Raw genomic sequence first — 57,671 nt, 5'->3', positions numbered from 1 at the left:
GCAGTCTGCTGGAGGCAGGCATGGCCGGCTCGATGCCGGTTGCGGTGATCCAGTCGGCCACGCTGGCCACGCAAGCGCAGTTGCTGACCAGCCTGGATCAGCTGCCGCAAGCGTTACACGACAGCGGCCTCGGCAGCCCCAGCATTATTGTCATCGGCGAAGTCGTGTGCTGTGCCGATGCTTTCGCCGAGATCGGCCTCGACAATTTGCTGCAGCGGAGAGCATTGGGCTGAATTGCCGGCGCGAGGTAAAATGCGCGGCAAATGTCTACTCCTGCCGCCCTCATAGATTGGTCTCAACCCTGGCTCAAACCGTTTCGCGTTCTCGGCCAGCGCCTGAGCGCAGCCGATGATTGGCGCTTAGCCTTGAATACCATCGCCCAAGAGCGCGGCATCCGCAACTACCAGGGTTTGCCGATCAGCTTTGTCGCGCAAGCCGAGTTGCCGGCCGCGACTGCTTACGAAGCATTTATCGGCAACAGCGGCAAGGTGCCGACACGCGATAATCTTCACGATTTCCTGAATGCGCTGATCTGGCTGTCATTTCCCGCCATCAAGGCACGCCTGAACGCGCTGCAGGCTGCTGAACTGGCCAAAGCCGGGACGCTCTCCGGCAGCAGCAAACCACGTGGCGCGGCGCGTGATGCCGCCACCATCTTTGATGAAAATGCCGCCTTGCTACTGGTTCGGGACAATACGGCGGGGCAAGCACTGGTTGCCGCTCTGCGTCAACATCAATGGCAACAGGTGTTTGTCGAACAAGGCCACATGTTTGCCGGGGATGCCGAGGTCTGGCTGTTTGGCCACGCCTTGCTGGAAAAGCTGGTGCAGCCCTACAAGGCGATTACCGCGCATACCTTGGTGCTCAGCGTGCCTGAATCTTATTTTGCGCTGGAAGATGACGCCAAGCGTGACTGGATCGATCAAAATATCGCCGCCGATCTGGCGCAGCAAGGTGTCCTGATCGGCCGTTTGACGCCGTTGCCGGTACTGGGCGTGCCGGGTTGGAGCTGTGGCCAGGATCAGGCTTTTTATGCCGATACCGCAGTATTCCGGCCAAAGCGCAGCAAATAATGCCGGCCTGATAAAATTCAGCCACTTAATTTGATAAACGATCCCCTCATGCCATTCATAGACAGAGCCATCGCCGATTTCGACAACGCCTTGCGCGTGATTACCGGGCAAGCTTCAGCTTCGCGGCCGAATCCGGCCTTGCAGGCGCCTGACGGCGTGCTGGATGCCGGCGAGCAGCGTCACAGTGCCGGCCTGATGCGAATCAATCATGTCGGCGAAGTCTGCGCCCAGGCACTGTATGACGCCCAGGGCCGCTTTGCCCAAGGCGAGCCGATCAAGCAACAGTTTGCCGAAGCGGGCAGGGAAGAGGAAGACCATCTGGCCTGGACCGCGGAACGCTTGCGCGAGCTGGGTTCGCACGTCAGCTTGCTGAATCCGTTGTGGTACGCCGGTTCTTACGCGCTGGGAACGCTGGCAGCGCGGCTGGGCGATGTGCGCAGCCTGAGTTTTGTGGCGGAAACCGAGCGCCAGGTAGAAAAGCATCTGAGCAGCCATCTGGAAAAACTGCCCCTGCAAGACGCCAAGTCGCGCGCCATCGTCGAGCAGATGCGTGACGATGAAATCGCCCATGGCGAGGCGGCGCGCACGTTAGGAGCTGCCGATATGCCGCTGCCGGCGCAAAAGGTAATGCAGGCGATGTCCAAGGTCATGACGACAGTCGCCTACTACATCTGATCTTGCAGGGTGGGCATTCATGCCCACCCTACCGAACATCAGGCGCTGGCTGCCGGTTCCGCCAGGTCGTCGACGATTTCAAACGAATGGGTGATCTCTGCGGTCTTTTCCAGCATGATCGAAGCCGAACAGTATTTCTCATGCGACAGCTTGATCGCACGTTCCACCAGGTTAGGTTTCAGATTGCGGCCGCGCACGGTGAAGTGGAAATGGATTTTGGTAAATACCTTAGGCTCCTTCTCCGCCCGCTCCGATTTCAGCGTGACGTCGCAACCACGGACGTCCTGATGGCTTTTGCGCAAGATAAGCACCACGTCATAAGCGGTGCAGCCGCCGGTGCCGGCCAGCACCACTTCCATCGGCCGCGGCGCCAAGTCACGGCCGCCGCCGTCAGGCGCGCCATCCATCGTCAATATATGGCCGGAGCCGGTTTCGGCTAAAAAGGTCATGCCGGACAAGCCGGTCCAGCGAACTGTGCATTCCATAGGATCTCGTGGGAAGTGATTGTGTCGCAATATTCTAACTGCTCTTGGCGGATGTGGTTTCGCTTGGTTTTCTTGGCAAAAAGAAAATCATGGCCGAAGCTTTTTTGTAAATACCTCGGTTTTTCACCTTGCGATGCACAATTCCGTTTGCTAAGATCAATCTAACGATTGCGGGCTTGTTGATTCCCGGCAACCAATACAATGTCTCCTCCACCCCTCCACTGGAGTGGATTTAAACCCGATGCCAGGTGCAGTCGGGTTTTCTTTTATCCGCAATTACGGGTGGCAGGCGGATTTGCCGCCGCATATACAACCGCATTTACAACCGCATTTACAACAATTCCTAGCGTAAATGGCAATTTTATTCAATCGGTTTGACGCCAAGTCCTTGAAAAGGCTATAATTTACGGCTTTTCCGTTTGCTCAGGAAAAGATAACAAGGCAGAGTCTGTCGCTGATGCAAGACAAAGATCTGGTCTGAAAACCGGTTTTCGATAGCGATGGAACCACCATTTGAGCGAATTAAACTAGTTAGGAAGTCAACATGAAAACTTTTTCCGCTAAGGGCCATGAAGTCCAGCGTGATTGGTTCGTGATTGACGCGACGGACAAAGTCCTCGGACGTGTTGCCAGCGAAGTGGCACTCCGACTGCGCGGCAAACACAAACCCGAATTTACTCCTCACGTTGATACCGGCGATTTCATCGTCGTCATCAACGCAGGTAAACTGCGCGTCACTGGCGCCAAGGCAACCGACAAGACGTACTTCCGTCACTCCGGTTACCCAGGCGGCATCTACGAAACAAATTTCCAGAAAATGCAACAGCGTTTTCCAGGTCGTGCGCTGGAAAAAGCGGTCAAGGGCATGCTGCCTAAAGGTCCGCTTGGCTACGCCATGATCAAGAAGCTCAAAGTGTATGCAGATGGCAGCCATCCGCACACTGCGCAGCAACCTAAAGCACTCGAACTCTAAGGAATAGACATGATCGGTAACTACAATTACGGAACCGGCCGTCGCAAGAGTGCAGTGGCTCGCGTCTTCATCAAGTCCGGCTCCGGCCAGATCATCGTCAACGGCAAGCCAGCGAATGAATATTTTTCGCGCGAAACCGGTTTGATGGTGATTCGTCAACCACTGGAACTGACTAACCATGTCGAAACTTTCGACATCAAAGTCAATGTCAGCGGTGGCGGCGAGTCCGGCCAGGCTGGTGCAGTTCGCCACGGTATCACTCGTGCTCTGATCGACTACGATGCAACGTTGAAATCGGAACTGTCGAAAGCCGGCTTCGTTACACGTGATGCACGTGAAGTCGAGCGTAAGAAGGTCGGTTTGCGCAAGGCACGTCGCGCAAAACAATTCTCCAAGCGCTAATCTACGCTTTCAGAATATCGAAAAGCCGCCAGGTTTGCGCCTGGCGGCTTTTTGTCATTTGTTCGCGCCGTCAGTTGCGTCTCTTTGCGAAAGATCAACATTCGGAAAAGTGCTGCGAAGCCTGCAGTTGCAAGGGTTTTCCGATTTGAATGTTAAGCAGCCCTAAGCAATTCATAGGCTGATAAAATAGCCAGCTCTTGGCGGCAAATTACCCAAAACACCGGGTCCAACATCGTACAAATTTCATATCGGATTTGGATAGCCGGGTCGAAAACCAGGTTTCAAATCGGATTGAAACCCGGGTTGCAATTCGGGTTGAAAACATATTACAGCTCCATGCGAGGAAACAAGATGATCAAAGTCGGGATTGTGGGTGGTACGGGTTATACCGGGGTCGAGTTGCTGCGTTTGCTGGCAACCCATCCGCATGCACAATTGCAGGCGGTGACTTCGCGCAAAGAAGACGGCATGCCGATAGCCGACATGTATCCGTCGTTGCGGGGCCGTGTTGCGCTGGCATTTTCCGCGCCGGAGAAAGCGCGCCTGACTGAGTGCGATGTGGTGTTCTTCGCCACCCCGCACGGCGTCGCCATGGCGCAAGCGCCTGAGCTGCTGGAAGCAGGCGTCAAGCTGATCGATCTGGCCGCCGACTTTCGCCTGCAAGATACTGCGGTGTTCGAGAAGTGGTACAAGCTGCAGCACAGTTGTCCTGAACTGCTGAAGGAAGCCGTATATGGCTTGCCCGAACTGAACCGCGCAGCGATCAAGAGCGCGCGCATCATCGGCAATCCAGGGTGCTACCCGACTACCATGCAACTCGGCCTGGCGCCGTTGCTGAAGGCCGATATAGTGGATGCTTCGCACCTGATCGCCGATTGCAAATCAGGCGTATCGGGCGCTGGCCGCAAGGCGGAAATAGCGATGCTGTTCTCGGAAGCCAGCGACAATTTCAAGGCTTACGGCGTATCCGGCCATCGGCACTCACCGGAAACAGTCGAGCAGCTCGGCAAGTTGACCGATAAAAAAATCGGCCTGTTGTTTACGCCGCATCTGGTGCCGATGATTCGCGGCATGCATTCGACCATCTACGCGCGACTGACCAAGGATATCGACAATGCGGCGCTGCAGGCGTTGTTTGAAGATGCATACAAGGATGAGCCGTTTGTCGATGTGATGCCGTTTGGCGCGCATCCGGAAACCCGTTCCACCCGTGGTTCGAACATGTTGCGGATCGCCTTGCACCGCCCTGACAACGGCGACACCCTGGTGGTGCTTGTGGTTCAGGACAATCTGGTAAAAGGATCGGCTGGCCAGGCGGTGCAATGCATGAACCTGATGTTCGGCCTGGAAGAGACTACCGGTTTGCTACACGTGCCAGTAATGCCATGATGTGGTCCGCCGTTGTGTCATGGACATCCGTTCATCGGCAGCCGTCCTTGAGCCACGGAGCTGGCCGCGATGAAATATAAGTTGTGGGTCCGGCGCATGTCGATTTCGGCGCCGAAAATGACGGTCAAAAGCCATTATCCATGGCCATTGAAGGCGCTTTTCCTGGTCTTGGTTTTGGGGTTTGGCGGCGCCATCGCGATGTGGATATACGACCTCGGACGCGATTTTACCGGCCACAGCCCGGTAGTCAGCAAGCAGCAACTGACGGATCTGAATCAGAAGGTGGAGGCCTTGACGGCTGAAAGGGATCGTTTCTCGAGTACCGTCAATGCCGCCGAAAGCCGGCTCAATATCGAAAAGGCGGCGCAAGAACAGCTTGGCCAGCAGATCAAGGTGCTGGAAACCGAAAATGCCAAGCTGAAAGAGGATCTGGCGTTTTTCGAAGGCCTGCTGCCAAATGCGACAGGCAAGCAAGGCATTACCATCCAGCGCCTGACCGCCGAATTGTTGACGCCGACGCAATTGCGTTATCGGATGCTGATCATGCAAGGCGGGAAAGGCCCCAATTTTGTTGGGAATGTGCAACTATTGGTCACGGCCACGGTAGCGGGCAAAAGCACTGTGCTGACTTTCCCCGGCGCCAACGCCACGGCTACGGAAAAAGCTGCCTCCCAACTGGATTTCAAGTATTACCAGCGGGTCGAGGCTGAACTGACTCTGCCGGAAGGCTCCGTGGTCAAGGCGATTCAAGCCAAGGTGATGGAAAAAGGCCAGATGCGAGCGCAGCAAACCTCTAATTTGTAAAAGGGAAACATCATGTTCAACCGCAAAGCAAAGAGCACTATCGATAGCTTGATTGGTTCGTCCACCAGCATCGAAGGCGATGTTCACTTCAAGGGTGGCCTGCGTATTGACGGCCATGTAAAAGGCAATGTGGTGGCCGAAGCGGGTGCAACCAGCGTTCTGGTGATTTCCGAGAGCGCCAAGGTGGAAGGCGACGTGCGGGTCGCGCATCTGGTGGTCAACGGCGAAATCAGCGGCAATGTTTATTCCGCCGAGCTGCTTGAATTGCAGCCGAGAGCCCGCATAACCGGAGATGTCAATTACAAGGCGCTGGAAATGCATAGCGGCGCCCTGGTAAGCGGCAAACTGACCCATGAACAGAATGTCGCCGAGCCGGTGCTGAAGCTTGCCATGTCGCAATCTGCCTAAAACAACACACCACCGGGATTTCCGGCTTTGTCTGCATGAATTCGGGCGAGAGCCTATAATGCAGTATTGTATGTACCCCGCAGGAGCCAAAAAATGAATGCTGTCGCTGAAATTCAAGATGTAGTCGCATCCCCGATCGTGTTTACCGATAGCGCCGCCGCCAAGGTTGCGCAGCTGATCGAAGAAGAAGGCAACCCAGACCTCAAATTGCGCGTTTTCGTGCAGGGTGGCGGTTGCTCCGGTTTCCAGTATGGATTCACCTTTGATGAAATCGTCAACGAAGATGACACCACCATGAGCAAAAATGGTGTGCAGTTGTTGATCGATTCGATGAGCTATCAATATCTGGTCGGCGCTGAAATCGACTACAAGGACGACCTGGAAGGCGCGCAATTCGTGATCAAGAATCCGAACGCGACGACTACCTGCGGCTGCGGCTCTTCTTTCTCGGCCTGATCAGGCTTAGCAGATAATAGCGGACAAACGGCTCGTTAAAAAAGGACGCCGGGGAGAAATCCTCGGGCGTCCTTTTTTTATTGCACGTTGCTGATATTAATCTCACGTTCAGCCTGCTTCAGTTACGCGGGATAAAGCGCTCCCAGAATTCGTAAATCCCGCGCTCCCGTCACCCGCGGCAAGTTGCCCGGCAAGCGCTGGTCGAAACGCAGCGCCAGCCACGCGAAAGCCACCGCTTCGACGTGGTTGGGGGCAATCCCGAGTGCTTCGGTGGATTGCACCGCTGCCGTCAGATGTCGTTGTTGCAGGGCGTGCGCCAGTTGTTGCATCAGATACGGGTTATAAGCGCCGCCACCGCAGACATACACGGTTTGCGCTGCCGGGGCGTGCTGGGCGACGGCGTCTGCAATGGTGGTGGCAGTCAGCTGCGTCAGGGTTGCTTGCACATCGCCAGGAGAAAGTTGCTGCGGGAAATGGCTCAGATGACGTCCCAGCCAGTCGGCGTGAAACAGATCGCGGCCGGTACTTTTTGGCGGTGCGGCGGCAAAATATTCTTCCCTGCGCATGGCGTCGAGCAGAGACGCTACAGGCTGGCCGGAAGCAGCCCACATGCCGTTCTCATCGTAATCCTTGCCATGATGGCGCTTGATCCACAGATCCATCAGCACATTGCCCGGTCCGGTATCGAAACCGATGACATCGCGGTTTTGCTCTGGCGTCGCTTGAGTTTGAGCATGTAGCACGCTGATGTTGGCAATGCCACCGATATTCACCACCACCCGGGTTTGCGCCGGATCGGCGAATACGGCCTGATGGAACGCCGGCACCAGCGGCGCACCCTGGCCGCCGGCGGCAATGTCGCGGCTGCGAAAATCGGCGATGACATCTATCCCGGTCAACTCGGCCAGCAGCGCCGGATTGTTGGCTTGACGCGTGAAACCGAGCTCGGGACGATGACGGATGGTTTGACCATGGACGCCGATGGCGCGGATCTGATCCGGCCGCAAGCCGGCATCCGCCAGCAAGCGCTCGACGCACGCCGCGTAGTGCGAACTCAGGGTATTGGCAACCAATGCTTCACGCTCGATCTCATTCTGGCCGGCAGTTTGCAGCGCCATCAGCTCGGCCCGTAGCGAAGCTGAGAATGGCACATAGGCCGATGCCAGGGTGGCCACCGGATGTTGCGCCAGACCGCTGGGAAAGGCCGCGATGACGCCATCGACGCCGTCCAGGCTGGTGCCGGACATCAAGCCTATGAACAAGCCGCTGTGGATAGTTGGAGTGGTTGGAGTGGGCATAATAAAACCGTTGTGAGATCGTCTGATTCTATCAACGACCCGACAACGGTTCTATATTTATTCCAGCTTCTGCAAGACGAAGGTTTGCCGAAGCTTATTTTGCCGCCAGTTTGGTGGCCGGGGCCGCTGCTGCTGCCGCCATGGCTTTTACGGTTGCTACTTCACTGCCGCTCAGCAAGTTGAAGCGGTGGGTGATATCGGCCGCCACCGTCTTGAAGCGCTGCAATTCAGCGCCGGCCAGCGGCGTTACGGTAGGCACCGCTACCGACAACGGATCGCGCGGCTGGTTGTCGACCCGGAATTCATAGTGCAGATGCGGGCCGGTGGCCCAGCCGGTCATGCCGACGTAGCCGATGACGTCGCCCTGGCTAACCTGGTTGCCTTTGCGCGAGCTCGGTGCAATCCGGCTCATGTGGGCGTATACAGTTGAATACTTGCCATCGTGCTTGATGATGACAACGTTGCCGTAACCGCTTTCGACACCGGCAAAGTTGATCACGCCATCGGCCGTGGCATGGATAGGCGTGCCGGTGGCGGCGGCAAAATCGACGCCGCTATGTTTTTTCCATTTGCCCAGGATCGGATGCATCCGCATCGAAAAACCGGAGGAAATACGGGTAAAGGCGATAGGCGATTTCAGGAAGGCTTTTTTCAACGATTTGCCGTCGAAACCGTAGTACCCGCCTTGGCCGTTGCCGGCTGGATCGTCAAACCAAACTGCCTGGAACGGTTTGCCGCCATTCACGAATTCGCCGGCCAGGATGCGTCCGGCGCGCAGGAACTGGCCGTTTTGCCAAAATGTTTCGTAAGCGACATTAAAATGATCGCCGCGCTTCAGGTCGGAGGAAAAATTGATGTTGGTGCCGAACATGGCGACGATTTGCGAAGCCACGCTGTCCGGGATATCGGCAGCATCGGTCGCCGCGAACAGAGAGGAACGAATCACACCGGTATGCATCTCGATGCGTCGTTCAACTGTGGCTGTTTCCTCAGCGACAGTAAATTTATCGCCGTCGCGCTGGATCACCAGATTCCTGGGGGTGTCGTCACGGCCGTCGACAATCGTCGCGCGCAACATTTGCAGTACGCCGTCGTTGCTGGTTTGCGCTTGGACCGAAGTACCGGCCTTGAGGCGCAGCACGGCGCGTGCACGGCTGTCGGATTTGATGAAATTGCTTGCTTCGTCGTCGTCCACGCCAAGCCGGTTCAGCAAACTCGCCAAAGTGTCGCCTGCGCGCATTTTGTCTTCGGCAACATAAAGTTGTTGCTGAGCTTCAAGTTTTGCGATTTGCTCGCCGAGGCTGGGCAATTCCAGTTCTGCGGAAATCGCCTTGACCGAGACTTCGTCGGGATCCGTTGTTATCGGAGCAACGCCGGCAGCACCAAAGGCGAGCAGCGTCAACACCACGGCAGAAGCGGTGACAATACGGGTTTTAGGCGTGGAATCAGCAAACTTGGCATAGACCCGAGCAGGTATCGGCGAGAAAAACGCCTTGATACTGGACCGCAAGTTAATGAATTTATCTTTGAGAGACATGCAATACGTTAAAATTTGCCGTTTGCTACCGATTCTTGTGTTGTTGTTTGATTGAACGACTTGCGGCGGGATTAAAAGGATCATGGATTATACCGTAGCCCATATTGGTGGGCTGTAGGATTAATCTGATTTCTGGTAACCCTTTGTAATCACTGTATATTTCCCCCCGATACGGCCGTTCCGTGCAGGCGCAAGCGCAATTTTTCAGATTTCATTTTCGCTGGATTTTTACTCCCTTATTCCTTATATGGCTCACGATTCTCAAAACACGTCACCGAAGGCAGCCGCTGCTGTTGAAAACACCCCACTGGTTCTGTCTGAGCGGGTTCAGGAAGCATTGGCGATCACCAAGCGCGGCGTCGACGAACTGCTGATCGAGAGTGATTTTGCGCGCAAGCTGCAGCGCTCCGAACAAAGCGGCAAGCCGCTGCGTATCAAATTGGGCCTGGACCCGACCGCGCCGGATTTACACCTTGGCCATACGGTGGTGCTGAACAAGATGCGGCAACTGCAGGATCTGGGACACAACGTGATTTTCCTGATCGGCGACTTTACCTCCATGATCGGCGATCCGTCCGGACGCAATGTGACGCGGCCGCCGCTGACCCGCGAACAGATCGAAGAAAACGCCAAGACCTACTTTACCCAAGCCAGCCTGGTGCTGGATCCGGCCCGTACCGAAATTCGCTACAACTCGGAATGGTCGGACCAGCTCGGCGCGCGCGGCATGATTCAGTTGTCGGCTAAATATACGGTGGCGCGGATCCTGGAGCGCGAAGACTTCACCAAGCGTTTCAAGGCCGGCACTCCGATTTCAGTACATGAACTGCTGTATCCGTTGATGCAGGGCTACGATTCGGTGGCGTTGGAATCCGACCTGGAGCTGGGCGGCACCGATCAGAAATTCAATCTGCTGGTCGGCCGCGAGCTGCAGAAAGATTACGGCCAGGAACCGCAATGCATTTTGACCATGCCTTTGCTGGAAGGGTTGGACGGCGTCGAGAAGATGTCGAAATCCAAGGGCAACTACATCGGCATCACGGAACCGGCCAATACCATGTTTGCCAAGGTAATGAGCATTTCCGACGTCATGATGTGGCGTTACTACGAGCTGTTGTCATTCAAGTCGCTGGCGCAGATCGCCGGCTACAAGGCGCAAGTCGAAGGCGGCCAGAATCCGCGCGACATCAAGGTTGCACTGGCGCAGGAAATCGTGGCGCGCTTCCACAACCAGCAAGCGGCGGAAGATGCCTTGAGCGACTTTAATAATCGCGCCAAGGGCGGTATTCCGGACGATATTCCGGAGCTGAGCCTGAGCGGCGCACCGTTGGGTATCGGCCAGTTGCTGAAGCAAGCCAATCTTTGCCCGTCCACCTCGGAAGCATTGCGCATGGTGGAGCAGGGCGGCGTGCGGATCGACGGCGCCGTGGTCAGCGACAAAGGCTTGAAAGTTGAAGCGGCTACCTTCGTGATACAAGTCGGCAAGCGCAAGTTTGCCCGGGTCACCCTGAGCGCATGATCGGGCTGTTGCAGCGAGTCAGCCATGCCAGCGTGGTAGTGGATGGCGCAACGGTCGGCGCCATCGATGGCGGCTTGCTGGTACTGCTGTGCGCTGAGCGCGGAGACCGCGAAAAGGAAGCGGATGCGCTGCTGGCCAAGTTGCTGGCTTACCGGGTGTTCGCCGACGACGCCGGCAAGATGAACCGCAGCCTGAGCGACATCGGCGGCGGCTTGCTGCTGGTGCCGCAATTTACGCTGGCAGCGGACACGCAGTCAGGCACGCGCCCCTCGTTCACACCGGCGGCGACGCCGGAAGAGGGCCGCCGTCTGTTCGATTATTTCGCCGCGCAGGCTGCCAGCCGGCACGCGCAGGTGGCTACCGGCCGCTTTGGCGCCGACATGAAAGTGTCCTTGACCAATGACGGTCCGGTGACCTTCTGGCTGCAGGTAAAACCGCCGGCGGCGAAAGAGTCAACCAAGGCATCAACGTAACAAATGCGCTGTTTTCTGTAGCTTGATAACTTTACCGACGGGAGCTGACCATGAAACTCTGGAGCCATTCCTTTAACGACGGAGCCTATATCCCCGGCGAGTTCGCTTTCGCGGTGGTGCATCCCGAGACCCGCATCACCCTGTCCGCCAACCACAACCCGCACCTGGGCTGGGGCGAGCCACCGGCCGGCACGCAATCGCTGGTGCTGATTTGCCACGATCCCGATGTGCCCTCGCGCGGCGACGATGTCAACCAGGAAGGCAAGATCGTACCGGCGGATCTGCCGCGCGTCGATTTCTTTCATTGGGTGCTGGTCGACCTGCCGCCGCATGCAGCCTCGATCGAAGCGGGAACCTTCAGCGACAGAATCATCTCCCATGGCAAGTCCGGTCCCGACATCCATGGCAGTCCTATTCCCGGCGCGCGTCATGGCTTGAATGACTATACCGGCTGGTTTGCCGGCGATGCAGCGATGAGCGGCGACTATTTCGGCTATGACGGCCCATGTCCGCCGTGGAACGACGAGGTCGTGCATCGTTATATTTTTACGTTGTACGCATTGGATATTCCGCGTCTGCCGGTAGATGGCAAATTCACCGGACCGCAGGTGCTGGCAGCCATGCACGGCCACATTCTGGCGGAAGAATCTATCGTCAGCATTTACACCTTGAATCCAGCTTTGTAAGCATTGGCTGGCTCCGCAGAAAACTTATGTCGACTATTGAAATTTTACTGATACGCCACGGCGAAACGGACTGGAATCTGGAACGCCGCTTGCAGGGCCATCTGGACATCCAGCTCAATCCTGTCGGCCAGCGCCAGGCCGAGGCATTGGCTGCCAGCCTGGATGGCGTCGCGCTGGACGCGATTTTCAGCAGCGATCTGCAGCGTGCGCAGCAAACCGCCGCGCCGTTGGCGGTGGCGCGCAGCATGAAACTGCAGCTCGCGGCCGGATTGCGTGAGCGTTGTTACGGCGCGCTGGAAGGTTTGCGTTATCCGGAAGCGGCCGAACGCTTTCCCGAGGCCTACGCGGCGTTGATGGGGCGCGATATCGATGTGCGTTATCCCGCTGGCAAGCATGTGGCGGAAACCATGCGCGAATTCTCCGCGCGCGTTGTGACGACTTTGACGGCTTTGCTCGATTCGCCGGCATCCGGCGATCTGCGGCGGATTGCCGTAGTGACGCATGGCGGCGTACTTGATTGCATTTACCGTTTTGCACACAAGCTGCCGCTGGATCAGCCGCGCAGTTGCGATATTTTCAATGCCAGCATCAATCGCCTGAGCTGGAATGCTGAATGGCCGCAACCGCTGCGAGTGGATGGCTGGGCAGATGTGGCGCATCTGGAGACTTTGTCGCTGGATGAAATTGATCAATGAACGGGCAATGAGCTAAGCAAGAAGTTGAGCAATAAATTGGGCGATAAATTGGGCGCTAAATTTGGCGAAAAGCGGTTCGATAAAACATTTGTTTCCCAGTGGAAATCATTGTCGTTCATGCTTATGTTGGAGCTCAACTGCAAGATCAAATAATCGCTATTAATCTATCTAAGCATCTGCAAAAACAGTTGCGATAAAAGCAGCTTGCCTGTGCTAATCTTGCTGATAAGAATTAAAACAACAGCGGGACAGCTAGCATGAAACTCAATCTCTTTCCCTCCTGGGCGCAGCGTGCTGCCGACCCTGAGCCATTGGTCGAAGGGGCCACGGGGAAATCGGCTGCCTCCACTCCGTTGGCTGGCCCGACATTGAATAACGAGCAGCTGGCGCTGGTTGGTGTGCTGCATCAGCTGTTGCAAACCTTGCCTCAAGCGTATAGCGGTCGCGAAAGCGTAAAGCGCCTGTGCCAAATGATTTTGCCTGCCAGCCCGCATATCCGGCTGGTATGGGTGGGATTTTGCCAGGATGACTCGGATGCGACCATCAAGCCTGCGACGATTGTCGGCAAGGCGCGGAGCGAATCCGACCAATGGCAGCTGGCCAAGGATTGTTTTGATTACGCAGCGCCGTTTACCCAGATTGCGGATTGGGAGGCAGGTCACGACAGCGATTTTCACGCGCTGTTTGCGCCATGGCAGTCTCATCCCGAGCGCTGTTCCGCCAAGGCCGCGCTGGCCATACCGCTGCGCTCTGAAAAGGCGCGCATGCACGGCATGATGGTGTTTTATGCGGATAGCCAAGATTATTTTTCAGAAACCGGATTTGCTTCGTTTCAGGCTTTTGGCCATGTTTGCGAAGTGATCTGGAAGCAATCCAATTTATCGCATCTGCTCACCCGCCAGGCACAGCTCGATTCGCTGACCGGCTTGCTGACACGGCGCCGTATCGTGCATGTCTACGAAGAAGCGGTGGCTGCTACCGCTACCGCCGCCGCTGAAGAAGCATCGCCGTTGTCGATTCTGTATTGCCAACTGGACGATTTTCACAAGATCAACGATCTGTATGGCTGGGCGGTAGCCGACAATATCCTGGCGGCGTTTGCCAAAGATACCGGCGCACAGCTGCGCAAGACCGACAGCGGCGGCCGCTGGAACGCTACCGAATTCCTGTACGTGTTGCCGGCCACCGACACCGTCGACGCCGACAGCCTGGCGGAGGCATTTCTCGCCCATTTCAAGAATCATCCGGTGAACATCGAAAACTGGTCGATCCGGCTTGCTTTATCGATAGGTGTTGCAACTTATGGCGCTGACGGCCGCGGACTGGACGAACTGATTCATTACGCCACCCAGCATCTGCGCAGCTCCAATACCTTGTCCGAAGACGAACTTTGATTGTGCAAAAACCCGCGTACCTTGGCAATCGGGATAAAATGACGCCTTTCCCCCTTGTGATTTCATCCTGAGCTAGCGACGACGCCGTGAATATTGGCCCTTATTTCCTTCGTAACAATGTTTTTGTGGCGCCTATGGCAGGTGTCACGGACAGACCGTTCCGGCAGCTTTGCAAAGAGCTGGGAGCCGGCTATGCGGTGTCGGAAATGGCCGCCTCCAATCCGCGTCTGTGGCAGACCGAGAAAACTTCACGCCGCACCAATCACGATGGCGAGATGGAGCCGCGCGCGGTGCAGATCGCCGGCGCCGATCCGCAGATGTTGGCTGAGTGTGCAAAATACAATGTCGATCACGGTGCGCAAATCATCGATATCAACATGGGGTGCCCGGTCAAGAAAGTCTGCAACAGCTGGTGCGGTTCTGCTTTGTTGCAAGATGAGCAATTGGTGGCGAAGATTCTGGAAGCGGTAGTCAGCGCAGTCGACGTGCCGGTCACGTTGAAATTTCGCACCGGCTGGGACCGCCTGAATAAAAACGCCCTGAATATTGCCCGGTTGGCAGAAGCCAGCGGCATCGCCATGCTGACTCTGCACGGACGAACCCGCGCCGATGGTTACAGCGGCGACGCTGAATACCAGACCATTGCCGCAGTCAAAGCCGCGGTGTCGATCCCGGTGGTCGCCAACGGCGATATCACGACGCCGGAAAAAGCGCGGCAAGTATTGGCGTTCACCAAAGCCGACGCCATCATGGTGGGCCGCGCAGCGCAGGGCCGGCCATGGATTTTCCGCGAGATCGAACATTATTTGCGTACCGGCGACTATTTGCCGGCGCCACTGGTGACGGAAGTGCAACACCTGATGGATGAACATCTGCGTGCACACTATGGATTTTATGGGGATTACCTGGGGGTGCGTACCGCCCGCAAGCATATCGGCTGGTATGTGCGTGATTTGCCTGGTGGAGAGGCATTTCGACAACGCATGAACCTGCTGGAAGATTGCGGCCAGCAACTGGCCGCAGTAAATAGCTTCTTCGAATCGCAGTTTGCGTTTGGGGAGCGGTTACAATACGGGGTGGCCGAGCAGATGCTGGCGGCCTGAATCAGATTAACAAGATTAACAAAAAAAAGGGCTTGCGGCGATTGCTTCAGCTAGCTGGCGAAACGCCGCTGACGGAATTACGCAGGTCCTAAAAAAAAGAACAGTAAAACGAATGAGCAAAGAAAGTATCCAAGACGTCGTCAAGCAAAGCCTGGAAAAATATTTCAAGGATCTTGGCGAACAACCGCCGTCGAACGTCTACGACATGGTGATTTCCACGGTTGAAAAGCCGGTATTGGAAGCTGTGATCGCGCGCGCCGAGGGCAATCAGTCGCATGCGGCTGAAATGTTGGGCATTAATCGCAATACCCTGCGCAAGAAATTGCAGCAGCATGGTCTTTTGTAAAATTTGCAATACAGAATACAGCAGGAACGCCAAAGGCAGCCAAAGACAAGCTACAACGATTATCCCGAGCGACGCCGCATCAGCTGGCAACAGAGTCAGAATGCTGGCGGCGGGCTGTAGTTCCTATCCATGGGTGCAGCCTTTCCTCTCCGTGCTGCATTGATTCGTTTTCTTTATCCGTTTCCTTTATCCGTTTCACTTCCCGTCATTCACTTCCAGAGTTTTCATCATGATTAAACAAGCCCTCATTTCCGTATCCGATAAAACCGGGATACTTGATTTCGCAAAAGAATTGTCGGCGCTGGGCGTGAATATCCTGTCGACGGGCGGCACCGCCAAACTGCTGGCCGACAACGGCATCAAGGTGACCGAAGTGGCGGATTACACCGGCTTTCCGGAAATGCTCGACGGCCGCGTCAAGACCTTGCATCCGAAAGTACACGGCGGCATCCTGGCGCGCCGTGATTTCCCTGAACATATGGCGGCGTTGGAGCAGCATCAGATTCCCATGATCGACATGGTGGTAGTCAATCTCTACCCGTTCCAGCAGACCATTGCCAAGGAACAGTGCTCGCTGGAAGATGCGATCGAGAATATCGATATCGGCGGTCCGGCCATGCTGCGTTCGTCAGCCAAGAATCATAAAGATGTGATCGTGCTGTGCGATCCTAGCGATTACGCAGGCGTACTGGCTGAGCTGAAGGCGAATCAAGGTGAAGTCGGTTACGGCACCAAATTTGCGCTGGCCAAGAAGGTGTTTGCGCATACCGCCCAATATGACGGCGCGATTACCAATTACTTCACTTCGCTGGGCGAAGACAAGCAACACGCGACTCGCAGCGCCTATCCGGCGACACTGAACCTGCATTTCGAAAAAGTGCAGGAAATGCGTTACGGTGAGAATCCGCACCAGTCGGCAGCGTTTTACCGCGACACCCGGCATGTCGAAGGCGCGCTGGCCAATTACAGGCAGCTGCAAGGCAAGGAACTGTCGTACAACAATATTGCCGATGCCGATGCAGCGTGGGAATGCGTCAAGACTTTCAATGAAACCGCTTGCGTCATCATCAAGCATGCCAACCCTTGCGGCGTCGCCATCGGCAACAATCCGCTGGAAGCGTATAGCAAAGCCTTGCAAACCGATCCGACTTCAGCGTTTGGCGGCATCATCGCCTTCAACCAGGAGCTCGACGGCAATGCCGCCGAAGCGGTTGCCAAGCAATTCGTCGAAGTGATCATCGCGCCATCGTTCACCGAACAAGCGAAGCAGGTTTTTGCTGCCAAGCAGAATGTGCGCTTGCTGGAAATCCCGCTGGACCATGATATCAATCAGTATGATTTCAAGCGCGTCGGCGGTGGTTTGCTGGTGCAATCGCCGGATGCGCGCAATGTCGCCCTGAGCGAGCTGAAAGTAGTCAGCAAGAAGCAACCGACCCAGCAGCAATTGCAGGATTTGATGTTTGCCTGGCGCGTCGCCAAGTTCGTCAAGTCGAACGCGATCGTGTTTTGCGGCAATGGCATGACGTTGGGTGTCGGCGCCGGCCAGATGAGCCGGGTGGATTCCGCCCGCATCGCCTCGATCAAGGCGCAAAACGCCGGTTTGTCGCTGGCTGGTTCTGCGGTGGCTTCGGATGCGTTTTTCCCGTTCCGCGACGGCCTCGATGTGGTGGTCAATGCCGGCGCGACTTGCGTAGTGCAGCCGGGCGGTTCGATGCGCGATCAGGAAGTAATCGATGCGGCCGACGAGCATGGCGTAGTCATGCTGCTGACCGGTACTCGCCACTTCCGTCATTAATGTAGGGTGGGCACAAAGGCGTGCCCACCCTACGGGGTCTTGCGTAAGTTTTATATGAAAATCCTCGGTATCGACCCCGGTCTGCGGACCACCGGTTTTGGCATCATCGACAAGCAGGGCAACAAGCTCAGCTACGTCGCTTCGGGCACCATCAAGACCCCGGACGCGGATTTGCCGCAACGCCTGAAGGTGATTCTGGCCAGCGTGTCCGAAGTCATCCGCACCTATGCGCCGGATTGTTCGGCAATCGAAAAAGTCTTCGTCAACGTTAACCCCCAATCGACGCTGTTACTCGGGCAAGCCCGTGGCGCAGCGATTTGCGCGTTAGTGAGCGCAGATTTGGCGGTCGCCGAATATACCGCTTTGCAGATCAAGCAAGCGGTCGCCGGCCATGGCAAGGCGCAAAAGCAGCAGGTGCAGGATATGGTGCAGCGGCTGCTGCAGTTACCCGGGCTGCCGGGCACCGATGCGGCCGATGCGCTGGCGGTAGCGATTTGTCATGCGCACAGCGGCGATGCGCTGGCGCATCTGAGTGCGCTGGCGCCGGATCTGGCCAAGAAAGGTTTGCGAGTACGTGGCGGCCGGCTGATCGGCTAGACTTGCAGTGTAAGTTAGCGCGCAGATCGATTCGATGCCGCTTCTGCTTCCGCTCACGATTTCAGTGCATTTTTCAGGATTGTTTTCTATTGTTACAGTAAGAATTAATATTATTTCGTCATCTGCAGCAGGTTATTCCGCATTATCAAGCCGCCTACTCCCTGCTTTATCTGTGATTTGTCTCATTTTGTCGATCCGAAGACTCTTCCAATTGTGAATCTTTGTTTCAGTAAAGTCGTGACAAACACATGTGTATATCTAAGAGCTGACATTTACAACTGCTGCTAAGTCCTTCATTTATTTAGTAATTCAATGTAAGAGCATTCTCGGCACATCATTAGATACCGGCGCTAAGTCATTGACTTTACTCGGATATTTTGTAATTGCCTGTTGCTAAATGGCTTGACCTAGAATAGTGCATCCTCTAAAGTGGGTGAAAGTGTGGAAAAGTGTTTTTTTGTGGGGCATTTTGCCGGCTTGCAAAGACAATTTTCCAAGGTCGAATTAAGGAGCGTGTGCGGTGTTTCAAGGTGCGTCAGCATTAAATCTCGATGCGAAAGGACGGATGGCTGTGCCATCCAAGCATCGTGACGCGCTCACCGTTCAGTGCGAGGGGCGGCTGACGCTCACCAAGCATCCACATGGCTGCCTGCTGTTATTTCCACGCCCGACCTGGGAGAGCCATCGCGAACAAATCGCGGCATGGCCGATGTCGGCCCGCGCCTGGCAGCGAATTTTCCTTGGCAACGCCTCCGATGTCGAACTCGATTCCGCTGGCCGGATTCTGGTGGCGCCGGAGTTGCGCTCGGCTGTCGGCTTGACGCGTGAAGTCATGTTGCTGGGCATGGGAAGCCATTTCGAGATTTGGGACGCAGCCAAGCTGGCTGAGAGCGAGTCGCAAGCAGTTGCGGCTGGCATGCCCGAAGTGTTAAGTAATTTTTCGTTCTGACGGGCCGGCCATGAGTGAACCAGTGGTGCCCGAGTTCCAGCACCGCACCGTGTTATTGGATGAGGCTGTCGATGCGTTGGCGATTGTCGGTGCGCGTGCGGATGGCATTTACGTCGACGGTACTTTCGGTCGTGGCGGCCATAGCCGCAAGATTTTGCAGAGCCTGGGGCCGCGCGGCCGCCTGATCGCCTTCGACAAGGATCCGCAAGCTATCGCCACCGCAGGCACGATCGCCGATCCGCGTTTCGAGATTGTGCACGACAGCTTCGCGACGATGGCGCAGGCATTGCAGGAAAGAGGAATTCAACAAGTTGACGGCGTGCTGCTCGATCTGGGCATCTCGTCACCGCAGGTGGATGATGCCAGCCGGGGTTTCAGCTTTCGTGCTGACGGCCCGCTCGACATGCGCATGGATACGACGCGTGGCATGTCGGCAGCAGCATGGCTGGCAATAGCAGATGAACAAACAATCGGAAAGGTGGTACGTGATTATGGGGAAGAACGGTTTGCTGTTCAGATTGCAAAGGCGATTGTTGCTAGCCGGACAATCGAGCCCATCACTGGCACACGACAGCTTGCCAAGATCGTGGCAAACGCCGTCAAGACCCGTGAGAAAGGCAAAGACCCGGCCACCCGTACCTTTCAGGCTATTCGGATTTTCATCAATCAAGAGCTTGAAGAACTCGAGATAGTACTGGATCAGGCATTTCGGCAGATGGCCCAGCAAGGGAGATTAGTCGTGATCAGCTTTCATTCGCTGGAAGACCGGATCGTCAAGCAGTTCATGGCTTCCAAAGCCAAGCTGCCGCAGCCCGACCGTCGCCTGCCGATTCGTGCTGTCGACCTGCCGCAACCGGAATTGAAGCTGGTGGCGCGGGTCAAGCCATCGGATGCTGAAGTCGCGGAAAATCCGCGCGCGCGTTCCGCCATCATGCGGGTCGGCGAACGTCTGGCTGCTGCCGGAACTTCTGCACCCGCCGGAGGCCGGGCATGAGCGGGCGTCTCAATTTCGTTCTCGCCCTGGCCTTGGTGCTGTGCGCACTGGCGCTGGTCAATTCGCAGTATCAGGCGCGCCAGCTGTTCATCGAACTTGAGCGGGCCGCCAGCCAGTCACGCCAGCTGGATATCGAATGGGCGCAATTGCAGCTCGATCAATCGACGCTGGGCAAGAACGCCCGGATTGAAGCCAGCGCCACGCGTGACTTGAACATGGTGCCGCTGACCGCCGCCCGTACCCAATATCTGACGGTGGGGGAAAAATGACGCGCAATCCCCCGCGCAGTTCGCACACAGGACGGATTGCCGCCGGCAAAGGCGTGCCGTTTTCCGCCAGTCCGATTCTGAAAGTCAAGTTGCCGGTATGGCGCTCGCGGGTGGTGCTGTTCGCCATGTTCGCGGCCTTTCTGGCGTTGATCGTGCGGGCGCTGTGGCTGCAGGGGATTTCCACCGATTTCCTGCAAAAGCAGGGTGCTTCGCGCTATGCGCGTACGCTGGAGTTGCCGGCCACGCGCGGCAAGATTACCGATCGCAACGGCCAGGTGCTGGCGTCGTCGGTGCCGGTCAAGGCAATCTGGGCGATTCCTGAGGATGTGCAGGCTGCGCCGAAAGAGAAGCTGCAAGCATTGGCAAAACTGCTCGATATGAGCGATGCCGAACTCAGCAAAAAACTCGACTCCGACCGCAATTTTGTCTACCTCAAGCGTCAGGTCGAACAAGACATTTCCGACAAGATCATCAAGCTGGGCATCGACGGCATCGAAACCCGCAAGGAATACAAGCGCTTCTATCCGGAGGGCGAGGTAGCGGCGCACGTGGTCGGCTTCACCAATGTGGAAGATGCCGGCCAGGACGGCATGGAGCTGTCGCAGCAGAAAACCCTGGCAGGCACCACTGGCAGCCGCCGCGTGATCAAGGATCGGCTCGGCCGCATTGTCGAGGATATCGAGGCGGTCAAGGAGCCGCATGACGGCAAGGATCTGGTGTTGTCGATCGACAGCAAGATCCAGTACATCGCTTTCACCCAGCTGAAAGAAGCGGTGGAGCGGACCAAGGCCAAGGCTGGCGGCATCGTCGTGGTTGACGCCCGCACCGGTGAAGTGCTGGCTTTGGCAAATCTGCCGAGTTATAACCCGAACGACCGCTCGGTGCTGACTGGCGCCCAGCTGCGTAATCGGGTGATGACCGATACCTTCGAGCCTGGCTCGACCTTGAAACCATTCACCGTTGCGCTCGCGCTCGACACCAACCGGGTTCAGGCGACTACGATTTTTCAGGTGCCGGACAAAATGACCATCGGCACTGCGACTGTGGGCGATTCCCATCCGCATCCGGTGTGGGCCATGAGCGTCGCCCAGATTATTCAGAAATCGTCGAATATCGGCACCGCCAAGATAGCGTTGCAGATGCCGGCCGAAGAAATGTGGGAGATGTTCACCACAGTCGGTCTTGGGCAGCAACCGAAATTCGGCTTCCCTGGCGCGGTTGCCGGTCGCGTGCGTCCTTTCAAATCATGGCGGCCGATCGAGCAGGCAACCATGAGCTACGGTCATGGCATCTCGGTATCGCTGATCCAGATGGCCCATGCCTACACGATTTTTGCGCGTAACGGCGACCTGATCCCGCTGTCATTCCAGAAAGTCACCGAACCCCCGGTCGGCCAGCGCGTGGTTTCGGAAAAGACCGCGCTGACCATGCGCGCCATGCTGGAGCGCGTCACCGCGCCAGGTGGCACTGCACCGAAGGCGCAAGTTCCCGGCTATCGGGTCGGCGGGAAAACCGGTACCGCCTATAAGATTGAAGGCGGTAAATATGTCAAAAAATACATTGCCGATTTCGTCGGCTTTGCGCCGGCTTCCGATCCGCGCCTGATTATCGCGGTCATGGTTGATGAACCGTCTGTCGGTTCGCACTACGGCGGCGACGTCGCCGCGCCGGTATTTGCGACGGTGGCTGCAAACGCCTTACGGGCGCTGAACGTACCGCCGGATTCCAGCGTCACTGACATCATCATCCCGACCGACGGTCCGCAGGAGGGTTTGTGATGAAATCCACGACAAAACAATTGCAAGACATCCAGCATTGGCTGAGCAGCGTTGCTCCGGCTGGCGCTGAACTGGTGTCGGACTCGCGCAAGGTAAAGTCCGGCGACGTATTTTTCGCCTATCCTGGTGATGCTGCGGACGGTCGCGCCTACATCGCACAGGCACTGAAAAACGGTGCATCCGCAGTGCTGTGCGAGAGTGAAAAATTTACCTGGGACGCAGCATGGAGCATCGCCCATCGCGCGGTGAGCGGCCTCAAGCAGCTTAGCGGCCAGATCGCCCATACTTATTACGGGCAAGCCGACAAAGACATGTTGGTGGTTGCCGTTACCGGCACCAACGGCAAGACATCGTGCACCCAATGGCTGGGGCATGCACTGTCGCACCTGGGCCAGGCGACCGGTGTTATCGGCACCCTGGGCACCGGAATATATAACCACGGCCAGCGCGGTGAATTCGAAGAAACCGGCAATACCACGCCAGATGCACTGTTGTTACAGCACGCGCTGAGCGAGATGCGCCAACAAGGCGTAGCAGCATTGGCGATCGAAGCGTCGTCGATCGGTCTGGAACAAGGGCGCATGAGCGGCATGCATGTCGACATCGCCCTGTTCACCAATTTCACGCGCGATCATCTGGATTACCACGGCGACGAACAGCATTACGAAGCCGCAAAACGCATATTGTTCGACTGGCCAGGATTGCAGCAAGCCGTGATCAATCTCGACGATGCCATGGGCTTGCGTCTGGTGAGTCATTTGGCGAAAAAGCAACCAGCCGTTCCGGTGATCGGCTATACGTGCGAGGCTCTGGCCGCGCCAACCGGTGTTTCGGTGCTGCGGGCCTCGGCGATACGCACCAACGCCAACGGCACCGCATTCCACCTCGATTCGCCGTTCGGCTCGGCACACGTCAAGACGCAACTGGTGGGGCAATTCAATGTCAGCAATGCACTTGGCATTCTGGGTGTGTTGCTGGCTAAAGGTGTTGCCTGGGGTGCCGCGTTGCACGCGATTGAACTGTTGGTTGCCGTGCCGGGTCGAATGCAGCAGTTCGGCGGCCATGATGCGCCGCTGATAGTTATCGATTATGCACACACTCCCGATGCGCTGGAAAAAACCTTGAATACCCTGCGGCAAGTTACGCAGCAACGCAACGGCGAATTGTGGTGCGTATTCGGTTGCGGCGGCGATCGCGATCCCGGCAAGCGGCCACAAATGGGTGCTATTGCCGAACTTGCAGATCACGTCATCGTCACCAGCGACAATCCCCGCAACGAGGAACCGGGTGTCATCATCAGTCAGATTCTGGCCGGGATGAAAGCGCCGCAGGCCGCACAGGCGCTGGAAGATCGCGCTGCCGCGATTCTGTGGGCGGTGCGGCATGCGGGCAACGCCGATGTGGTCTTGCTGGCAGGTAAAGGCCATGAAACATATCAAGAAATAAAGGGAAAGAAATTGCCGTTTTTAGATGCCGACCATACCGCGCTGGCGCTTGCCGCACGGGTCACGATGAAAGGCGGTCACGTATGAACGCCTCATTGCAGCAATTGCAATCGTGGCTGGGATTGCCTGCCGTTAGCGGTGGCAGCCAGGTCGTGGTGAATGGCTTGTCCACGGATAGCCGTGCGGTGACGTCAGGTTCGCTGTTTGTCGCATTGCGTGGCGAGCGTTTCGACGCCCACGATTTCCTCGATCAGGTAGTAGCCCAAGGCGCGGCAGCGGTGGTGGTGGAACGCGCACCAGCGACACTGACGGTGCCGGCATTGCTGGTGGACGACACCCGGATTGCACTTGGCACGATAGGGCAACGCTGGCGGCAGCAATTTACGCTACCGTTGATTGCCGTCACCGGCAGCAATGGCAAGACCACAGTAAAAGAAATGATTGCCGCGATCCTGGTCGCGGCTTTTGGTGTTGATAAATCACTGGCGACACGCGGTAATTTCAATAACGAGATTGGCGTTCCGCTGACCTTGTTGCGGCTTGAAGCTAGCCATCAGGCAGCCGTAATTGAGCTGGGCATGAACCATCCCGGCGAAATCGCGCTGCTGACAGCGCTTGCCGAACCGACGGTGGCATTGGTCAACAATGCACAGCGCGAGCATCAGGAATTCATGGCGAGTGTAGCGGCGGTTGCCGAAGAAAACGGCAGCGTGATCCGCGGCTTGCCGGCCAACGGCATTGCCGTGTTTCCGGCAGATGATCCGTATACAGGGTTGTGGCGTGGTTATGCCGCCGGCAAGGCCGGCAGTATCAGCTTCGGCCTCACGTCTGATGCCGATGTCAGCGCCAGTTACACCAAAGCGGCGAATGGTTTCGGCAGCGATTTGGAAGTGTCTGCCATGACCGCGGCAGGTCCGCAAAAATTTGCAGTGCAGCTATCCGCCGCCGGTGAGCATAACGTACGCAACGCGCTCGCCGCGGTTGCTTGCACCCTGGCGATCGGCATCGACATCGCTGCGATCAAGCGTGGCCTGGAATCGTTCGCGCCGGTCAGTGGCCGTCTGCAGCGCAAACTGGCGCAAGCTGCCGGTTGCGTCGGCGCGCTGGTGATCGACGATACCTACAACGCAAATCCTGATTCGATGCGGGCGGCAATCGATGTACTGGCGCAGACCGCCGAGCCGCGTTTGCTGGTGCTGGGCGATATGGGCGAAGTCGGCAACGAAGGACGCGAATTCCACCAGGAGATCGGCGCCTACGCCAAGCAATGCGGCATCACCCGATTATTCACGCTGGGCGACATGGCGGCCGATGCCAGTGCCGCCTTCGGTCCGCAAGCACAACATTTCAACGACATCGCAGCGTTGCTAGCCGCGCTCGATGCCACCATGACACCGGACACCACGGTGCTGATCAAAGGGTCGCGCTTCATGAAAATGGAGCGTGCGGTTCAGCATCTGGCCGGTACAAGTTCTGAAGGGGTTCACTAACATGCTGCTATGGCTGGCACAAAATTTTCAGCAGGATTTCAGTTTCCTGCGCGTCTTCAACTTCATCACCTTTCGCGCCGTGTTCGCGACGTTGACGGCGTTGATGATCGGCTTGATCGCGGGACCTGGCGTGATCCGCATGTTGGCGCGCCTGAAGGTCGGGCAAGCGGTGCGCACCGACGGTCCGCAAACGCATTTGATTAAATCCGGCACGCCGACCATGGGTGGCGTGCTGATCCTGATTGCAATCGGCATTTCGACTTTGCTGTGGAGCGACCTGAGTAATCGTTTTGTCTGGATCGTACTGGTGGTCACGCTGGGTTTCGGCACCATCGGCTGGGTCGACGATTACCGCAAGGTGGTCTACAAGGATCCGAACGGCATGCGTTCGCGCGAGAAGTATTTCTGGCAATCCGTGATTGGCGTAGTGGCGGCGATTTACCTGGCGTTCTCGGTATCTGCGCCGAACAATACCCAGGTTTGGGACTTGTTCGTGGCCTGGGTCGAATCCGGTTTCAGCCTGGACCTGCCGCCGAAGGCCGACCTGATCGTGCCGTTTTTCAAGACCGTCAGTTATCCGCTGGGTGTCTGGGGCTTCATGGCCTTGACCTATTTCGTCATCGTCGGCACCAGCAACGCAGTCAACCTGACCGATGGCCTGGATGGCCTGGCGATCATGCCGACCGTGATGGTGGGCGCTGCGCTTGGATTATTCGCTTATTTGACCGGGAACGTGACTTTCGCCAAATACCTGCTGATTCCGCATATTCCCGGCGCTGGTGAACTGTTGATTTTCTGCGGTGCGATGGCCGGCGCCGGACTCGCCTTCCTTTGGTATAACGCCTATCCGGCCCAGGTATTCATGGGCGATGTCGGCGCGCTGGCTTTGGGCGGCGCCCTGGGCACCGTAGCGGTAATCGTACGCCAGGAAATCGTTCTGTTCATTATGGGTGGTATTTTCGTGGTCGAAACTTTATCGGTCATGTTGCAGGTAATCTACTTCAAGTACACGAAGAAGCGTTTCGGCGTTGGCCGCCGCGTGTTGCTGATGGCGCCTTTGCACCATCACTATGAACAAAAAGGCTGGAAAGAAACGCAGGTCGTGGTGCGTTTCTGGATTATCTCGATGATGCTGGTGTTGTTCGGGCTTTCAACGTTGAAGCTCAGGTAGTGCTTAGGTACTGTTACGGTAGAAGGTAAGCGGTAATGAACTATACGGGTAAACATGTTCTGGTATTAGGGCTCGGGGAATCGGGCCTGGCATCCGCATTGTGGCTGGCACATTGCGGTGCGACCGTGCGCGTGGCCGACACACGCAGTGCGCCGGAACGCCTGCCACTGTTGCAACAGGCAATTCCGGCAGTGGAATTCATCGCCTCTGGGGAGGGCGGCGGATTCGCTGCCAGCCTGCTGGATGGCATCGATTTTGTTGTAACAAGCCCGGGCCTGGCGCCGAGCCGTGAGCTGAAAGACATTCAATCCGCAGCGACCGATCGCGATATTCCGGTATGGGGCGAAATCGAAGTGTTTGCGCAGGCCTTGGCGGCATTGCGCGAGAGCCACGCCTATACGCCGAAAGTGATTGCCATCACCGGCACCAACGGTAAAACCACCGTCACCAGCCTCACCGGTTTGCTGTGCGAACGCGCCGGCTTGACGGTGCAAGTGGCGGGCAACATCAGCCCGGCTGCGCTGGATGTATTGCGGAGTGCATTGGAGAAAGACGCCTTGCCGCAGGTCTGGGTACTGGAACTGTCCAGTTTCCAGTTGCATGCAACCTGCAACCTGCATGCCGATGCCGCGACCATCCTGAATATCACTCAGGATCACCTGGATTGGCATGGCGACATGGAATCCTACGTAGCCGACAAGGCGCGTATTTTCAGCGCCAATACCGTGCGGGTGCTGAATCGTGACGATCCTCTGACGATGCAATTCAAGACTGGTAACAGTATCAGTTTCGGTTTTGACGAGCCGCTTGACGGCGATTGTTTTGGCCTGGTCAGCGATAACGCCATGCAATGGCTGTCGGTAGCGGTGCCGGGCGACGAAGAAGAACGCGTGGAGAAGCGGCGCAGCAAGAAAGAACAACTTGCCTTACTGCCAGTTTCGGTCAAACGTTTGATGCCGGCTGACGCGTTGCGGATTCGTGGTCGTCACAATGCGGCCAACGCCCTGGCCGCATTGGCATTGTGCCGCGCGATTGACTTGCCATTTGCGCCGCTGCTGCACGGTTTGCGCGAGTATCACGGCGAGCCGCATCGGGTCGAACTGGTGACGACGATTGGCGGCGTTGAATATTACGACGACAGCAAAGGCACCAATGTCGGCGCTACGGTTGCGGCATTGAACGGATTGGGACGTGGTTCCGATGGCGACGGGAATGCGAGTCGCTTGCTGCTGATCGCCGGCGGCGATGGCAAAGGACAGGACTTCGCTCCGCTCGCCGCGCCATTGGCCGCGTATGGCCGCGCACTGCTGTTGATCGGCCGCGATGCACCTGCAATTCGCGCCGCGGTGGAAAACCATGCGGCAGGTCTCGACATCGTTGCCTGCGCCACGCTGGAAGAAGCCGTAACGCGCGCCGCCGAGCTGGCACATCCAGGCGATGCCGTGTTGCTGTCGCCGGCCTGCGCCAGTCTCGACATGTTCCGCAATTACGCTCATCGGGCGCAGGTATTCATCGATGCGGTACGTGAGCTGGCTCTGTCGCGCGGTGAGGTCGGTCTATGAAATTCGCCTTTCCATCATTTTCAGCCAAGCCTGCGGCCAGCTCAGTGAGCAATGCACCTTCGCGGCCGCGCACGCTCGACAGCCAGAAGCCTGGCGTTCAGCGTTCGAAAATGATGGAGTACGACCAACCGTTGGTATGGGTGGTCGTAATGCTGATGCTGTTCGGACTGGTGATGGTGTATTCGGCCTCGATCGCGCTGCCGGATTCGCCCAAGTATGCGAATTACACGAATGCCCATTTCCTGATACGGCAAGCTATCTTTATTTGCATTTCGCTGGTGGCGGGATTGGTGACATTCCGTATTCCGATTGCCACCTGGCAGCGTTGGGCGCCGTATCTGTTCGTGATTACCCTGATCTTGCTGGCGATGGTGCTGGTGCCGGGATTGGGACGCGGCGTCAATGGCGCCAAGCGCTGGCTGTCGTTCCGGGTCTTCAATTTGCAACCGTCGGAATTGATGAAACTGTTCATCGTCTTGTACGCGGCTAACTACACGGTGCGCAAGCAGGAAGTGATGCACAAGCTGACCAAAGGATTTTTGCCGATGACGGCTGCGGTCGGGCTGGTCGGCTTGCTGCTGATGCTGGAACCGGATCTGGGCGCGCTCGGCGTCATCGTTTGTATTGCCATGGGAATTTTGTTTTTGGGCGGGATCAACGGTATCTGGTTCGGCGGCATCGGCGCCATGCTGACAGGCATGTTCACTTTGGTGATCTGGCTGTCGCCGTGGCGGCGCGAGCGGATCTTTGCTTACCTGAATCCATGGGCGGAAGAAAACGCCCTGGGCAAGGCTTACCAGTTGTCGCATTCGCTGATTGCATTTGGCCGTGGCGAGTTGTTTGGCGTTGGCCTCGGCGCCAGCGTCGAAAAACTGCACTATCTGCCGGAAGCCCATACCGACTTCTTGCTGGCAGTGATCGGCGAAGAGCTGGGATTTGCCGGCGTGCTGGTGGTGGTCATGTTGTTTTACTGGATCATCAAGCGCGCGTTTGAAATCGGCCGTCAGGCGATCGCCATGGATCAGACTTTTGCCGGCCTGACTGCTAAAGGTATCGGCATCTGGATCGGGGTGCAGACGTTCATCAACATGGGCGTCAATCTGGGTTTGCTGCCGACCAAGGGTTTGACCTTGCCGTTGATGAGCTACGGTGGTTCTGGAGTGCTGATCAATTGCATCGGTTTGGCGATCTTGCTGCGTATCGATTACGAGAATCGGGTTCTGATGCGCGGAGGCCGCGCATGAGTTCCACTGCAAAACGTCTATTAATCATGGCGGCAGGAACCGGCGGGCATATATTCCCGGGCCTGGCGATTGCCGACACCATGCGCGCGCGCGGCTGGCAGGTGAGCTGGCTTGGAACCACGCACGGCATGGAGTGCGATCTGGTGCCGCAGCATGGCATCGAGATGGACAAGATTACTTTCTCCGGCTTGCGCGGCAAAGGTCTGGCGCATACGTTGCGCGGCGCCTGGCGCATGCTGTTGAGTTTCCCGGCTTGCTTCCGCATCCTGGGCCGGCGCCAGGCCGATGTGGTGTTGGGCATGGGCGGTTATGTAACAGTGCCGGGCGGCGCAATGGCGCGTCTGCGCGGCGTGCCGTTGGCGCTGGTGAATGCCGATGCAGCTCTGCTGTTATCGAACAAGACCTTGACGCCGCTGGCGCAACGCGTGTTGTTCGGCTTTCCGGCAGATTTCGGGCGGGCAGCAAGCAAAGCGCTGGTCACCGGCAATCCGGTACGCAAGGAAATCCTGGCGTTGCCGTTGCCGGCAGAACGCTACAGCGGCCGCATCGGCCCGCTGCGTTTACTGGTGGTGGGCGGCAGCCTGGGCGCCAAGGCGCTCAATGATTGTTTGCCGGCGGCCTTGGCTTTGATACCGGCCGATTTGCGGCCAAGCATCACGCATCAATCCGGCAAGCAGCATATCGATGCCCTGCGCAGCGCCTATGCAGCAGCTGGCGTAACAGCGGAGGTGGTGGCGTTTATCGACGACATGCCGCGCCGCTACGCCGATGCCGATCTGGTGATTTGCCGAGCCGGGGCGATTACCGTCTCGGAACTGACCGCAGCAGGCGTCGCCAGCGTACTGGTACCGCTGGTGGCATCGACTACTTCGCACCAGCGCGACAATGCGCGCTGGATGGCGACACAGAAAGCGGCGATTCATTTACCGCAAACCGATTTAAGCAAAGAGCGCCTGGCCGCGTTGTTGACGCGGATCTCGCGTCAGGACTGCCAGACGATGGCGCAGGCAGCATATGAAAACGGCCGGCGCGATGCCAACCAGGCGATCGCGCAGGTTCTTGAAGAATTGGCAGGTGCGCAGTGAGTAACGATCATGAAACATAAAGTTAAGAATATCCATTTTGTAGGTATCGGCGGCAGCGGCATGAGTGGCATCGCAGAGGTGCTGTTGAATCTCGGCTACACGATCTCTGGCTCCGATCTCGGCAGCAATGCGGCTACTCGGCGATTGGTAAGCTTGGGCGCCAAAATCAGCAAGGGACATGCAGCCGCGAATATCGATCAGGCGCATGCGATCGTCACGTCGACTGCGGTGCAAGCGGATAACCCGGAAGTGGTTGCCGCGCGTGAAAAGCATATTCCTATCGTGCCGCGCGCAGTCATGCTGGCAGAGTTGATGCGCCTCAAGCGCGGCATCGCGATTGCCGGCACGCACGGCAAGACCACCACCACCAGCCTGGTGGCGAGTGTGCTGGCGCAAGGCGGCCTGGATCCGACTTTTGTGATCGGCGGCCGCCTCACCAGCGCTGGCGCCAACGCTAAACTGGGTTCCGGCGACTTTATCGTAGCCGAAGCCGATGAATCGGACGCTTCGTTCCTGAATCTGTCGCCGGTGATTGAGGTCATCACCAATATCGACGCAGATCATATGGATACCTATGATCACGATTTCAACAAACTGAAGCAGGCCTTTGTCGAATTCACCCAGCGCCTGCCGTTTTATGGCGTGGCGGTGTTGTGCATGGATGATGCCAATGTGCGTGAAATCATGCCGCAGATTTCCAAGCTGATTACTACCTACGGTTTCCATGAAGATGCCGATGTGCGCGCGATCGATGCCAAGGCAGTGGCCGGTCACATGCAATTCACGGTGATTCAAAAAGGTTTTGCGCCGATGCCGATCAGCCTCAACCAGCCTGGCATGCACAATGTCCAGAACGCCTGTGCAGCGATTGCGATTGCGCGTGAGCTCGGTGTTGCGGATACCGCGATTCAGCAGGCGTTGACAGAATTTAACGGCGTTGGCCGGCGCTTCACGCGCTACGGCGAGATCAAACTGCAGGATGCCGCCGGCAAGCCAAATGGTGAGTTTGCGCTGGTTGACGATTACGGTCATCACCCGGTGGAAACCGCAGCGACGATTTCGGCAGCGCGCGGGGCCTATCCGGGACGCCGCCTGGTGCTGGTATTCCAGCCGCATCGTTACACCCGTACCCGCGATCTGTTTGAAGATTTTGTAAAAGTGCTGTCGACGGTTGACGTGCTGGTGCTGGCGGAAGTGTACGCCGCCGGCGAAGCGCCGATCGTGGCGGCCGACGGCCGCGCTTTGGCGCACGCCTTGCGGGTTGCGGGCATGGCCGAACTGGTGTTTGTGGAAGACATCAACGATATGCCGGCTTCGATCCTGAACATAGCCCGCGACGGCGATGTGGTGATGACGATGGGGGCCGGCTCGATTAGCGGAGTACCTGGCAAGTTGGCGCAACTGGTAGAGCAATAGGCAAGAGTATAGACATGAGCAAAAAAATGACAGGTCATCAATTCGGAAAAGTCGGCGTGCTGTTCGGCGGGCGTTCGGCCGAGCGCGAAGTTTCCCTTATGTCTGGAGCCGGCGTGTTGCAGGCATTGAAAAGCCAAGGTGTCGACGCCCATCCGTTTGATCCGGGCGAGCGTAGCCTGGCAGAACTGGCGGCGGAAAAATTCGATCGCGTGTTCATCGCCTTGCACGGCCGCTACGGCGAAGACGGCACGCTGCAAGGCGCACTGGAGCAGCTAGGCATTCCGTACACCGGTCCGGGCGTGATGGCGTCTGCGATTGCGATGGACAAAGTGATGACCAAGCGTGTCTGGCACAGCATGGCATTGCCGACGCCGCGTTTCATTGTCCTGGATGCTCACAGCGCGACGCGGGAAGAGTTGCGCCAGGTGCCGGATTTGCTGGGTTTGCCGCTGATGCTGAAAGCGCCGCATGAAGGATCGACCATCGGCATCAGCAAGGTCGCGGGGTATTCCGACATGAACGAGGGTTTTGCCCTGTGCGCCAAATATGATGAGGCGGTGCTGGCTGAAGAGTTCATCACCGGGCGCGAGTTGACGGTGCCGGTGCTGGGCGCCGGCCGTAACGCCCGCGCCTTGCCGATCGTCGAGATTCGCGCACCGGAAGGTAACTACGATTATCAGCATAAATATTTTACCGACGACACCAAGTATTTGTGCCCGGCGCCGCTGGATGATGCACTGACACAGCGCATACAGTCGCTGGCGGTGCAGGCGTTCAACGCCCTTGGATGCGAGGGCTGGGCGCGAGTCGATTTCATGTTGCGTTCATCGGATAACGAGCCGTTCCTGCTGGAGATAAATACCTCGCCAGGCATGACCGGCCATTCGCTGGTGCCGATGGCGGCCAAGGCGGACGGTGTCAGTTACGAAGATCTGTGCGTCGAAATACTGAAGTCGGCCTCGCTCGAATTGAAGCCGTCTAAAGACTGGAAGCCGGATTGATCCCGGTTTGGAAAAGAAAGCATGAATATTGCAAGAAACAATTTTAAAAATTAACTAACGATCCAAGCGATAAAGTCGATAACCATGTGGCAAGACATCAAAATGCTGAACGCGATCTCCGGCACCTTGCTGGGACTGGCTGCGCTCGCATTGCTGGCGTCTGGCGTCTGGTGGCTGGCGCAGCGTCCGATGTTTACGCTGAAGACGATTCGGATTGAACCTGCCGCGCAGAGTGAACTGCGGCGCGTCAATCCATTGATTGTCAGGGCCAGCGCACTGCCTCGCATCAGGGGTAATTTTTTTACCGCCAACCTGGATACGGTGCGCACTGCATTTGAATCGGTGCCATGGGTACGCAAGGCGGCGGTACAGCGGGAGTGGCCGAACACGCTGATCGTGACGATTGAAGAGCATCAGCCGCTGGCGACCTGGGACGATGACGGCCGTTTGCTGTCGGTATATGGCGATTTGTTTACCGCCAATCTGGACGAAGCGGAAGAGGACGGCGAGCTGTTGCGCATGTCGGGTCCGAAAGGCAGCGAGAGGGATGTAACGGCGCGCCTGGCGGATTTTCGGGCATGGTTTGCGCCGCTGAAGCTGAGTCCGGTCGAAGTGGATTTATCGACGCGTTATGCATGGACCGTGAAGCTGGACAACGGCATGACGGTAGAGTTGGGGCGAGAGCAGAACAAGAACACGCTGAAAGACCGTGTGGCACGACTGGTGCAGATTTATCCGCAATTGCTGTCGCGTTTGCAGAACCGGATTGAAAGTGTGGATATGCGGTATCCGAATGGCTTGGCGCTGAAGGCGAGCGGCTTGTCGAGCGGATTGGGAAGCAAGAAAAAATAAGCGAAACACTATGACAAAAGACGCAAAAAATTTGATCGTCGGTCTCGACATCGGTACCTCCAAAGTGGTGGCCGTGGTTGCCGAGGTATTGTCCGACGGGCGCCATGAAGTCATCGGCCTGGGCCAGGCTGAATCCAAGGGGTTGAAAAAAGGCGTGGTGGTGAATATCGAAGCCACCGTCGAATCTATCCAGCGCGCGCTGGAAGAAGCTGAGCTGATGGCCGACTGCAAGATCCGCAATGTCTACACCGGGATCGCAGGCAGCCATATCCGCAGCTTCAATTCCAGCGGCATGGTGGCGATCAAGGATAAGGAAGTCAGCGCAGCCGATGTCTCGCGCGTTATAGAAACGGCCAAGGCCGTCAATATTCCTACCGACCAGCAACTGCTGCATACCGTGCCGCAGGAATTTATTGTCGATAGCCAGGAAGATGTGCGTGAACCAATCGGCATGAGCGGCATCCGACTGGAAGTGAAAGTGCACATCGTCACCGGTGCGGTATCGGCGGTACAGAACATCGTCAAATGCATCCGGCGCTGTGGACTGGAAGTGTCGGACCTGACCTTGCAGCCGCTGGCATCGGCAGACGCCGTATTGACATCCGACGAGAAAGAGCTGGGTGTGGTGCTGGTTGATATCGGTGGCGGTACTACCGACGTTGCAGTGTTCACTGAAGGCGCGATCCGGCATACCGCGGTGATCCCGATTGCCGGCGACCAGATTACCAACGACATCGCAATGGCGCTGCGTACGCCGACCAATGAAGCGGAAGAAATCAAGCTGCGTTACGGCGTGGCCAAACAGATCCTGGCCGACCCGGGTGAAACGCTGGAAGTGCCTGGCCTGGGCGATCGTAATCCACGCACCTTGTCGCGCCAGGCTTTGGCGGCAGTGATCGAACCGCGTGTCGAGGAGTTGTTTGCGCTGGTGCACCAGGTAGTGCGCGAGTCGGGATATGAAGAGGTGTTGTCGAGCGGTGTGGTGTTGACCGGCGGCTCGGCGATGATGCCCGGCATGATCGAGCTGGCGGAAGATATTTTCCTCAAGCCTGCGCGCCTGGGCACGCCGGAGTATCACGGCCAGTTGGCTGACGTGGTGCGCAGCCCGCGCTATTCGACTGTGCTGGGTTTGTTGCTGGAAGCGAAAAAGCAATACCTGCGTGGTTACATCGTGACACGTCAGGAAGGTTCGGCGAAGGCGATCTGGCAGCGTATGAAGGAATGGTTCCTGGGTAATTTTTAATGCGGTTTTAATTCGGCTTTTAATACGTTTTCAATACGAGATTTGTTTTTAACGTTGTTTGTGCAACACGCAGTTGTCAGTTGCTAGGTCTCACACAGCGTGATGCCTATTGACTGAATGCTGCATCTTTATGAGGAAATATCATGGAAATCGATATGCTTGACAATGCAACATTGGGCACGGTGATTAAAGTCGTCGGCGTCGGTGGCGCTGGCGGTAATGCGGTCCAACATATGATCAACAAGGGTGTGTCCGGCGTGGAGTTCATTGCCGCTAACACTGATGCACAGGCGCTCAAGCAATCGAAGGCGCATAACGTGATCCAGATCGGCGAGACCGGCCTGGGTGCCGGTATGAAGCCGTCGGTTGGCCGTCAGCTGGCCGAGGAATCGCGTAGCCGCATCGAAGATGCGCTGCGCGGGGCGCACATGGTGTTCATCGCCGCAGGCATGGGCGGCGGCACCGGCACCGGTGCCGCACCGGTGGTGGCGCAGATCGCCAAGGAACAAGGCGCGCTGACGGTGGCGGTGGTGTCGAAGCCATTCTCCTACGAAGGCCAGAAGTGCATGGACATCGCCGATGAAGGTCTGGAAGCATTGTCCCAGCATGTCGATTCGCTGATCATCATTCTCAACGAAAAGCTCGAAGAGATTTATGAAGACGACAGCATGATGGAGTGGCTGCAACACGCCGACGACGTACTCAACAATGCAGTTGCCGGGATCGCCGAAATCATCAACGTGCCTGGTCATATCAACGTCGACTTCAATGACGTCAAGACCATCATGGGCGAACAAGGCAAGGCGATGATGGGTACTGCTACCGCGCACGGTGTAGATCGCGCGCGTCTGGCTGCGGAACAGGCAGTTGCTTCGCCGCTGTTGGATGGCATCGATTTGTCCGGCGCCCGCGGGGTGTTGGTCAACGTTACTGCCAGCCGCAGCCTGAAGGGTAAGGAGATCAAGGAAGTGATGGCAACCGTGCGTGCTTTTGCGGCGCCGGATGCATCGATTGCCCAAGGGATTGCCTACGATGAAACCATGGGCGACGATATCCGCGTCACCGTGGTGGCAACCGGTCTCGGCCGCGCGCGCAAGTCGGTGCAATTGGTGCAGACGCCAATGATGCGTACCGGTACCCACAACGAGCCGATGATGCACGGCCAGGCTTCGGTGGGGCATGGCAGCTCTTCGTTCGAAGGCATGAAGGCGCCGGCGGTATGGCGCCGTGAGTCGGCCTCCGATACGGTGCGGGCTTTGGAAAAGAACGGTATGGAAACTTACGACATTCCGGCTTTCCTGCGCAAGCAGGCTGACTAAGGTCGATTAAGGTCGGGTTGTTTTGACCGGCGCTGACGGTGGGATCGTATACCTGCTATCAGCCTCCGGGTTCTGCATGAATTTGCGGAACAAGGCATACTGCGGTTTCCACGCCGCGTCGACAGGCGCGGCGTTTTCTTTTGTAGTGCCCATTAACACTATTCCGGATTTCTCAAAATTTGTCGCGTGGCTTGAGGTAAGCTCCAAAAAAACTTCGTCATCCTCGCGAACGCGGGGATCCAAGTTACTGCATAACGTTGCAGCTAAGATGGATTCCCGCGTTCGCGGGAATGACACATCAGGAGTTCTTTGAGATATCGCGAGGTTGCGCTGCACATTTTTAGAGGCTCCATTACCTAGACAAGGAATAAATCATGACTATCAAGACCGGCGATCGCCTGCCAGAAGGCAAATTAGCAGAATTCATCGAAACCGAAACCGAAGGTTGCGCACTTGGACCCAATACGTTCAATGTCAGCGATCTGGTCAAAGGCAAGAAAATCGCCTTGTTCGCGGTACCTGGCGCTTTCACGCCGACTTGTTCCGCCAAGCACCTGCCGGGCTATATCCAGCACGCAGCGGAATTCAAGGCCAAGGGCGTTGATGAAATCTGGGCGATTTCAGTCAATGATGCGTTCGTGATGGGCGCCTGGGGCCGTGATCAGAAAGCCACCGGCATCGTGCGTTTGCTGGCTGACGGCAATGCCGATTTCGTCAAGGCGCTGGGCCTGGACGCCGATTTCGGCAAGTTCGGCATGGGCGTGCGCTCGCAGCGTTTCTCGGCGCTGATCGATGATGGCGTGGTCACGCAGCTGAACGTTGAGCAAGGCGGCAAGTTCGAAGTGTCCAATGCAGAAACCCTGCTGGCGCAACTGGCTTAACCTGCATTCAAAGCTGTAGACAAGGCGGCGCTAGTCCGAAGGCTAGCGTCGCTTTTTAATTGTGCAAGCAGAAACATGAAGCCGTGTTTTTTACCCCACAGTGGCTACACATCGTTACAAAATAATTATCAGCCAGATTTATAATGTCACCATGTTGAAACAACGCACCATCAAGAAAATTGTCAAGACGACAGGCATTGGCGTCCACTCAGGCACCAAGGTCGAGCTGACCCTGCGTCCGGCCGCCGTGGACACCGGGATCATTTTCCGTCGTGTCGATATCGACCCGGCCGTCGACTTCCCGGCGAAAGCCACTGAAGTCGGTGATACGCGAATGGCCTCGGTGCTGGTCAAGGACGGGGTGCGGGTATCGACCATCGAGCATTTGATGTCTGCCTGCTCGGGGCTTGGCATTGATAATCTGTATGTCGATGTCACTGCCGAAGAAATTCCCATCATGGACGGCTCGGCGTCATCGTTCGTGTTCTTGCTGCAGCAGGCCGGGCTGGAAGAGCAGAACGCGGCCAAGAAATTTGTCCGCATCAAAAAAACGGTTGAAGTCCGCGAAGGCCAGGGCGCGCGCGAAAAATGGGCGCGGCTGGATCCTTGCAATGGTTTCAAGCTCAAGTTTTTTATCGAATTCAATCACCCGGCGGTGGATGGCACCGGCCAGACCGCCGAGGTCGATTTCAGCGTCCAATCGTATGTGAAGGAAATCGCGCGCGCGCGTACTTTCGGCTTCATGCAAGATGTCGAAACCATGCGCGGCCTGGGACTGGCGCGCGGCGGCTCGCTGGAAAATGCGATCGTGATGGATGAATACCGGATTCTCAACAGCGACGGCTTGCGCTATGAAAACGAGTTCGTCCGCCACAAGATCCTGGATGCTATCGGCGATTTGTACCTGATCGGTCATCCGCTGCTGGCCAGTTACACCGCCCACAAGTCCGGCCACGGATTGAATAACCAGTTGTTGCGCGCTTTATTGGCTCAGCCGGATGCGTATGAGGTGGTCAGCTTCGATGAATTGACCGAGGCGCCGGGTGCCTACCAACGCCAGGTCGGGCAAGAGTGGGCTCTGAATTGATTTTTTGCCAAGTGTTTGTGTATAATGTCATTTTTGCAAGATGACGTTTTTCTTTGCCTATAGCGGCTTGATGATTTATTTTTTGTCGCTATAGCGTCTGACCATCGCTGCGATAGCATTTTTCAGTGCTTCATTTGCAGCTGATGGTTCCAGTTCTTCCATCAACGAAGAGAATGCCGAAACCGCTTTGGATGAAAGCAGGGCTTGCTTGACTGCAGGCGCTTTCGTTAGGTTTTGGCTTACTTGCACTTTGATTCGGATTGCATTAATCTGCCAATTTCCTGCTAGCAATTGGTTTTGCAAGCGTGGCAGTTGCTGCTTCAATTTGCTTGCAAGGGCTGCGTTGGGCGCTGACAGTACCAGTTGCCCGGCTTCGCATTGCAATACTTCGCAGGTACTGAACATGGCAGGCAATTCGGCGGCAATTTGCTTTTGCAATGCCGCCATGCGTGTGACAGCGGGTAGCAATGCCGCCATCTTGTCATTTCCCCGTAAAAAATCGGTAGCGGCTTTTTGAGTCTGAGGCCTGGAACCCGTTGTCGCTGGCCGGTAAGAAGAAGGTGAGAGTCTACGCATGATGGTGAAACCTTATCACACCTGTGACCTATTTATGGCGTCACCGGAGTTGCAATGCAGGTAATTCTGTTGCACCCGCGTTTTAATCGCGCAAAATCCATCACTTTAGGCGCCAGGCATATCAGCTTGATGATCGCGGCCTTTCTACTGGCGGTATTGCTGGCGACCGGATTGCTGTATTTCCTCACGGCCCGCTACGCGGTCGGTCTGCCGTTTGTCGGCAAGGCAGCCAGCAGCTCTGCTGCCGGATTGCAGGATAAAGATAAATACCTGAAAGAAAATCTGGCGGCGATGGCGATCAAGCTCGGTGAAATGCAGGCGCAGCTGATGCGCCTGGATGCGCTGGGCGAGCGGGTTCAGGGCCTGGCAGGCGTCAAGCCGGAAGAATTCAATTTCAAGGAGGCGCCCGGACGCGGTGGCGCCGAATCCAGCAGCCTGTACGACAGGCGCTCTCACGACATGAGCATGAGCGAGTTCCAGCAAGCGCTGGACGCCATGTCGCGCGATGTCGGTTATCGCGCCGATTATCTGAATGTGGTTGAAACCGTGCTGATGAGCGACCGCATCAAATCCAAGCTGCTGCCAACCAACCAGCCGGTTAACGTCAACTACAATTCATCGAGCTTCGGCTGGCGGCTCGATCCGTTTACCGGCCGTAGCGCATTTCATGAAGGGCTGGATTTTCCAGCATCGGTCGGCACCGCTATTGTTGCTGCTGCCGGGGGGGTGGTGATTGCTGCCGAGTATCATCCGCAATACGGCAACATGCTCGATATCGATCACGGTAACGACATCATTACCCGCTATGCGCACGCGTCGAGGCTGTTCGTTAAAGTGGGCGACATTGTGCAGCGCGGCCAGCATATTGCCGATATCGGCACTACCGGACGCTCCACCGGGCCACATTTGCATTTCGAGGTAAGAATCAAAGGCGTGGCGCAGGATCCGCGCAAGTTCTTGAATGCCGGCACCGATCTGGCGAAGGCGGCAATATTGGCAGGAAAGTAAGGATGTTGTTGTAATGCAAGCAGTATTGCCAGGAATAAGGTCAATGCGAGTGTCAATGCGACAGCCAATACGGCACAATTTGCGCAACTTGCTATTGTTTCCTGGTGCATAACCCCAATGTGTCGGGGACTGCATGATAAAATTCTCCGATTATTTATTTAGCCACAGCCCGGTTTCGTGTCCATTCACAAGATGCCACGGAATGCCGCCGGCGCTTTTTTTAGAATCCAAGCATGTCATTACTGACCCAGATTTTCGGTAGCCGCAACCAGCGCCTGCTCAAACAATATAAAAAAGTCGTCCGACAAATTAATGCGCTTGAACCGGCATTCGAAAAACTGTCCGATGCTGAGCTGCAGGCTAAAACGCCGGAGCTGAAGCAGCGCATTGCCGGCGGTGAAAAGCTCGACGCTTTGTTGCCGGAAGCATTTGCGGTTTGCCGCGAAGCCGGTAAGCGGGTCTTGAAAATGCGTCACTTCGATGTCCAGCTGATCGGCGGCATGGTATTGCATTACGGAAAAATTGCCGAAATGGGTACCGGCGAAGGCAAGACGCTGATGGCGACCTTGCCAGCGTACCTGAATGCACTGACCGGCAAGGGTGTGCACGTGGTGACCGTCAATGATTACCTGGCGCAGCGCGATGCGGAATGGATGGGGCGCCTGTATGGCTGGCTCGGCCTGACTACCGGCGTCAACCTGTCGTCGGTTGAGCACGATGCCAAGCAAGTTGCTTACTCTGCTGATATCACCTATGGCACCAACAACGAATTCGGTTTCGACTATCTGCGCGACAACATGGTGTACGACGCCGCCGACCGCGTGCAGCGCGCCCTGAATTTCGCTATCGTCGATGAAGTCGACTCGATCCTGATCGACGAAGCGCGTACCCCGCTGATCATTTCCGGCCAGGCTGAAAATCATACCGATCTGTATTACAAGATCAATGAAGTGCCGCCAATGCTGATCCAGCAAATCGGCGAAGAAACGCCGGACGGCAAGGGCAAGATTGAAGTGCCCGGCGATTACACCAAGGATGAAAAAGCCCATCAGGTCCTGCTGACGGAAGCCGGCCACGAAAAGGCTGAGCAGATCCTCACCAACATGGGCTTGCTGGCAGAAGGCGCATCGTTGTACGACGCCGCCAACATCAGCCTGATCCATCACCTGTACGCCGCACTGCGCGCCCACTCCCTGTACTTCAAGGACCAGCACTACGTGGTGCAAAATGGCGAAATCGTCATTGTCGATGAATTCACCGGCCGCATGATGACTGGCCGTCGCTGGTCGGACGGCTTGCACCAGGCGGTTGAAGCCAAGGAAGGCGTCAAGATCCAGAACGAGAACCAGACTCTGGCCTCGATTACGTTCCAGAATTACTTCCGCATGTATGGCAAGCTGGCCGGCATGACCGGTACCGCCGATACCGAAGCGTACGAATTCCAGGAAATCTACGGTCTGGAAACCGTGGTGATTCCGCAAAACCGGCCGAATCAGCGTAAGGACCGGCAGGATCAGGTCTACAAGACTGCGCAGGAAAAATATAATGCGATGCTGAAGGATATTCAGGATTGCTACGAGCGTGGGCAGCCGGTGCTGGTGGGTACGACCTCGATCGAAAACTCGGAATTGCTGGCGGGGATTCTGGCTAAGGCCAAGCTGCCGCACAATGTGCTGAACGCCAAGCAGCATGCGCGTGAAGCGGAAATCATTGCACAGGCGGGCCGTCCGCAAGCGATCACTATCGCTACCAACATGGCGGGTCGCGGTACCGACATCGTGTTGGGCGGAAATGTCGAGAAGCAAATCCAGTTCATCGAAGCAGACGCGGCGCTCAGCGAAACTGAAAAACAACTGCGCTCCGACAAGTTGCGCGATGAATGGCAATCGCTGCACGACCATGTGGTCAATTCGGGCGGTTTGCATATCATCGGTACCGAGCGTCACGAATCGCGCCGGGTGGATAACCAGTTGCGTGGCCGTGCCGCGCGCCAGGGTGATCCAGGCTCTTCGCGTTTCTATCTGTCGCTGGATGACGCTTTGCTGCGCATCTTCGCCGGCGATCGTGTGCGCGCGATCATGGATCGTCTGAAAATGCCGGAAGGCGAGCCGATCGAGGCTGGTATCGTATCGCGCTCGATTGAATCGGCGCAGCGCAAGGTAGAGGCGCGTAACTTCGATATCCGTAAGCAGCTGCTGGAATATGACGATGTCGCCAACGATCAGCGCAAAGTGATCTATCAACAGCGTAATGAGCTGTTGGAATCGCAAGGCGTTTCCGAAACCGTCGCATCATTGCGAGAAGGCGTGCTGGATGATACTTTCCGCACCTATGTGCCGGAAGAGTCGCTCGAAGAGCAGTGGAATATTCCCGCGTTGGAAACGGCCCTGGCCAACGACCTGCATCTGGAAGTGCCGCTCGGTGAGATGCTGAAATCGGAGCCGAACCTGACCGACGAGGAACTGCTGGAGCGTGTGCTGACGGCGGCTAATACTACCTATGACGCGAAGACTGAAATCGTCGGCAAGGAATCGTTCGCCGGTTTCGAGCGCAGCGTCATGCTGCAAAGCGTCGACAGCCATTGGCGCGAACATCTGGCAGCGCTGGACCATCTGCGCCAGGGGATTCATCTGCGCGGTTACGCACAAAAGAATCCGAAGCAGGAATACAAGCGCGAGGCGTTTGAATTGTTCGGCCAGATGCTGGATCTGATCAAGAATGAAGTGGTCAAGGTGGTGATGACAGTGCGCATCGAAAACCGTGAAGAAATTGCGGCGGTAGAAGAAGAGCTGGCGCAATCCCACGTTGAAAATGTGCATTATCAACACGCTGATTTCGATCCAAATGCAGCGCCGGAAGCATTGCTGGCACCAACCGCGCATAGCGAAGAGTCGCACCAGCAGGGCAATGCGGTACCGAAAGTCGGCCGTAACGACCCTTGTCCTTGCGGTAGTGGCAAGAAATACAAGCAATGCCATGGTCAACTGATGTAATCGGGAGTGATCGGCAGCAGGTAACAAGCAATAGCTAAAGCAGGGCGGGGAAACCCGCCCTTTTGCTTATGCTTTCAAATTTAACAGTTTTTGTAGGGTGGGCACATTGTGCCCACGCGGGAACGCCGGTGTCATCGTATACTCCGGTTATCGCCGTATTAGCTTAACGCGTGGGCACAATGTGCCCACCCTACGTTCCGTTTCGCAATCTTATTTATTAAGGATTCTCATGGCCGTCAATTCCCCTATTCCTGTCGCCGCCGACTTGCTGCCTGTAGCCGGCATCGAACTTGGTCACGCCGAGGCCGGCGTGCGTAAAGCGAATCGCAAGGACTTGCTGGTAATGAAACTGGCGCCGACGGCGACGGTGGCCGGGGTGTTCACGCAAAATCGGTTTTGCGCCGCACCGGTGCAAGTGAGCAAGGCGCATTTGGCAGCTGCCGAGATTTCCGGCGAGCCGATCCGTGCGTTGCTGATCAATACCGGCAACGCCAACGCTGGCACCGGTGAGGCCGGCCTGGCCGCAGCCAATGCCACTTGCGACGCATTGGCGGAATTGCTGGACTGTCATGCGGCGCAGATATTGCCGTTCTCGACCGGGGTGATCCTGGAGCCGCTGCCGGTGGAGCGCGTTACTGCCGGTTTGCCGCAAGCTATCCGCAACCTGAAGAGCGATAACTGGTTTAATGCCGCCGAGTCCATCATGACCACCGATACCCAGCCGAAGGCCGCTTCGCGCCGCCTGACGATCGCCGGCAAAACGGTGACGCTGTCGGGCATCAGCAAGGGTGCGGGCATGATCAAGCCGAATATGGCAACCATGCTCGGTTTCCTCGCTATCGACGCAAAAGTGGCGCAACCGGTTCTGGAGCAGATGGTACGGCAAGCTGCCGACCGCTCGTTCAATTGCATTACTATCGACGGCGATACCTCGACCAACGACTCGTTCATGCTGATCGCCACCGGTGCCGGCGAACTGGAAGTCAATAGCGTCGACAGTCCGGAATATGCGGAGCTGGCAGCCGCTGTCACCGATATTTCGCAGCATCTGGCGCAAATGATCATTCGGGATGGCGAGGGCGCCACCAAGTTCATCACGGTCACCGTGGAGCAAGGGCGGGATGTTGCCGAATGCCGCAAGATCGCCTATTCGATCGCCCACTCACCGCTGGTCAAGACAGCATTCTTCGCCTCCGATCCGAATCTCGGACGGATTTTGGCGGCGATCGGCTATGCCGGTGTCGATGATCTGGATGTCAGTAAACTGGATATGTATCTGGATGACGTGCTGGTTGCCAAAAATGGCGGCCGCAATCCCGAATACCAGGAAGCTGACGGTCAGCGCGTAATGAAGCAAAGCGAAATTACGGTACGGGTGCAACTGGCGCGTGGCGATGCGGCGGCGACCATCTGGACTTGTGATTTATCGCATGACTATGTGTCGATTAACGCTGACTATCGTTCTTGAGGCGGTAGCTTGTCGAAGAACCCCTGATACCTTGGCCGGCTTTCGGCCAGGGCGTCAAATCTGTTCCGACAAATAATATTCATCCAGCATCGTTTTGCTTTGCGTCAGAATGAGGCAATCATTCCATCTGCTATCAACGCTATCGACCTTCCTCAGCCATGACTCAATTAGATCAATTCCTGCTCCGCGCCGAAGCCCTGCTAGGTCGCCTTGAATCCATCCTGCCACAAGCCAAGGCGGCTCCCGATTGGCAGGCCGCAACCGCCTTTCGCTGGCGTCATCGCGGCGGATCGGCCGGCGGCTACCTGCAGGCGGTTGGCCATATCTCGGATATTGCACTGTCGGACCTGCACAATATCGAAATACAGAAGCAGCAGATCGACCAGAATACCCGCCAGTTCGTCGATGGCAGGCCGGCCAATAATGTGTTGTTGACCGGTGCCCGCGGCACTGGCAAGTCGTCCTTGATCAAAGCTTGCCTGAACCAGTATGCGCCCCAGGGTTTGCGCCTGATCGAAGTAGATAAGGACGATTTGGCGGCATTGCCGGATATTGTCGATCTGGTGGCCGAGCGTCCTGAGCGGTTCATCATTTTTTGCGACGACCTTTCGTTTGAAGAGGGTGAGAGCGGTTACAAGGCGCTCAAAGTGGCGCTCGACGGCAGCATCGCTGCACAGTCGGACAATGTGTTGATTTATGCAACATCCAACCGCCGCCATTTGTTGCCGGAACGGATGTCCGACAACGCCACTTATAAAACCACCGAGGACGGCGACCTGCATCCGGGTGAAACCGTCGAAGAAAAAATTTCACTTTCAGAACGTTTCGGGCTGTGGGTATCGTTTTACCCATTCAAGCAAGACGATTACCTGGATATCGTCGGCCATTGGCTAGGCCATTTCGGCTGCACTGCGGAGCAGATCGCGGAAGCCCGTGGCGACGCTTTGCGCTGGGCCTTGCAACGGGCCTCGCGCTCGGGCCGGGTTGCATGGCAATTTGCCCGCGATTACGCCGGCCGGCGGCAGCAATCGTGAGTAAGCAATCTTGAGCGCGCTGATTTCCCCCGAACGGATGCCGGTAAATGTGGCTGTGGGCATTCTGATGAAGCCTAACGGCGATGTATTGCTTGGCCAGCGGCCGGAAGGTAAGCCGATGGCGGGGTATTGGGAGTTCCCGGGAGGGAAGGTAGAGTCGGGCGAGTCGATTTTCGCTGCGCTCAAGCGTGAGCTGATGGAAGAGCTGGGGATTGAAATCGCCTCTGCCGAGCCGTGGTGCGGGATTGAGCATCACTATCCGCATGCGCGGGTGCGGCTGCATTTCTACATTAGTCGTGAATGGCGCGGTGAGCCGCAAAGCCTGGAAGGGCAGGCTTTTTCCTGGCAAGGCAGTGTAGGCGTGGAGCCCCTGTTGCCGGCGGCGATTCCATTGATTGAATGGCTGGACGAATTGCGCCGCGAGGGCGCCAACGGTTGATCTATTGGTAATACTGACAATGCCGGCAATTACTGCGGTAGCTTGCCATCATCATCAATCTCATCCGGTGGATTAACTGCAGGGATCGCGTATTTCTCTTCCGCCCAGGCACCCAGGTCGATCTGTTTGCAGCGTTCCGAGCAAAACGGCCGGAACCGGTTAGCTGTAGTCCATTCAACTTTTATGCCGCAAGTCGGGCAATCAACGGTAGTAGTCATACAAATCAATCAAAAAACATTCGAAAACAATCGAAATACATTTAAAAATTACAAAGAGTCAGCTCAAACGGCACATCGCCCTCGTACGCCTTGGGCTTCAGATCGCCGCCTTGCCTGGTAAAGCGCACCCACAACATGTATTTGTTGGCGGATATTTCAGGGATGGCGGCGAGCTGCTCATCGATGATCAGGCGCAGCATCTGATAAGACTTCCCTTGCAGCATTTGCTGATAACTGCCGTTTTGTGCATCTATCTTTACCGAACTTCCGGTTTCCCGCAGTAATCGTAACACGATGCTGATAGCGTCGAACAAGGGGGCCAACGGCCCAAACCAGCCAATAATGTCGGTAAATCGTCGTTCCGCCGGATGTTGCTGCCAGGCGTAATACGAAGGCAAGTCGAATTCACAGGCGCCGCCGGGAATGATGGTGCGGCCGCGAATGCTCATCAGCCATTCGTTTTCGCGTATATGCTGGCCGGTTTTCCCTTGGGTCGCCATGAGCGCGGTGCTGACTCTGTCTATCTCTTGCAAGATGGCGTCCAGCATATCGGAGGCGACGTTCGGGTTGGATTTAAAGCCGAGCAGGGTTTGTTTTTGCCGTTCCAGTTCTTGCAGCAAATCCGATTTCAGATCGGCGCGTCCGGCGACCTCCAGCATTTCGAAAATGGTGGAGAGCGCGACGTGGTGCTGTAACGGACTTTCCTGTTGTACGAAAAACCCAAATCTTTCGTGCAGGTCTTCCAGCCGCAACAGGGTGCGAATGCGCTCGTTGAAAGGATATTCGTAGACGATCAAAGTGACATCCCTTAAGAATTTGAGCCGGATAAGACATGATTCTGAACGATGCGAACAGAAATTACAAATGCCCATCCATTTTCAGCATTGAGCGAGAGGTTTTTCGCTCGATTTTCGCCTGATGCATTCGTCCGCATTCGTCCGATACATAACGTTTTAATGCACAGCCTCAATACAAAGCTTTATACCATTATATCGATCTACCCATTGCTTCATATAGTGCATGTAATCGGGTCACTTGCGGCAATAGCGCTGCCGGCTCGCTATTATTGACAATCACATCGTCGGCAGCCTGCAGGCGTTGCTGTCTGGTGGCTTGTGTCGCCATGATGGCTTGTACTTGCGACTGGTTCAGCGCATTGCGCTGCATCACGCGGTGTAATTGAACCTGTTCGTCGCAATCCACGACCAGTATGCGCTTTACCCGTTGCGTCCAGTTGCCGGACTCAATCAATAGCGGCACGACGAAAATCACATACAAGCCTTCAGCGTGTTCCGCCGCGCGTGCGGTTTCGGCTCGGATCAACGGGTGCAAAATCGATTCCAGGCGCTGTTTTGCCGAAGCATCTGAAAATACATGGGCGCGCATCTTGGCTCTGTCCATGGCGCCACTGGCGTCGATGAAGGCGCTGCCGAACTCGGCAATAATCGGCGCGATGGCGATGCCATTCGCCGCGGTCAGCTGATGGGCGATAACATCGGTGTCGATGACGGCTGCGCCGCGTTCGGCAAACATGTTGGCAACGGTGGTTTTACCGCTGCCGATACCGCCGGTCAGACCGACGGTGAATCTGTGCGTAGTTGGCGCTAGCTTGTCGTCATTCGCCGCATCGTGCTGGTTCATACGATGTTAGGTAGCAAAACCGAAATAAGTTTCCAGAATTGTTCGGCCATAGAGCAGGGCGAGCAAGCCGGCGGCGGCCAGATAAGGGCCGAACGGGATCGGTTTGTCGCGTCCGTGGCGGGTAAACACGATTAGCGCAATGCCGACTGCAGCACCCACCAATGATGAAAACAGGATAATGATGGGGAGCATTTTCCAGCCCAGCCAGGCGCCAAGCGCGGCCAACAGCTTGAAGTCGCCGTAACCCATGCCCTCTTTGCCGGTCAGCAGTTTGAATGCCCAGTAAATCGCCCACAGGCTCAGATAGCCGGCCGCGGCGCCAATCACGGCGTCTTGCAGCGGCACGAACAGGCCGGACAGGTTAAGCAGCAGGCCGATCCATAACAAAGGCAGAGTCAGGTCGTCGGGCAGCAACTGCGTATCGGCATCGATAAATGTCATCGCGATCAGCAGATAGACGAACACCAGGGTCGCCAAGCCAATCCAGCCGCTGCCGAAGTGCCAGATCAGCAGCGCTGACAGGCCGCCAGTCAACGCTTCGACCAGCGGATAACGGATCGAGATGGGCGTTTTGCAACCAGCGCATTTACCGCGTAACGCCAGGTAACTCAGGACCGGCACATTCTCCAGCGCGCCGATCTGGCGTTTGCATTGCGGACAGGCCGAACGCGGCACCACCAGGTTGTAGCGCTCGGTATGCGGCAGCGGTTTGCCGCTTTCGTGGGCGACATAATTGTCCGATTCACGCTGCATCATGATCGGCAATCTATGAATCACTACATTCAGGAAACTGCCGATCAACAAACCAAAAACAGCTGCCAGTGCGGTGGGAAGCAGGCTTCCCGCCGCCAGGAAAAAAATACCATCTTGCATCAGACCACCGAACCCAGTTTGAAAATTGGCAGGTACATGGCAATCACCAGGCCACCTATCAGTACACCAAGAATTACCATGATCAACGGTTCCATCAAGCTGGACAAGGACGCGACTGCATCGTCCACTTCGGCCTCATAGAAATCAGCGACTTTACCCAACATGTTATCCAGTGAGCCGGACTCTTCGCCGATCGATACCATCTGCGTCACCATGTTCGGGAACACATTGGCGTTTTCCATTGCAGCCGTCAAACTGGTTCCGGTGCTGACTTCGCTCTGGATTTTCTTGGTTGCGTCCAGATAAACTGCATTGCCGGATGCGCCACCAACAGAATCGAGCGACTCGACCAATGGCACGCCGGCGGCAAACATGGTTGCCAGAGTGCGGGTCCAGCGTGCAATCGTGGCTTTGCGTATCACCTCGCCGAAAATCGGTGCTTTTAGCAACAGGCGATCCATGAAGCGCTGCATCTTAAGTGAGCGTCTCCAGGATTGGAAGAATAGGTACAAGCCGGCAAATATGGTAGGGAAGATGATGTACCAGTTAGACACCATGAAATCCGAGATTGCCATCACGAACAGGGTCGGCCCAGGCAAGTCGGCGCCGAAACTGGAGAATACCTGCTTGAATGCCGGCACTACCCAGATCATGATGACTGCGGTGACGATAAAGGCTACGGCCAGAATAGAGACCGGGTAGAACATGGCGGATTTGATCTTGCTTTTGATGGCAAGGGTTTTTTCTTTGTAGATTGCCAGCCGTTCCAGCAGATCTTCAAGGATACCGGCTTGCTCGCCGGCGCCGACCAGATTGCAGAAAAGCGGGTCGAAATACAGTGGAAACTTGCGGAATGCCTGGCTCAGGCTGGTACCGGTTTCAACGTCGCCACGGATATCATTCACCAGTTTCGATACTGACGGATTGGCATGGCCCTTGGCGACGATATCGAAAGACTGCAGCAGCGGCACGCCAGCCTTCATCATGGTGGCCAGTTGGCGCGTAAAGAGGGAAATATCCTTGTCGGAAATTTTCTTCCCGCTACGGAAGGTCTTCTTTTTAATTTTGGTGACCAGAATTCCCTGGCGCCGCATGGTGACGTTGACCACAGTTTCGCTGCCTGCGCGCAATTCGCCGCGCACAACCTTGCCCTTTTTATCTTTGCCCTCCCAAAGAAATACCCATTCCTTGACCTGACGTGAGCTTGCGACGCTGCGTGCTGCAGTTGCCATGAACTATTCCCCTAATTAGATATTCGTGCAGCCAAGCACTTCTTCGAGGCTGGTCAGCCCTTGTTTAACTTTTACTAATCCCGACAACCGCAAGGTCTTCACACCCTCGCGTTTCGCCTGTGCTTCGATCTCCAGCGCCGTGCCGTGCGCCAGGATAATGCGTTCTATTTCTTCTGTAATCGGCATGATCTGATAGATGCCGACCCGTCCCTTGTAGCCGGTGCCGTTGCAGCGTTCGCAACCGACCGCCTTGTAAGGCATCCAGGTGCCGTCGAGGTCGTCTTCGGTGTAGCCAGCCTCAAGCAAGACTTCTTCCTGGATCGTAATCGGCTGTTTGCAGCTGCACAGGCGACGCGCCAGCCGTTGTGCGGTGATCAGGATCACCGATGAGGCGATATTGAAAGCAGGCACGCCCATATTCATCAAGCGTGTCAGGGTAGACGGCGCATCGTTGGTATGCAGCGTGGAAAACACCATATGGCCGGTTTGCGCCGCCTTGATCGAAATGTCCGCAGTTTCCAGGTCGCGGATTTCACCGACCATGATGATGTCGGGATCCTGCCGCAGGAATGCTTTCAACGCCACCGGAAAAGTCAGGCCGGCGCGGTCGTTGATGTTGACCTGGTTGACCCCGGGCAAATTGATTTCGGCAGGATCTTCAGCGGTGGAGATATTGATGCCAGGCTGGTTCAGGATGTTCAGGCAGGTATACAGCGATACGGTTTTACCGGAACCGGTCGGACCGGTCACCAGCACCATTCCGTACGGGCGCTGGATGGCATCCATCAATATGGCTTTTTGATCCGGATCGTAACCCAGCGCATCAATCCCCATCTGGGCTTGGCTCGGATCCAGGATACGCATCACGATTTTTTCGCCAAACAAGGTTGGCAGGGTGCTGACACGGAAATCGATCGCGCGGGTTTTGGAAACGACCAGGCGCATGCGGCCGTCTTGCGGCACTCGCTTTTCGGAGATATCCAGCTTGGAGATCACCTTGATGCGGGAAGCCAGTTTTTCCTTGATAGACAGTGGCGGTTGCGCCATGTCGCGCAATACGCCATCGACCCGGAAACGAATCCGGTAGAATTTTTCAAACGGCTCGAAGTGCAAGTCGGATGCACCTTGGTTGATGGCGTCGGTCAGGATCTTTTGCAAGAAGCGGACTACCGGCGCATCGTCAATATCGGTGGCTGCGGCGTCTGCCACAGCTGCCGCATCTTCTTCGACGAAATTGATTTCCTGCTCGTCGCCGACCATCTCGCTCAGGCTTTGCTCGGCTGATTTGGCCAGTTTCTGAATCAGCTTGAGCAGGATCGGATGCTCGACGATGATAGGTTCAACCGTCAGTTCGGTTTGAAACTTGATCTGGTCCAGCGCCTGGACATTGGTCGGGTCGGACAGCGCGACATAGATCTTGTTGCCGCGCTTCGCCAGCGCCAGCACCGTGTGGCTTTCCATCAGTTTGGCGTCGATGGCTTTTTCCGGCAGCGTGCTTAAATTGAGCACGCTCAGGTCTAACTGCGGATAGCCAAAGGTCTCGGCGCAAAACAGCGCGAGCGAACGCGCATCCAGGTGGCCGCTTTCCAGCAAGGCGGCGATAAACGGCGTTTGGCTGTCGCTCGACTTCTTGTGCAGGGACTCGATCTGTGGCGCCGAAAGACGTCCGGCTTGCAGCAATGCACGAGCAAGTCCGGACATCGGACTGGTGGAACTTGTGTTGGGAAATACTGCTGCCATAGAGGGGTCAATACCAAAAGATGTGCCGAACCATTCGAACCGACCAATGATGCCCTACGGGAAACTCACTTGTAAAGGATTTGTGGAGAAATGTGTCGTAAAAGTTGCCGTTGGGCAGTGTTTTTTAGTGTTCTTGTAGTTTATTCGGCCGCATCAATTTAGCAACCTTGATCGCCTGGTTTTGCACTTGTACGATTTCTATGATGCATCCGGCAATTTTCAGGCTGACGTTATTGTCGGGAATATCCTGTAGCCATTCCAGTAACAAGCCGTTCAAGGTCTTGGGACCATCCAGCGGGAAACTCAAACCGAGGCGTTTGTTGATATCACGCAGGGTAGTTGCACCCTCGAGCAGGCATTGCCCTTGCGGATTCCAGGAAAAACTGTCGGCACGCGCCGCTCCCGGCTTGGAGGTGGTGAATTCGCCAATCATTTCTTCAATGATGTCTTCCAGGGTCACCAGTCCCTGCACCTCGCCATATTCGTCGACGATGATGCCCAGGCGTTCATGGTTTTCCTGAAAATATTGCAGTTGCGTGAAAACGTCCGTGTCTTCCGGTACGAAGTAAGGCGTGGTGAGCAGCTGCCGAAAGTGTTCGACCGTCAGTTCTTCTTCCTGATTCAATAATGCCATTGCCTTGCGCACATGCAAAATACCGACGATCTGGTTGATTTCACCTTCATATACCGGCAATTTGTTGTGATAGCAGGTGGTCAGCTGATGTTTGATGTCCTCCACAGAGGCGGACAAATTCAGTGCTTCAACTTGCGCCCTCGGCGTCATGACATCTTCCACCGAGATTTTTTCCAGGTCGAACAAATTCAGCAAAATGCTCTTGTGTTTTTGCGGCATGAAATTGCCGCCTTCCAGCACGATGGAGCGCAATTCTTCCGGAGATACGCGTTGTTCCTGCGCGTTTTTGCCAGTTTTGATATGCAGGATTTTCAGGATCGCCGATACGAACAGATTGACGAACCAGATCAGCGGCTTGGCCAGCGCCATCAATGGCTTGAGTACGAAGCTGGTTGGCAAGGCAATGCGTTCGGGATAGGTCGCGCCTATCACTTTCGGTGTAATTTCGGCAAATACGATCAGCAGGAAGGCAACCGCCGCAGTGGCGACCGTGATCACTTTCTGGTGATTGCCGAATGCCGTAATGGCAATCGCCGTCACCAGCGCCGTGGCCAAGGCGTTGACCAGGGTATTGACGATCAGGATCAGCGACAGCAGTTTATCGGTGCGTTCGAGCAGCCACAGCGTGGTAGTGGCTGCCTTGCTGCCGCGCTTGGCCAGATGGCGCAGGCGATGCTTGTTGGCGGCCACCAGAGCGGTTTCCGCCATTGCAAAAAAAGCCGACAGGAAGATGAGTACAACTAGTGCAAGAATCTGCACCCATATGGGCACGGCATCCAAAGGGTCACCGTAAGATGAAAGGTTAAAAAGGTTAAAAAAGGTTAACCAGCCAACGTGTCGACTGGTCGGGGTGAGAGGATTCGAACCTCCGGCCTCTACGTCCCGAACGTAGCGCTCTACCAGGCTAAGCTACACCCCGTCTAGCTGCTCAATGACTTGAGCAGGTTTTTGGGCTGTCGATTCGCTTTGCGCTGATGCGACAGTCCCCTTGCTGAATTCTCAGTGATTCCGATTCACGGCGAACGCAGATAATTGTAGCAAAGAATCCTTGAACTGACTATTTGGCAACCCTGAGATCGCTGCCGCTGCCCGCTGCGCGGCTTTCTCGGCTTCGCGCCGCGTGTAGTCCAAGGCGCCTGAACTGGTAATGGCTGCCAGGATTTCATTGAAATGCTGCTCATCGCCATTCTCGATGCAAGTGCGTACCAGCGCCCGTTGCTCGGGAGTACCATTTTCCATCAGGTAGATCAGAGGGAGGGTTGGCTTGCCTTCGCGCAAGTCGTCGCCGACATTCTTGCCGATATCGCCGGCGTTGCCGGAATAATCCAGGACATCGTCGATCAGCTGGAACGCGGTGCCAAGCGAGCGGCCGTATTCGCCTGCAGCTTCAATCACATCGTCGCCGGCGCCGGCAATCAAGACACCGAGCTGAGCCGCCGCTTCAAACAACTTGGCGGTCTTGGAGCGAATTACCTGAAGGTAATTTTCTTCGGAAACGTCCGGATTGTGCATGTTCAGCAATTGCAGCACTTCGCCTTCTGCAATGACGTTGGTAGCGTCCGCGACGATCTGCATCACGCGTGCATTGTCGACCGCTACCATCATCTGAAAGGCGCGTGAGTACAGGAAATCACCGACCAGCACCGAGGCGGCATTGCCGAACAGCGCATTGGCGGTCTGGCGTCCGCGCCGTAAGGACGATTCGTCGACGACATCGTCGTGCAACAAGGTGGCGGTGTGGATAAACTCGATCACCGCTGCCAATTCGTGGTGCTTGTCGCCGCCATAGCCGTAAGCCCGGGCCATCAGCAAGACCAGTACCGGGCGCAGGCGTTTACCGCCGGCGCTGATGATGTATTCGGCGATCTGGTTCACCAGCGGCACTTCGGAATGCAACTGCCGGCGAATCACCGCGTTGACCGCTTCCATATCGGCCGCGATCGGGGACATCATGAATTGTGAGGATGAAGTGTTGGGAGCGGCTGACAAAATAAAACCTGTTGGAAATCGATTGTGCCGTGATTATACGATGACAGCCGTGATTAAGGCCCATCGATACTAAATTGGCTATTGTCCGATTTTGTACCGGCGTTAATCGGCGGTAATCGGCGTTAATCGGCGTCATATAGCGGCTCCGCCCTGCTTTGGCGCAGGACGGAGCAAAGGTGTTGCTATCCCTTCAACTTCGCAAAGGCCGCCGCCATGGCGCCATTTGCCGGCGCCGGCGCTGCTTGACGTTGCTGCGACATGCGCTTGGCGTCGTTGCGGTCTGCGCGTTGCTCTGGTTTGGCGCCGGCAACCGGCGCGTTATCGGTCAAACGCATGGTCAGCGCGATACGTTTGCGCTTTTCGTCGACTTCCAGCACTTTGACTTTCACCACCTGGCCGGCTTTGACGACGCTGTGCGGATCCTTGACGAAGGTATTGGAGAGTGCGGAAATATGCACCAGGCCGTCCTGATGCACGCCGATATCGACAAATGCGCCAAACGCCGCCACATTGGTGACTACGCCTTCCAAAATCATGTCAGGCCGCAGATCGCGAATTTCTTCGACGCCATCCTTGAAGGTAGCCGTGGTGAATTCCGGACGCGGATCGCGGCCCGGTTTTTCCAGTTCCTTGAGAATGTCGGCGATGGTCGGCACACCGAATTTGTCATCGGCATATTTGGCCGGGTTGAGCGACGTCAGCAATTTGCTGTCGCCGATCACACCCTTGACGTCTTTCTTGATGTCAGCCAGGATTTTTTCCACCAGCGGGTAGGATTCCGGATGGACAGCCGAGCCGTCCAAAGGATTGTCGCTATTCATGATGCGCAAGAATCCGGCCGCCTGTTCGAAAGTTTTATCGCCCAGCCGCGGCACATCGCGCAGCGCTGCACGCGAGCCGAACATGCCCTTCATGTCGCGATAAGTGACGATACTCTGGGCGACGCTGGCGTTCAGCCCGGAAACGCGCGCCAGCAGTGGCGCTGATGCGGTGTTGACGTCCACCCCGACCGCATTCACGCAATCCTCCACCACCGCATCCAGCGAGCGCGCCAGCTGAGTCTGGCCGACGTCATGCTGATACTGGCCGACGCCGATCGATTTCGGATCGATCTTGACCAGTTCCGCCAGCGGATCCTGCAGGCGGCGCGCGATCGATACCGCACCGCGCAGCGAGACATCCATGTCCGGCAATTCGCGCGAGGCGAACTCGGAGGCCGAGTAGACCGAAGCGCCAGCTTCCGACACCACGATCTTGGTCAATTTCAATTCCGGCCGCAGCTTGATCAGATCTTGCGCCAGTTTGTCGGTCTCGCGCGAAGCGGTGCCGTTGCCGATCGAAATCAGCGATACCTTGTGCTTTTCCGCCAGCTGCGCCAGCGTATGCAGCGAGCCGTCCCAGTCATTGCGCGGTTGATGCGGATAGATTGCTGTGGTGTCTACCACCTTGCCGGTGGCGTCGATCACCGCCACCTTGACGCCGGTGCGCAGGCCAGGGTCGAGCCCCATGGTGGCGCGCGGTCCGGCTGGCGCTGCCAGCAGCAATGCTTTCAGGTTGAGCGCAAAGACGTTGATCGCCTCGACTTCGGCTTTTTCGCGCAGCTTCGTCATCAGCTCGGTTTCCAGATGCATGAAAACCTTGACGCGCCAGCTCCAGCGAACCGTGTCGCTCAACCATTTGTCGGCGCTGCGATTCTTGTTGCTGATGCCGAAACGGGCGGCGATGCGTCCTTCGCACGGATTGTGCGGCGCATCCCATTTCGGTTTTTCTTCTTCGGTATCGAGACGCAGCACGACATTCAGGATTTCTTCGCGGCGGCCGCGGAACAGCGCCAGCGCCCGGTGCGATGGAATGGTGCCGATGGTTTCGGAGTAATCGAAGTAGTCGGCGAATTTTTCGCCTGCATCCTGCTTGCCTTCCACCACTTTCGATTCGACCACACCGTGTTCTGTCAGATATTCGCGCAACGCCTGCAACAGCGTGGCATCTTCCGAAAACCGCTCCATCAGGATTTGACGGGCGCCGTCGAGTGCGGCCTTGGCGTCGGCGACGCCAGGATTGTCGCCGTTGTCGGTGCTGAACGCTGGCTTCAGGTATTTGTCGGCCTCTTGCTCCGGATTCAGATCGGGATTGGCCAGCAGCGCATCTGCCAATTCGGTCAAACCGGCTTCGGCGGCGATTTGCGCCTTGGTGCGGCGTTTGAGTTTGTACGGCAGGTACAAATCTTCGAGCCGGGTCTTGTCTTCGGCCAGGGAGATTGCCTGCAGTAGTGCCGGGGTCATTTTGCCTTGTTCCTCAATCGACGCCAGGATCGCGCCGCGGCGCACTTCCAACTCGCGCAGGTAACGCAGGCGCTCTTCCAGCAAGCGCAATTGGATATCGTCCAGGCCGCCGGTGGCTTCCTTGCGGTAGCGAGCGATAAAGGGCACGGTGGCGCCTTCGTCCAGAAGGGCGACGGCAGCGGCGACTTGCGCCGGTTTGGCGGCAAGTTCAAGGGCGAGACGTTGTTCGATCGAAGGCAGCATGAGGATTCTTAAGAATGAAAATCAAGCGTTGGATGATACGCAATCCAGATAATTCCGCCAGTCTTGACAGTCCGAAAAGAAATCCGCCGGAAATTAGTCAACTGAGTACTTAACTGAGTAATCAACTAAGTAGTCAGCAGAGTCTCAGTTGACTAAATGGCAGCTACATCGTCATATCGCCATAGAGTATTTCTCGATGGTATTATTTACGCCATGCCGGATAGTCAACTGTCGGGCTAGTCTGTCAAGAATGGATGAAGATGGGTTGCAAATGAAAAAGATTGTTAAATAATTATTTTTTTCTTGTTTGTCGATGAATCAGCAAATATGCTTGTGGCCGCATGCGACAGGGCAAAGATCCAAGGCCTGTCGCTCATTAAGGTACATCACACGGTAGTATTTCTTCAGGAGTCGAATATGCATCTTTCTAAACGTCTGGGGGCGGAAGCTCTTGGTACATTTTGGCTGGTTCTTGGTGGTTGCGGCAGCGCCGTGCTGGCAGCGGGATTTCCGGGGCTCGGCATCGGCTTCCATGGTGTCGCGCTGGCTTTCGGTTTGACAGTACTGACGATGGCATTTGCCATTGGCCATATTTCCGGTTGCCACCTGAATCCGGCAGTAACGCTCGGACTCGCTACCGCGGGCCGTTTCCCGAAAAGCGAGATCTTGCCGTATTGGGTTGCGCAGGTGGTGGGTGGCATCATTGCAGCAGGCATTTTATATCTGATCGCTACCGGCAAGCCGGGCGCGGATATCGGCGGCTTCGCGGCAAACGGCTATGGCGAACATTCACCCGGCCAGTTTTCGATGACTGCGGCCTTGATCTCTGAAGTGGTAATGACCTTCATGTTCCTGATCGTGATTCTGGGCGCCACAGACAAGCGCGCGCCGGCGGGTTTTGCGCCGATCGCAATTGGCCTGTGCCTGACCTTGATTCACTTGATCAGCATCCCGGTGACGAATACTTCGGTGAATCCGGCGCGCAGCACCAGCCAGGCACTGTTTGTCGGCGGTTGGGCATTGCAGCAACTGTGGCTGTTCTGGGTGGCGCCGCTGATTGGCGCAGTCATTGCAGGTGTTGTGTACCCGGCAATCTGGGGTGAGAAGAAGGATTGAGGGATTGAAGAGTCGAGATTACGATTCTGCAATAATGCAAAAAAGCGCGGCCTGCCGCCAATGCCGTTCAGTTAAGACGCCAGAGATATCTCCCTCATGCGTCGTTCCCGCGAACGCGGGAATCCATTTTCATTGTTTCACTCGGTAATTTGGATCCCCGCGTTCGCGCACTGCTGTCCGGAATAATTTGATTGACAATGTTGGGAAGGGTTGCAGGTATTGGTCTAAGGGGGTATACCCCTGTTTGCCAACTTAAAAACCAAACCTGCAACATGTTCAGCATAACGACTT

General features: G+C 56.4%; 55 protein-coding genes and 1 tRNA gene (1 of these 56 running past the window's edge). 41 read left to right on the top strand and 15 right to left on the bottom strand.

The annotated features are described in order from the left end of the window. The 3 genes in view from cobA to coq7 are tightly spaced (at most 48 nt apart) and all read left to right on the top strand, a layout consistent with a single transcriptional unit that may run on beyond the window. Positions 1-233: the final stretch of a uroporphyrinogen-III C-methyltransferase gene (cobA, locus tag KHU29_RS14850; protein ID WP_211453553.1), read on the top strand. It extends 556 nt beyond the left edge of the window; the window shows 233 of its 789 coding nt (coding positions 557-789); its start codon lies off the left edge, out of view; it ends in the stop codon at positions 231-233. A gap of 30 nt (positions 234-263) precedes the next feature. Then, positions 264-1,073: a DUF3025 domain-containing protein gene (locus KHU29_RS14845; protein ID WP_211453552.1), complete on the top strand. Its 810-nt coding sequence runs from the start codon at positions 264-266 to the stop codon at positions 1,071-1,073. A 48-nt stretch (positions 1,074-1,121) separates the two neighbouring features. Then, a complete protein-coding gene (gene coq7, locus KHU29_RS14840; RefSeq protein ID WP_211453551.1) occupies positions 1,122-1,748 on the top strand; it encodes a 2-polyprenyl-3-methyl-6-methoxy-1,4-benzoquinone monooxygenase in 627 nt (208 codons plus the stop codon). 38 nt (positions 1,749-1,786) lie between these two features. On the opposite strand, the gene KHU29_RS14835 is transcribed toward coq7, so the two are convergent. Further along, complete coding sequence (locus KHU29_RS14835) at positions 1,787-2,233, bottom strand: OsmC family protein (protein ID WP_211453550.1); 447 nt, start codon at positions 2,231-2,233, stop codon at positions 1,787-1,789. Between the two features lie 544 nt (positions 2,234-2,777). Between KHU29_RS14835 and rplM the strand changes: the two genes are divergently transcribed. The 6 genes from rplM (at position 2,778) to erpA (ending at position 6,665) form a co-directional block, all read left to right on the top strand. After that, positions 2,778-3,206 carry a 50S ribosomal protein L13 gene (rplM, locus tag KHU29_RS14830; RefSeq protein WP_014007943.1) on the top strand — a complete coding sequence of 143 codons (429 nt, stop codon included), beginning with the start codon at positions 2,778-2,780 and terminating at the stop codon, positions 3,204-3,206. A 9-nt stretch (positions 3,207-3,215) separates the two neighbouring features. Beyond that, entirely contained in the window at positions 3,216-3,608 is a 393-nt protein-coding gene (gene rpsI, locus KHU29_RS14825; protein WP_038493344.1) for a 30S ribosomal protein S9, read from the top strand. A 351-nt stretch (positions 3,609-3,959) separates the two neighbouring features. After that, positions 3,960-4,997, top strand: a complete 1,038-nt coding sequence (gene argC / locus KHU29_RS14820) for an N-acetyl-gamma-glutamyl-phosphate reductase (protein WP_211453549.1) — start codon at positions 3,960-3,962, stop codon at positions 4,995-4,997. 69 nt (positions 4,998-5,066) lie between these two features. Then, positions 5,067-5,801, top strand: a complete 735-nt coding sequence (locus tag KHU29_RS14815; RefSeq protein ID WP_211453548.1) for a DUF6776 family protein — start codon at positions 5,067-5,069, stop codon at positions 5,799-5,801. A gap of 12 nt (positions 5,802-5,813) precedes the next feature. Continuing rightward, the gene (locus KHU29_RS14810; protein WP_211453547.1) at positions 5,814-6,209 is read left to right on the top strand and encodes a bactofilin family protein; all 396 of its coding nucleotides are present in this window, start codon (positions 5,814-5,816) and stop codon (positions 6,207-6,209) included. Between the two features lie 93 nt (positions 6,210-6,302). Next, the gene (gene erpA, locus KHU29_RS14805; protein WP_014007938.1) at positions 6,303-6,665 is read left to right on the top strand and encodes an iron-sulfur cluster insertion protein ErpA; all 363 of its coding nucleotides are present in this window, start codon (positions 6,303-6,305) and stop codon (positions 6,663-6,665) included. Between the two features lie 122 nt (positions 6,666-6,787). Here erpA and KHU29_RS14800 read toward each other — a convergent pair whose 3' ends face one another. Continuing rightward, on the bottom strand, positions 6,788-7,963 hold the full coding sequence (locus KHU29_RS14800) for an anhydro-N-acetylmuramic acid kinase (protein WP_211453546.1): 1,176 nt from the start codon (positions 7,961-7,963) through the stop codon (positions 6,788-6,790). Positions 7,964-8,057: 94 nt separating this feature from the next. Then, entirely contained in the window at positions 8,058-9,500 is a 1,443-nt protein-coding gene (locus tag KHU29_RS14795; protein ID WP_246542079.1) for a M23 family metallopeptidase, read from the bottom strand. 247 nt (positions 9,501-9,747) lie between these two features. Here KHU29_RS14795 and tyrS point away from each other — a divergent pair, with 247 nt between their 5' ends. From tyrS to lpxC, 26 genes are all read left to right on the top strand, one after another. Further along, a complete protein-coding gene (tyrS, locus tag KHU29_RS14790; protein ID WP_246542078.1) occupies positions 9,748-11,019 on the top strand; it encodes a tyrosine--tRNA ligase in 1,272 nt (423 codons plus the stop codon). Beyond that, complete coding sequence (dtd, locus tag KHU29_RS14785) at positions 11,016-11,492, top strand: D-aminoacyl-tRNA deacylase (protein WP_211453545.1); 477 nt, start codon at positions 11,016-11,018, stop codon at positions 11,490-11,492. Before tyrS ends, dtd begins: the two co-directional genes overlap by 4 nt. A 50-nt stretch (positions 11,493-11,542) precedes the next feature. After that, positions 11,543-12,178 (top strand): YbhB/YbcL family Raf kinase inhibitor-like protein, encoded by a 636-nt coding sequence (locus KHU29_RS14780; RefSeq protein WP_211453544.1) that lies wholly within the window; start codon positions 11,543-11,545, stop codon positions 12,176-12,178. Positions 12,179-12,204: 26 nt separating this feature from the next. Next, positions 12,205-12,873 (top strand): histidine phosphatase family protein, encoded by a 669-nt coding sequence (locus KHU29_RS14775; protein ID WP_211453543.1) that lies wholly within the window; start codon positions 12,205-12,207, stop codon positions 12,871-12,873. 257 nt (positions 12,874-13,130) lie between these two features. Continuing rightward, positions 13,131-14,267 (top strand): GGDEF domain-containing protein, encoded by a 1,137-nt coding sequence (locus tag KHU29_RS14770; RefSeq protein ID WP_211453542.1) that lies wholly within the window; start codon positions 13,131-13,133, stop codon positions 14,265-14,267. 86 nt (positions 14,268-14,353) lie between these two features. Beyond that, on the top strand, positions 14,354-15,370 hold the full coding sequence (gene dusB, locus KHU29_RS14765) for a tRNA dihydrouridine synthase DusB (RefSeq protein WP_211453541.1): 1,017 nt from the start codon (positions 14,354-14,356) through the stop codon (positions 15,368-15,370). A 112-nt stretch (positions 15,371-15,482) separates the two neighbouring features. Next, the gene (locus KHU29_RS14760; protein WP_014007929.1) at positions 15,483-15,716 is read left to right on the top strand and encodes a Fis family transcriptional regulator; all 234 of its coding nucleotides are present in this window, start codon (positions 15,483-15,485) and stop codon (positions 15,714-15,716) included. A gap of 229 nt (positions 15,717-15,945) precedes the next feature. Further along, complete coding sequence (purH, locus tag KHU29_RS14755; RefSeq protein ID WP_211453540.1) at positions 15,946-17,511, top strand: bifunctional phosphoribosylaminoimidazolecarboxamide formyltransferase/IMP cyclohydrolase; 1,566 nt, start codon at positions 15,946-15,948, stop codon at positions 17,509-17,511. Positions 17,512-17,565: 54 nt separating this feature from the next. Then, positions 17,566-18,108, top strand: a complete 543-nt coding sequence (gene ruvC / locus KHU29_RS14750; protein WP_211453539.1) for a crossover junction endodeoxyribonuclease RuvC — start codon at positions 17,566-17,568, stop codon at positions 18,106-18,108. A 520-nt stretch (positions 18,109-18,628) separates the two neighbouring features. Further along, complete coding sequence (gene mraZ / locus KHU29_RS14745; protein WP_061534628.1) at positions 18,629-19,057, top strand: division/cell wall cluster transcriptional repressor MraZ; 429 nt, start codon at positions 18,629-18,631, stop codon at positions 19,055-19,057. Between the two features lie 10 nt (positions 19,058-19,067). Beyond that, the gene (gene rsmH, locus KHU29_RS14740) at positions 19,068-20,051 is read left to right on the top strand and encodes a 16S rRNA (cytosine(1402)-N(4))-methyltransferase RsmH (RefSeq protein ID WP_211453538.1); all 984 of its coding nucleotides are present in this window, start codon (positions 19,068-19,070) and stop codon (positions 20,049-20,051) included. Then, positions 20,048-20,320 (top strand): cell division protein FtsL, encoded by a 273-nt coding sequence (ftsL, locus tag KHU29_RS14735; protein ID WP_092415146.1) that lies wholly within the window; start codon positions 20,048-20,050, stop codon positions 20,318-20,320. The genes rsmH and ftsL overlap by 4 nt, the downstream gene beginning before the upstream one ends. Beyond that, entirely contained in the window at positions 20,317-22,098 is a 1,782-nt protein-coding gene (locus tag KHU29_RS14730) for a peptidoglycan D,D-transpeptidase FtsI family protein (RefSeq protein WP_211453537.1), read from the top strand. Before ftsL ends, KHU29_RS14730 begins: the two co-directional genes overlap by 4 nt. After that, positions 22,098-23,630 carry a UDP-N-acetylmuramoyl-L-alanyl-D-glutamate--2,6-diaminopimelate ligase gene (locus tag KHU29_RS14725; protein ID WP_211453536.1) on the top strand — a complete coding sequence of 511 codons (1,533 nt, stop codon included), beginning with the start codon at positions 22,098-22,100 and terminating at the stop codon, positions 23,628-23,630. The genes KHU29_RS14730 and KHU29_RS14725 overlap by 1 nt, the downstream gene beginning before the upstream one ends. Continuing rightward, a complete protein-coding gene (locus KHU29_RS14720; RefSeq protein ID WP_211453535.1) occupies positions 23,627-25,033 on the top strand; it encodes a UDP-N-acetylmuramoyl-tripeptide--D-alanyl-D-alanine ligase in 1,407 nt (468 codons plus the stop codon). The genes KHU29_RS14725 and KHU29_RS14720 overlap by 4 nt, the downstream gene beginning before the upstream one ends. 1 nt (position 25,034) lies before the next feature. Continuing rightward, on the top strand, positions 25,035-26,204 hold the full coding sequence (gene mraY, locus KHU29_RS14715) for a phospho-N-acetylmuramoyl-pentapeptide-transferase (protein ID WP_092415154.1): 1,170 nt from the start codon (positions 25,035-25,037) through the stop codon (positions 26,202-26,204). Positions 26,205-26,239: 35 nt separating this feature from the next. After that, on the top strand, positions 26,240-27,766 hold the full coding sequence (gene murD / locus KHU29_RS14710) for a UDP-N-acetylmuramoyl-L-alanine--D-glutamate ligase (protein WP_211453534.1): 1,527 nt from the start codon (positions 26,240-26,242) through the stop codon (positions 27,764-27,766). After that, a complete protein-coding gene (ftsW, locus tag KHU29_RS14705) occupies positions 27,763-29,010 on the top strand; it encodes a putative lipid II flippase FtsW (RefSeq protein ID WP_211453533.1) in 1,248 nt (415 codons plus the stop codon). The genes murD and ftsW overlap by 4 nt, the downstream gene beginning before the upstream one ends. Then, positions 29,007-30,095: an undecaprenyldiphospho-muramoylpentapeptide beta-N-acetylglucosaminyltransferase gene (murG, locus tag KHU29_RS14700; protein ID WP_211453532.1), complete on the top strand. Its 1,089-nt coding sequence runs from the start codon at positions 29,007-29,009 to the stop codon at positions 30,093-30,095. Before ftsW ends, murG begins: the two co-directional genes overlap by 4 nt. 9 nt (positions 30,096-30,104) lie before the next feature. Continuing rightward, entirely contained in the window at positions 30,105-31,511 is a 1,407-nt protein-coding gene (gene murC, locus KHU29_RS14695; protein ID WP_211453531.1) for a UDP-N-acetylmuramate--L-alanine ligase, read from the top strand. A gap of 14 nt (positions 31,512-31,525) precedes the next feature. Further along, the gene (locus KHU29_RS14690) at positions 31,526-32,512 is read left to right on the top strand and encodes a D-alanine--D-alanine ligase (RefSeq protein ID WP_211453529.1); all 987 of its coding nucleotides are present in this window, start codon (positions 31,526-31,528) and stop codon (positions 32,510-32,512) included. Between the two features lie 84 nt (positions 32,513-32,596). Further along, positions 32,597-33,364 carry a cell division protein FtsQ/DivIB gene (locus tag KHU29_RS14685; RefSeq protein ID WP_211453528.1) on the top strand — a complete coding sequence of 256 codons (768 nt, stop codon included), beginning with the start codon at positions 32,597-32,599 and terminating at the stop codon, positions 33,362-33,364. A 10-nt stretch (positions 33,365-33,374) separates the two neighbouring features. Beyond that, entirely contained in the window at positions 33,375-34,607 is a 1,233-nt protein-coding gene (gene ftsA / locus KHU29_RS14680) for a cell division protein FtsA (protein ID WP_092415167.1), read from the top strand. Positions 34,608-34,750: 143 nt separating this feature from the next. After that, a complete protein-coding gene (gene ftsZ / locus KHU29_RS14675) occupies positions 34,751-35,926 on the top strand; it encodes a cell division protein FtsZ (protein ID WP_211453527.1) in 1,176 nt (391 codons plus the stop codon). Positions 35,927-36,300: 374 nt separating this feature from the next. Beyond that, complete coding sequence (locus KHU29_RS14670; protein WP_211453526.1) at positions 36,301-36,807, top strand: peroxiredoxin; 507 nt, start codon at positions 36,301-36,303, stop codon at positions 36,805-36,807. 151 nt (positions 36,808-36,958) lie between these two features. After that, positions 36,959-37,894, top strand: coding sequence for a UDP-3-O-acyl-N-acetylglucosamine deacetylase (gene lpxC, locus KHU29_RS14665; RefSeq protein ID WP_211453525.1), 936 nt, complete (start codon positions 36,959-36,961; stop codon positions 37,892-37,894). Between the two features lie 75 nt (positions 37,895-37,969). Here lpxC and KHU29_RS14660 read toward each other — a convergent pair whose 3' ends face one another. Further along, positions 37,970-38,371: a hypothetical protein gene (locus KHU29_RS14660; RefSeq protein WP_343216058.1), complete on the bottom strand. Its 402-nt coding sequence runs from the start codon at positions 38,369-38,371 to the stop codon at positions 37,970-37,972. Positions 38,372-38,524: 153 nt separating this feature from the next. On the opposite strand from KHU29_RS14660, the gene KHU29_RS14655 reads away from it, so the two are divergent. The 5 genes from KHU29_RS14655 to mutT all read left to right on the top strand — a co-directional run bounded on the left by KHU29_RS14655 (position 38,525) and on the right by mutT (position 45,412). Then, entirely contained in the window at positions 38,525-39,478 is a 954-nt protein-coding gene (locus KHU29_RS14655; RefSeq protein ID WP_211453523.1) for a M23 family metallopeptidase, read from the top strand. Between the two features lie 233 nt (positions 39,479-39,711). After that, positions 39,712-42,471, top strand: coding sequence for a preprotein translocase subunit SecA (gene secA, locus KHU29_RS14650; RefSeq protein WP_211453522.1), 2,760 nt, complete (start codon positions 39,712-39,714; stop codon positions 42,469-42,471). Between the two features lie 229 nt (positions 42,472-42,700). Further along, on the top strand, positions 42,701-43,939 hold the full coding sequence (argJ, locus tag KHU29_RS14645) for a bifunctional glutamate N-acetyltransferase/amino-acid acetyltransferase ArgJ (protein WP_211453521.1): 1,239 nt from the start codon (positions 42,701-42,703) through the stop codon (positions 43,937-43,939). A gap of 158 nt (positions 43,940-44,097) precedes the next feature. Beyond that, complete coding sequence (locus KHU29_RS14640; protein ID WP_211453520.1) at positions 44,098-44,973, top strand: ATP-binding protein; 876 nt, start codon at positions 44,098-44,100, stop codon at positions 44,971-44,973. A 37-nt stretch (positions 44,974-45,010) separates the two neighbouring features. Beyond that, complete coding sequence (mutT, locus tag KHU29_RS14635; protein WP_211453573.1) at positions 45,011-45,412, top strand: 8-oxo-dGTP diphosphatase MutT; 402 nt, start codon at positions 45,011-45,013, stop codon at positions 45,410-45,412. Between the two features lie 29 nt (positions 45,413-45,441). Here the strand turns inward: mutT and KHU29_RS14630 are convergent, their stop codons facing one another. From KHU29_RS14630 to KHU29_RS14585, 10 genes are all read right to left on the bottom strand, one after another. Next, on the bottom strand, positions 45,442-45,630 hold the full coding sequence (locus KHU29_RS14630; RefSeq protein WP_211453519.1) for a DNA gyrase inhibitor YacG: 189 nt from the start codon (positions 45,628-45,630) through the stop codon (positions 45,442-45,444). A gap of 41 nt (positions 45,631-45,671) precedes the next feature. Further along, the gene (gene zapD / locus KHU29_RS14625; RefSeq protein WP_211453518.1) at positions 45,672-46,427 is read right to left on the bottom strand and encodes a cell division protein ZapD; all 756 of its coding nucleotides are present in this window, start codon (positions 46,425-46,427) and stop codon (positions 45,672-45,674) included. Positions 46,428-46,617: 190 nt separating this feature from the next. Then, positions 46,618-47,271, bottom strand: coding sequence for a dephospho-CoA kinase (gene coaE, locus KHU29_RS14620; RefSeq protein WP_211453517.1), 654 nt, complete (start codon positions 47,269-47,271; stop codon positions 46,618-46,620). Between the two features lie 6 nt (positions 47,272-47,277). Next, entirely contained in the window at positions 47,278-48,144 is an 867-nt protein-coding gene (locus KHU29_RS14615) for a prepilin peptidase (protein WP_211453516.1), read from the bottom strand. Further along, complete coding sequence (locus KHU29_RS14610; RefSeq protein WP_211453515.1) at positions 48,144-49,376, bottom strand: type II secretion system F family protein; 1,233 nt, start codon at positions 49,374-49,376, stop codon at positions 48,144-48,146. The genes KHU29_RS14615 and KHU29_RS14610 overlap by 1 nt, the downstream gene beginning before the upstream one ends. A gap of 15 nt (positions 49,377-49,391) precedes the next feature. Beyond that, on the bottom strand, positions 49,392-51,116 hold the full coding sequence (gene pilB, locus KHU29_RS14605) for a type IV-A pilus assembly ATPase PilB (protein ID WP_211453514.1): 1,725 nt from the start codon (positions 51,114-51,116) through the stop codon (positions 49,392-49,394). A gap of 124 nt (positions 51,117-51,240) precedes the next feature. Then, positions 51,241-52,530 (bottom strand): HlyC/CorC family transporter, encoded by a 1,290-nt coding sequence (locus KHU29_RS14600; protein WP_211453513.1) that lies wholly within the window; start codon positions 52,528-52,530, stop codon positions 51,241-51,243. Between the two features lie 62 nt (positions 52,531-52,592). Then, positions 52,593-52,669 (bottom strand) — tRNA-Pro (locus KHU29_RS14595). 80 nt (positions 52,670-52,749) lie between these two features. Then, positions 52,750-53,700 carry an octaprenyl diphosphate synthase gene (gene ispB, locus KHU29_RS14590; RefSeq protein WP_211453572.1) on the bottom strand — a complete coding sequence of 317 codons (951 nt, stop codon included), beginning with the start codon at positions 53,698-53,700 and terminating at the stop codon, positions 52,750-52,752. Positions 53,701-53,921: 221 nt separating this feature from the next. Next, positions 53,922-56,264 carry a Tex family protein gene (locus tag KHU29_RS14585; RefSeq protein WP_211453512.1) on the bottom strand — a complete coding sequence of 781 codons (2,343 nt, stop codon included), beginning with the start codon at positions 56,262-56,264 and terminating at the stop codon, positions 53,922-53,924. A 417-nt stretch (positions 56,265-56,681) separates the two neighbouring features. Between KHU29_RS14585 and aqpZ the strand changes: the two genes are divergently transcribed. Further along, positions 56,682-57,380 carry an aquaporin Z gene (gene aqpZ, locus KHU29_RS14580; RefSeq protein ID WP_211453511.1) on the top strand — a complete coding sequence of 233 codons (699 nt, stop codon included), beginning with the start codon at positions 56,682-56,684 and terminating at the stop codon, positions 57,378-57,380. Between the two features lie 94 nt (positions 57,381-57,474). Here the strand turns inward: aqpZ and KHU29_RS14575 are convergent. Further along, on the bottom strand, positions 57,475-57,671 hold a 197-nt coding region (locus tag KHU29_RS14575; protein ID WP_211453510.1), incomplete at its 5' end, for a hypothetical protein.

The organism is Collimonas antrihumi (assembly GCF_018304965.1).
In the GTDB taxonomy this organism is placed as follows: Bacteria; Pseudomonadota; Gammaproteobacteria; order Burkholderiales; family Burkholderiaceae_D; genus Collimonas; species Collimonas antrihumi.
The sequence above is the reverse complement of the archived record's forward strand: the minus strand, read 5'-3'. Positions and strand labels throughout refer to the sequence as shown.

Bases quoted from the DNA above. Each gene is read 5' to 3' on its own strand.
- murD (WP_211453534.1), top strand. From the start codon at position 26,240: ATGAACTATACGGGTAAACATGTTCTGGTATTAGGGCTCGGGGAATCG.
- ftsW (WP_211453533.1), top strand. From the start codon at position 27,763: ATGAAATTCGCCTTTCCATCATTTTCAGCCAAGCCTGCGGCCAGCTCA.
- ispB (WP_211453572.1), bottom strand. From the start codon at position 53,700: ATGTCCCCGATCGCGGCCGATATGGAAGCGGTCAACGCGGTGATTCGC.
- KHU29_RS14815 (WP_211453548.1), top strand. From the start codon at position 5,067: ATGAAATATAAGTTGTGGGTCCGGCGCATGTCGATTTCGGCGCCGAAA.
- KHU29_RS14775 (WP_211453543.1), top strand. From the start codon at position 12,205: ATGTCGACTATTGAAATTTTACTGATACGCCACGGCGAAACGGACTGG.
- lpxC (WP_211453525.1), top strand. From the start codon at position 36,959: ATGTTGAAACAACGCACCATCAAGAAAATTGTCAAGACGACAGGCATT.
- KHU29_RS14845 (WP_211453552.1), top strand. From the start codon at position 264: ATGTCTACTCCTGCCGCCCTCATAGATTGGTCTCAACCCTGGCTCAAA.
- KHU29_RS14685 (WP_211453528.1), top strand. From the start codon at position 32,597: ATGTGGCAAGACATCAAAATGCTGAACGCGATCTCCGGCACCTTGCTG.
- rpsI (WP_038493344.1), top strand. From the start codon at position 3,216: ATGATCGGTAACTACAATTACGGAACCGGCCGTCGCAAGAGTGCAGTG.
- KHU29_RS14655 (WP_211453523.1), top strand. From the start codon at position 38,525: ATGCAGGTAATTCTGTTGCACCCGCGTTTTAATCGCGCAAAATCCATC.
- coq7 (WP_211453551.1), top strand. From the start codon at position 1,122: ATGCCATTCATAGACAGAGCCATCGCCGATTTCGACAACGCCTTGCGC.
- erpA (WP_014007938.1), top strand. From the start codon at position 6,303: ATGAATGCTGTCGCTGAAATTCAAGATGTAGTCGCATCCCCGATCGTG.
- murC (WP_211453531.1), top strand. From the start codon at position 30,105: ATGAAACATAAAGTTAAGAATATCCATTTTGTAGGTATCGGCGGCAGC.
- KHU29_RS14610 (WP_211453515.1), bottom strand. From the start codon at position 49,376: ATGGCAACTGCAGCACGCAGCGTCGCAAGCTCACGTCAGGTCAAGGAA.
- KHU29_RS14640 (WP_211453520.1), top strand. From the start codon at position 44,098: ATGACTCAATTAGATCAATTCCTGCTCCGCGCCGAAGCCCTGCTAGGT.
- KHU29_RS14835 (WP_211453550.1), bottom strand. From the start codon at position 2,233: ATGGAATGCACAGTTCGCTGGACCGGCTTGTCCGGCATGACCTTTTTA.
- KHU29_RS14725 (WP_211453536.1), top strand. From the start codon at position 22,098: ATGAAATCCACGACAAAACAATTGCAAGACATCCAGCATTGGCTGAGC.
- rsmH (WP_211453538.1), top strand. From the start codon at position 19,068: ATGAGTGAACCAGTGGTGCCCGAGTTCCAGCACCGCACCGTGTTATTG.
- ftsL (WP_092415146.1), top strand. From the start codon at position 20,048: ATGAGCGGGCGTCTCAATTTCGTTCTCGCCCTGGCCTTGGTGCTGTGC.
- murG (WP_211453532.1), top strand. From the start codon at position 29,007: ATGAGTTCCACTGCAAAACGTCTATTAATCATGGCGGCAGGAACCGGC.
- ruvC (WP_211453539.1), top strand. From the start codon at position 17,566: ATGAAAATCCTCGGTATCGACCCCGGTCTGCGGACCACCGGTTTTGGC.
- argJ (WP_211453521.1), top strand. From the start codon at position 42,701: ATGGCCGTCAATTCCCCTATTCCTGTCGCCGCCGACTTGCTGCCTGTA.
- KHU29_RS14770 (WP_211453542.1), top strand. From the start codon at position 13,131: ATGAAACTCAATCTCTTTCCCTCCTGGGCGCAGCGTGCTGCCGACCCT.
- pilB (WP_211453514.1), bottom strand. From the start codon at position 51,116: ATGGCAGCAGTATTTCCCAACACAAGTTCCACCAGTCCGATGTCCGGA.
- mraY (WP_092415154.1), top strand. From the start codon at position 25,035: ATGCTGCTATGGCTGGCACAAAATTTTCAGCAGGATTTCAGTTTCCTG.
- secA (WP_211453522.1), top strand. From the start codon at position 39,712: ATGTCATTACTGACCCAGATTTTCGGTAGCCGCAACCAGCGCCTGCTC.
- aqpZ (WP_211453511.1), top strand. From the start codon at position 56,682: ATGCATCTTTCTAAACGTCTGGGGGCGGAAGCTCTTGGTACATTTTGG.
- KHU29_RS14730 (WP_211453537.1), top strand. From the start codon at position 20,317: ATGACGCGCAATCCCCCGCGCAGTTCGCACACAGGACGGATTGCCGCC.
- rplM (WP_014007943.1), top strand. From the start codon at position 2,778: ATGAAAACTTTTTCCGCTAAGGGCCATGAAGTCCAGCGTGATTGGTTC.
- purH (WP_211453540.1), top strand. From the start codon at position 15,946: ATGATTAAACAAGCCCTCATTTCCGTATCCGATAAAACCGGGATACTT.
- ftsA (WP_092415167.1), top strand. From the start codon at position 33,375: ATGACAAAAGACGCAAAAAATTTGATCGTCGGTCTCGACATCGGTACC.
- KHU29_RS14660 (WP_343216058.1), bottom strand. From the start codon at position 38,371: ATGGCGGCATTGCTACCCGCTGTCACACGCATGGCGGCATTGCAAAAG.
- KHU29_RS14760 (WP_014007929.1), top strand. From the start codon at position 15,483: ATGAGCAAAGAAAGTATCCAAGACGTCGTCAAGCAAAGCCTGGAAAAA.
- ftsZ (WP_211453527.1), top strand. From the start codon at position 34,751: ATGGAAATCGATATGCTTGACAATGCAACATTGGGCACGGTGATTAAA.
- tyrS (WP_246542078.1), top strand. From the start codon at position 9,748: ATGGCTCACGATTCTCAAAACACGTCACCGAAGGCAGCCGCTGCTGTT.
- KHU29_RS14670 (WP_211453526.1), top strand. From the start codon at position 36,301: ATGACTATCAAGACCGGCGATCGCCTGCCAGAAGGCAAATTAGCAGAA.
- KHU29_RS14780 (WP_211453544.1), top strand. From the start codon at position 11,543: ATGAAACTCTGGAGCCATTCCTTTAACGACGGAGCCTATATCCCCGGC.
- KHU29_RS14615 (WP_211453516.1), bottom strand. From the start codon at position 48,144: ATGCAAGATGGTATTTTTTTCCTGGCGGCGGGAAGCCTGCTTCCCACC.
- mutT (WP_211453573.1), top strand. From the start codon at position 45,011: ATGCCGGTAAATGTGGCTGTGGGCATTCTGATGAAGCCTAACGGCGAT.
- KHU29_RS14720 (WP_211453535.1), top strand. From the start codon at position 23,627: ATGAACGCCTCATTGCAGCAATTGCAATCGTGGCTGGGATTGCCTGCC.
- KHU29_RS14800 (WP_211453546.1), bottom strand. From the start codon at position 7,963: ATGCCCACTCCAACCACTCCAACTATCCACAGCGGCTTGTTCATAGGC.
- KHU29_RS14690 (WP_211453529.1), top strand. From the start codon at position 31,526: ATGAGCAAAAAAATGACAGGTCATCAATTCGGAAAAGTCGGCGTGCTG.
- argC (WP_211453549.1), top strand. From the start codon at position 3,960: ATGATCAAAGTCGGGATTGTGGGTGGTACGGGTTATACCGGGGTCGAG.
- KHU29_RS14810 (WP_211453547.1), top strand. From the start codon at position 5,814: ATGTTCAACCGCAAAGCAAAGAGCACTATCGATAGCTTGATTGGTTCG.
- coaE (WP_211453517.1), bottom strand. From the start codon at position 47,271: ATGAACCAGCACGATGCGGCGAATGACGACAAGCTAGCGCCAACTACG.
- KHU29_RS14795 (WP_246542079.1), bottom strand. From the start codon at position 9,500: ATGTCTCTCAAAGATAAATTCATTAACTTGCGGTCCAGTATCAAGGCG.
- dtd (WP_211453545.1), top strand. From the start codon at position 11,016: ATGATCGGGCTGTTGCAGCGAGTCAGCCATGCCAGCGTGGTAGTGGAT.
- KHU29_RS14630 (WP_211453519.1), bottom strand. From the start codon at position 45,630: ATGACTACTACCGTTGATTGCCCGACTTGCGGCATAAAAGTTGAATGG.
- KHU29_RS14585 (WP_211453512.1), bottom strand. From the start codon at position 56,264: ATGCTGCCTTCGATCGAACAACGTCTCGCCCTTGAACTTGCCGCCAAA.